Source organism: Bacillus sp. AY2-1 (genome assembly GCF_008368965.1).
Taxonomy (GTDB): Bacteria; Bacillota; Bacilli; order Bacillales; family Bacillaceae_G; genus Bacillus_A; species Bacillus_A thuringiensis_S.
Window position 1 is genome coordinate 1 of sequence record NZ_QPEL01000098.1, and the last position, 57,671, is coordinate 57,671.

The window sequence follows — 57,671 nt, forward strand, 5'->3', positions numbered from 1 at the left end:
ACGGTAGCTCGTCGGGCTCATAACCCGAAGGTCGCAGGTTCAAATCCTGTCCCCGCAACCAAATGGTCCCGTGGTGTAGTGGTTAACATGCCTGCCTGTCACGCAGGAGATCGCCGGTTCGACCCCGGTCGGGACCGCCATTTTAATAAGGCTCGGTAGCTCAGTCGGTAGAGCAGAGGACTGAAAATCCTCGTGTCGGCGGTTCGATTCCGTCCCGAGCCACCATTTTGAAGTCGCAAGCCGGCTTAGCTCAATTGGTAGAGCAACTGACTTGTAATCAGTAGGTTGGGGGTTCAAGTCCTCTAGCCGGCACCACTTTCAAAATGAGCCATTAGCTCAGTTGGTAGAGCATCTGACTTTTAATCAGAGGGTCGAAGGTTCGAATCCTTCATGGCTCACCATTTTCAATTTTATGCGGGTGTAGTTTAGTGGTAAAACAAGAGCCTTCCAAGCTCTGGTCGAGAGTTCGATTCTCTTCACCCGCTTTTCAATTATGGGCCTATAGCTCAGCTGGTTAGAGCGCACGCCTGATAAGCGTGAGGTCGATGGTTCGAGTCCATTTAGGCCCACCATAATTGTTCCGCAGTAGCTCAGTGGTAGAGCTATCGGCTGTTAACCGATCGGTCGTAGGTTCGAGTCCTACCTGCGGAGCCATATTTATAGAGAAGTACCCAAGTGGCTCAAGGGGCTCCCCTGCTAAGGGAGTAGATCGCGAACGCGGTGCGAGGGTTCGAATCCCTTCTTCTCTGCCAGAACTGGCCCGTTGGTCAAGTGGTTAAGACACCGCCCTTTCACGGCGGTAACACGGGTTCGAATCCCGTACGGGTCATACTAAAAGAGATAGCATAATCTGCTATCTCTTTTTTGTTGTGTATAGATATAGAAGAAGCTATGACAGATTATAAATAATAAGTTTAAAATAGGATTACCTTTTCTCATACATAAGAAAAGGTAATCCTATTTTTTGAATATGTTTTAACTTTCTATTGAATGTTCATCTTGTTTAATAACAACATGACTATATGCGGAGTGAAGAGTTTTGTAGCCTAAAAGTGCAATAGTTAAGGCAAGGCCTCCTGCTATAATAGCCACATTAAATCCTACATGGGCTCCAAAGTTATCAATAACTAAACCAGCTATCGCTGATCCTAGGGAGACTCCAATTCCAAGTCCTGTAATTGCCCAAGTCATTCCTTCGGTTATCTTTGATTCAGGTACGATTTTTTCCACAAGCCCCATAGTAATAATCATAGTAGGAGCGACAGATAGCCCTGCAAAGAAAACAATAACTACTAGCCAAGTAATACTGTTTACAAAAACTAGTGGCAGCATTGTTATCATGGAAAGTGTGACCGCTATTAAAAACTGATTATAGGGTGGGGTATTGAGTTTAAGAGTACCGAAAATAAGGCCTGCCAGGCATGAACCGATTGCATAGACAGAAAGTACAAAGCTAGCAGCTACTGTGTTTCCTTGCTGCTCAGCAAAAGCTACACTAACGACATCTATTGTGCCGAAGATAGTACCTATAGCAATGAGTGTGAATACTAGTACTCGCAAAGAACCAATTTTAAATACTGTTCCGTTGTTTGTAATGTCGCGAGGGTGTACAGGCGGTTCTGTGCTTTTTTGCATAGTAAATAGGCATACCCCGATTGTAAGAAAAACAGATGATAAAAGTGGCGCTGCTTCTGGGAAGAACATAACACTTAAACTGACAGATAATACAGGACCAATTATGAAGCAAATTTCGTCGACGACCGATTCGAAGGAAAATGCTGTATGCAATTTATGGGATCCGCGGTATAGTTTAGTCCAACGTGCACGTACCATAGCTGACATATTTGGCATACAACCTGCACATAAAGCGGATAGAAATAGCGTCCAATAAGGAGCTTCATATTTCGTACATAGAAGTAAGAGGATTGTAAAGAAAACGCTAATACCTGTAGTCGGAAGAAGTATGCGAGATTGCCCTAATTGATCAGCCATCCGAGAAATATGAGGAGCTAGTAAAGCTGATGATAATGTAAAGGTAGCTGCAACAGCTCCAGCAAGCCAATAGTCACCACTTACTTGAGATAACATGGTAACAATACCAATACCCATCATTGATATGGGCATACGAGCTATAAATCCTGCTAATGAGAATTCTTTTGTACCAGGAGCACTGAAAATCTCACGGTAGGAATTAAACATGATAATCACCACAATATTTGACGTGTACATATACATTCTTCATTCTTTTAACTCCTCCTCTGTTTCATTAATACCTTCTATAAAAAGGGACAGTGAGTCAATGTAGGGTATAGGTAAGAAGTTATATTATCTTGTAAGCTAGAAATAATTGACATACGCACCGTATGCCAATATCATATTAACATACGGAGCGTATGTCAATTGAAATGTTTTATCTCTGGATAGAGCCGATGTTTAAAGGAGTTATTCTTTTATATAGAGAACGATACTATAGTGCAATTCATTTTGAATAAAGAGAATGAATAGAAGTAGGAGGAAAAGATGATTAAAAAAACGAGAGCAGAAATGATTACTGAAACACGTGCTAAATTGCTGTGGGCAGCAAGAGAGGCTTTTGGTACAGTTGGATATGTAAATACGTCTATGGATGATTTTACAGCATCTGTCGGTTTAACACGTGGTGCAATTTATCATCATTTTGGTGATAAAAAAGGATTGTTAGAAGCAGTTGTAAAAGAAATTGATATGGAAATGGATAATAAATTAGGGAAAGTATCAGATGAAGCGGAAGGAAAATGGGAAGGGTTTGTTGGGCGTTGTCGTGCATATTTAACGATGGCACTTAATCCAGAAATTCAGCGAATCGTACTTCGAGATGCACCAGCAGTATTAGGAACTAGTTATTATCAATCATCACAGTCACAATGTTTAGTGACGATGGCCGAGATGCTTCAGCAATTAATGAAGGACTGTATTATTGAAAAGACGGACTGTGAAGCTTTAGCAAGATTTATAAATGGCGGACTAGTGGACCTTGCTTGTTGGATTGCGAATTCTGAAGATGCAGAGGCACGGTTGTCTAAAGCTTTGCATAGCCTATCACTTATATTGAATGGTTTATTATTAGAAAAGAATGCATAATTTTAACGGATATTTTTTAATATATAGTAATGATTAAAAGGGAGGTGATAAAGTATAGGCTAATTCATTTATTTAACCGTATTCTATATAAGCTAATTGACGTCCATCTTGTAAGGGAATGATGTGATCAGTCAGTTTAATCTTATAATGTGATTACATTTTTTGTGAATGTTAGGATTTTTATTATAGAAAGTGAATTTAGTTACAGTGAGTAATTGAATCATACATTTTTATTCACAATCTAAAGAAAACACCTAATTTGGTATGGATTCCACACCTGATCTAACAACTTTACACTCTATGTGAAAAAGTTCACAAATAGGTCATAAATTGTGAAGTAATTCACAATAATACGTGCTACAATATGAATGTAAAGAAGTTAAACAACATTAAATTAGTATTTTAATTAATTACTTAAACAATCATAAAAAAATATATGTGAACAATAGAGAGGGGAAATTACCATGAAAAAAGGTATCAATCGTGTAGTATTAGTAGGAACAGGAGCTGTAGGTTGTAGTTACGCTTACTCAATGATCAACCAAGGTGTAGCTGAAGAATTCGTATTAGTAGATGTTAATGAAGCAAAAGCAGAAGGGGAAGCAATGGACTTAAGCCATGCGGTACCATTCTCTCCATCACCAACAAAAGTTTGGAGCGGTAGCTATGCAGATTGTAAAGATGCAGATCTAGTTGTTATCACTGCTGGGTTACCACAAAAGCCAGGTGAAACTCGTTTAGACTTAGTTGAGAAAAATACAAAGATCTTTAAACAAATCGTTCGCGGCATTATGGATAGCGGATTCGATGGAATCTTCTTAATCGCAACTAACCCGGTTGATATTTTAACTTACGTAACTTGGAAAGAATCTGGTTTACCGAAAGAGCGCGTAATCGGTTCTGGTACTACTTTAGACTCTGCTCGTTTCCGTTACATGTTAGGTGACTACTTAGATGTAGATCCACGTAACGTTCATGCTTACATCGTTGGTGAGCACGGTGACACTGAACTTCCAGTATGGAGCCACGCTACTATCGGTGTACAAAAACTAGAAACAATCTTAGCTAACAACGAACAGTACAAACAAGAAGACTTAGATAAAATCTTCGAAAATGTACGTGATGCAGCTTACCATATCATCGAACGTAAAGGTGCAACTTACTACGGAATCGGTATGTCACTACTTCGTGTAACTAAAGCGATCTTAAACAACGAGAACAGCGTATTAACTGTATCTGCATACCTTGAAGGTCAATACGGTGAGAAAGATGCTTACGTAGGTGTTCCAGCTGTTATTAACCGCGAAGGTGTACGTGAAATCGTAGAACTTGAGCTAAATGAAGAAGAAAAAGCGAAATTCGCTCATTCTGTAAAAGTATTAAAAGAAACTATGGCACCAGTACTATAATTAATTGCTAAATAATCCGGAAGTGGGGACCTGCTTCTTACTTCTGGATTTATATATAATTCAATATAAATTCCTTTTCCGGTTTCCCTTGTATATCCCCAATATACCCCTTTTGCTGGATAAGGGTCATTTATAGAAAAGAGCACTCTATTTTATATAGAGTGCTCTTTATGATTATTTTTTAGGTGTTAAACCTAACTTCTTTAAAATATCTGTCAGTGTACCGCTTTTTGATTTTTCTACAGGTGTTTGTGATTTAGATGCATCTGGACCTTTTTTCAAGAAGTTCTTTTCAACGAAGCGAATATCTTTTTCGTCGACAATTCCATCTTTATTAAGATCTCCGTCTTTTACAGTTAGTCCTTTTTTAATGTAGTTGCTAGCGATAATTTCAGCATCTTTAATATCGATTACTTTATCACCATTTACATCGCCGGCAAGGTTTTCGTCAGGTCTTGCATAATAATATTGGCCAAGCAGCTTACCGTCTTTTTCAGTACCAAGTTTCGTTGTTAGGCGGCTTGAAATGAGTTACTCGATGTTTCTGAATCACTGAAATAGGCAAATACACCTCCGAATGTAAGGGATAAACCAAGTGAAGCGGTGACAACTCCCATTCCTACTTTTTGTTTTAATGACATAAAAAAGCCCTCCTAGTTAAATTTTCATAGTGACCGTTCGCAACAAGGATAAATAAGTAAACATAGTAGTCCACTATGAATTATAGTTACGGAAGATCTAAGTTCTTTATTGAGAGCGAGTATATGCTTATGAATTTTGCATTTCAATAAAATTGTGACAAAAAATGTTGAGAAACATTTTTTTATGAAAGATTATTTTGTTTTGATTTTGAATGAAAAATAGCATGAAAAATAGGATAAATCTAATAAAATAAAGGTTGAGAAAAAATAATAGGTAAAAATATAGAAGAATAAAAAAGCGTTTTCAATGAATATTCGTCAAAATTCGATATTTTACACGGAAATGTGAAGAAAAACTAACATTTTTAAGAAAAAAACGAATATTTTTTATAAATTAACAAGGATATTGCAGTTTTTCGCAGAAATAGTTAAAGTATAAAAAATTCTGTCATCTAAGTGAGGTGAGCATATTGAGTGTAATAAATTGTGAAGAAGTGAAACGAGATGAGTTTCATACAGAAAAGTACTATGAAAGTTATAACATCTTTGGCGCACATGTTGTGACGGAAGATGAGATTCAAGGGGTACGATTTACAGTGTGGGCTCCTCATGCGAAAGCAATGAGTGTTGTTGGAGATTTTAATGAGTGGGATTATGAGCAACATAAAATGCTACAAGTGACAGAAGAAGGCATTTGGTCCTTGTTTATACCGCATATTAAAGAAGGAGAAATATATAAATATGCGATTGAAACGTTGGCTGGTGACGTCATTTTAAAGGCAGATCCGTATGCTGTATATGCAGAAGTAAGACCGAATACGGCATCTGTAGTTTTTGATATAAAGGGATATGAATGGAATGATAAAAACTGGACTCGTAAGAAAAAGAAAAAAACGATTTATAAAGAAGCGATGACAGTTTATGAATTACATTTTGGTTCTTGGAAAAAGAAAGAAGATGGAACGCTGTATTCTTACAGGGAAATGGTAGAAGAGCTCATCCCGTATGTGGTGGAACATCAATTTACACATATTGAAATTATGCCGCTTGTTGAGCATCCATATGATCGTTCTTGGGGATATCAAGGAACGGGATATTATGCAGCGACGAGTAGATTTGGTACGCCGCATGATTTAATGTATTTTGTCGACGAATGTCATAAATATGGAATCGGTGTCATTTTAGATTGGGTGCCGGGGCACTTTTGTAAAGATGCTCACGGTTTATATTTGTTTGATGGCACACCGACCTATGAATATAAAGATAAAGATGTACAAGAAAATCCAGTATGGGGAACTGTCAATTTTGATTTAGGGAAGAGAGAGGTACGTAATTTCTTAATTTCAAATGCGTTATTTTGGATGAGATATTTCCATATTGATGGTTTCAGAGTAGATGCAGTTGCGAACATGTTGTACTGGAATAAAGAAGGACAAGAGCAAAGTAATGAGCATGCTGTTTCATTTTTAAGAGAGTTAAATGAAGCAGTGTTTGCAGAGGATGAAGATTTTCTTATGACGGCAGAAGATTCAACAGCTTGGCCACTTGTAACAACTCCAACGTATGAAGGTGGGCTTGGATTCAATTACAAATGGAACATGGGCTGGATGAATGATGTACTGAAATATATGGAGTGTGCGCCTGAATATAGGAAACACATTCATGAGAAAATGACGTTTTCTTTACTATATGCGTACTCTGAAAACTTCATATTACCACTTTCTCATGATGAAGTGGTTCATGGGAAAAAGTCGTTATTAAATAAAATGCCAGGTGATTACTGGGATAAGTTTGCTCAGCTTCGTTTATTATATGGATATTTCTTTACTCACCCAGGAAAGAAGTTGCTTTTCATGGGAGGAGAATTCGGACAGTTTGATGAGTGGAAAGACCTTGAAGATTTAGATTGGAATTTACATGATTTTGAAATGCATCGTTATATGCATGATTACTTTAAAGAGCTCATAGCATTGTATAAGCGCTCAAAACCACTTTGGCAGCTTGACCATTCACCTGAAGGCTTTCAGTGGATTGATGCTAATAATAATGAGCAAAGTATTTTCTCTTTTATCCGCCAAGGGGATAAACAAGAAGATGCGTTAGTTGTCGTATGTAATTTTACGAAAGCTACATATGAAAACTATAAAGTAGGTGTACCAGATTTCGAGTATTATAACGAGATTTTAAACAGTGATGCTGAGCAATATGGCGGTTCGGGGCAAGTGAATAAGAAACGTCTTAAGACGATTCTAGAACCGTACCATAATCAAGCAGCACATGTAGAGATTACAATTCCACCATTTGGCGTATCCATATTACGACCAGTGAAGACGAGAAAGGGGAGCAAAAAACAAGATGGCTCAAAAACAAAAGTGCGTAGCAATGTTACTAGCAGGGGGAAAAGGTAGTCGTTTAAGTGCATTAACAAAAAATTTAGCCAAGCCAGCTGTTCCATTTGGTGGTAAATATCGCATTATTGATTTTACGCTAAGTAACTGTGCGAATTCTGGTATTGAAACGGTTGGGATTTTAACACAATATCAACCACTTGAACTTCATAATTATATCGGAATTGGAAATGCGTGGGATTTAGACCGAGTAAACGGTGGAGTCACAGTATTACCTCCTTATGCGGAGTCTTCAGGGGTGAAGTGGTATACAGGTACGGCAAGTGCCATTTATCAAAATTTAAACTATTTAAGTCAGTATGAACCGGAGTATGTTCTTATTTTATCAGGCGACCATATTTATAAAATGGATTACAGTAAGATGCTAGATTACCATATTGAGAAAGAATCGGACGTATCCATTTCTGTTATTGAAGTACCTTGGGATGAAGCGAGTCGCTTTGGCATTATGAATACAAATGAAGAGATGGAGATTGTTGAGTTTGAAGAGAAACCACAATTTCCAAGAAGTAATCTTGCATCAATGGGAATTTATATTTTTAACTGGGCAATTTTGAAAGAGTATTTAGAGATGGATGCAAGAAATCCTGAATCTAGTAATGATTTCGGAAAAGATGTACTTCCACTTTTATTAGATGAAGGGAAGAAGCTAATGGCGTATCCATTTGAAGGATATTGGAAAGATGTTGGAACGGTGAAAAGCTTATGGGAAGCGAATATGGATTTACTTCGCGATGAAACATCGCTGAATTTAAACGATCGTAATTGGCGTATTTATTCTGTGAATCCAAATGAGCCACCTCAATATATTGCAGAAAAGGCAAAAGTAGAAGAATCACTTATTAACGAAGGATGCGTCATTGAAGGGGACGTGAAGCATTCTGTGTTATTCCAAGGGGTGACGGTGGAAGAAGGTAGTATGGTTATTGATTCTGTCGTTATGCCAGGAGCAAAGATTGGTAAAAATGTTGTGATTGAAAGAGCGATCGTTGGTTCGGAAATGGTTATTGAAGATGGAACAATTATTCGTCCAGAAAAAAATGTCGACGATGTAGTACTCATTGCTGAAGGGAAATAGAAAAGGGGGATGAAATGAATGGGAGAAAAAATGTTAGGAATTATTAATGCAACGGGAAGTTTTCCTTCCTTAAAGAAAGTAACAGGGCATCGTTCATTAGCGGCGTTACCGTTTGGGGGCCGTTACCGACTCATTGATTTCATGCTTTCAAATATGGTGAATTCTAATATTCATAGTGTAGCGGTTTTTACAAGTCATAAAAATCGCTCACTAATGGACCATGTTGGTTCAGGAAAACAGTGGGATTTAGATAGAAAACGAGACGGACTATTTTTATTCCCGCCAAATTGCCAATGTGACCAAGATGAGTTTGGGTCTTTTGCACACTTTAGAAGACATATTGATTATTTTCTAAGAAGCAGAGAAGAGTACGTTGTTATTACGAATAGCCATCTCGTAACAGCATTAAATTTCCAGGCGGTGTTAGAGCGACATATACATACGGCAGCTGATATTACGGAAGTTTGCCATGAAGGGGTTTCGCTTCAAACATACGTGTTAAAGAAACAATTATTGTTAGATTTATTTGAGACATATAAAGATGTGGAGCAATACAGTTTATTTGATGTAGTGAGAGAAAAGCGCGGAAAATCACTGCATATTGCTACGTATGAGCATACAGGATATGTAGCTATTATTGATTCGATTGAAAGTTACTATAAACATAGCTTAGAAATTTTGCAGCCTGCTATTTGGAAGCAATTATTTAAGAAAGAAGCGCCGATCTTTACGAAAGTAAAAGATGAGCCGCCAACTCGTTATCTAAAGGGTGCAGTCGTGAAAAATACAATGATTGCAAATGGCAGTATTATTGAAGGGGAAGTCGAAAACAGTGTTGTTTCCCGTTCGGTTAAAATTGGAAAAGGTTCAATTATTCGTAACAGTATTATTATGCAAAAGAGCCAAATTGGAGATAACTGTATAATAGACGGTGTTATTATTGATAAAGACGTGAAAATTGGCGACGGTGTCGTATTAAAAGGAAACATCGATGAGCCATATGTTGTAGAAAAAGGAAGCGTACAAAACAGTACGATTAATAGTTATTCCTAAAGAATCAGTGGGGGCTTTTTCTCCCACTGATTAAAGTTTTAATTTAAATGAAAACTCGAAGGGAGGAAGCTGCAAGAGGAGTATAAAAACTTTTCGCGCAGTGGGACAACAAGTGAATATTTTATTTGCAGTATCAGAATGTGTACCGTTTGTGAAATCGGGAGGATTAGCTGATGTAGCGGGTGCGCTCCCAAAAGAGCTGAAAAAATTAGGAGTGGACGTTCGTATTATACTTCCGAATTATAGTCTCATTCCGCAAAAGTTAAGAGATGGATGTACGTTACATAAAGTAATTAACGTCCCGCTTGGGTGGAGAAATCAATATTGCGGAATTTTAAAAGGTGAGCAAGACGGAATTACGTATTACTTAATAGATAATGAATATTATTTTAAGAGAGATTCTCTGTATGGTCATTATGATGACGGGGAGCGTTTTTCTTATTTCTCAAAAGCAGTGTTAGAGTGTATTCCGCATCTTGATTTTGAAGTGGATGTTCTTCATAGCCACGATTGGCATACGGCTATGGTTAATTTCTTACTTCGTGAAAAGTATCAAGATAACCCGTTATATGAGCGTATTAAAACGGTATATACGATTCACAACTTGCAGTTCCAAGGAGTATTTCCTTCTGAAGTGATGTACGACTTGTTAGAGCTTGGTGATGAATATTTTCATAGTGAGCAGCTAGAGTTTTATGGAAACATAAACTTTATGAAAGGCGGTATTATCGCTTCGGATCAAATTACAGCGGTGAGCCCGACGTATAAAGAAGAAATTCAATATGAATTTTTCGGTGAGAAGTTAGATGGATTACTGAGAAAATATAATGATAAGCTTAGTGGCATTGTAAATGGTATTGATACGAGCGTATATAATCCAGAAACGGATTCATATATTAAGGCTCAGTATGATGCAGAGTCATTATATGAAAAGAGTGAAAATAAACGCGCTTTGCAGCGTTATTTTGGTTTGCCAGAAAAAGAGGATACACCAATTATTTCAATGGTAACGAGATTAACGAAGCAAAAAGGTCTTGATTTAGTACGCACTGTATTCCGCGAAATAATGGAAGAAGATGTACAATGTATTATTTTAGGTTCAGGTGATTCGGAATATGAGCAATTCTTTGAGTGGATGGCATATGAGTATCCGGAGAAGGTAAAAGTTTATATCGGATTTAATGAAGAATTAGCGCACCAAGTGTATGCGGGAAGCGATTTATTTTTAATGCCATCGCTGTTTGAACCGTGTGGACTTGGACAACTTATCGCATTGGCGTACGGTACGATTCCAATTGTAAGAGAAACAGGTGGATTAAACGATACGGTACATTCTTATGATGAAGAAACAGGCGAAGGAAATGGTTTCAGTTTCACGAACTTTAATGCACATGACATGCTGCATACGGTTCACCGTGCAATTGAATTTTATCACGATAAACCAGTGTGGGAGCAGCTTGTAAAACAAGCGATGACTGAAGATTATAGCTGGAGGCAATCGGCTCTTGCTTATAAGGAATTGTATAAAAGTCTCATGGAATAACATGTAGGTGGTGAAAAAATGTTTACTCATGTTGAAAGTTTTAAATCAACTTTTCTAGAAAAGTTAGAGACGATGTATGGGAAAAGTTTCAAAGATTCTACAAATCGTGATCAATATAATACGCTCGGCCATATGGTACGTGAGTATATGAATAGTCAATGGATTGCAACGAACGAGAGTTATCGATCAGGAGAGCAAAAGCAAATGTATTACTTGTCTATTGAGTTTTTGCTTGGACGTTTGCTTGGAAGTAACATCTTGAATTTAGGTATTAGAGATGTATGCGAGCAGGGGTTATCTGAACTAGGGATTTCGTTACAAGAGTTAGAAGAAGTGGAAGCAGATGCAGGCCTTGGTAACGGTGGACTTGGACGCTTAGCAGCCTGTTTTCTTGATTCACTTGCATCTTTAAACTTACCAGGACACGGCTGTGGAATTCGTTATAAACATGGTTTGTTTGATCAGAAAATTGTTGATGGTTATCAAGTTGAATTTCCAGAACAGTGGCTTCTTCATGAAAACGTATGGGAAGTAAGAAGACATGATCAAGCTGTAGAAGTAAGTTATTTTGGCAGTGTTGAACCGCTAGAAATTGACGGGCGTTTAGAGTTTAGGCATACAAATGCAGAAGTCATTATGGCGGTGCCATATGATGTGCCGGTAGTAGGCTATGAGACGAGTACTGTAAATACACTTAGACTTTGGAATGCTGAACCAGTTCCTTTCCCGCAAAACTGCAAAGATATTTTGAAATATAAGCGCGAAACAGAGGCTGTATCGGAGTTTTTATATCCAGATGATACGCATGATGAGGGAAAAATACTTCGTTTAAAACAACAGTATTTCCTCGTATCAGCAAGTTTGCAAAATATCGTTCGAATGCATAGAGAAAGATATGGTGACCTTCGTCAACTACATGAAAAAATTGCGATTCACATTAACGATACACATCCGGTTTTAGCAATTCCAGAACTGATGCGTATTTTACTAGACGAAGAAAAGTTAACATGGGAAGAAGCTTGGCACATAACGACGCAGACGATTTCTTATACGAATCATACGACGTTATCAGAAGCGCTCGAAAAGTGGCCAATTCACATTTTTAAACCATTATTACCGAGAATTTATATGATTATTGAAGAGATTAATGAACGTTTCTGTCATGAACTTTGGGAACGTTATCCTTATGAATGGCATCGCATTGAAGACATGGCAATTATTGCGCATGATCTTGTGAAAATGGCTCATTTAGCAATTGTCGGTAGCCATAGCGTAAACGGTGTAGCAAAAATTCATACGGAAATATTAAAGCAGCGGGAAATGCGATTGTTTTATGAATTTTATCCAGATAAGTTTAATAATAAGACGAATGGAATTGCTCATAGGCGCTGGCTTATGAAAGCAAATCCACAGTTAACAAATCTCATTTCAGAGGCGATTGGACCAGAATGGAAGAAAGAACCGATTAAGCTTCAATCGTTGCAAACAGTTCAATATGATGCTAGTTTCCAAGAGAAGTTTGCAGAGGTAAAACAAGAGCGTAAAGAGATTTTAGCGGAGCGCATTCAGAATACAATGGGGATTACGATTGATCCAAATTCTATTTTTGATGTGCAAGTGAAAAGATTACATGCTTACAAACGACAATTATTAAATGTTCTTCATATTTTATATTTGTATAACCGTTTGAAAGAGGATGCTAGTTTTACATTTTATCCGCGTACTTTTATTTTTGGAGCGAAAGCATCACCTGGTTATTATTACGCGAAAAAAATTATTAAATTAATAAATGAACTCGCAAGAAAAGTAAATAATGATCCGTATGTTAGTCAATATATGAAAGTTATCTTTCTAGAAAACTATCGAGTTTCTTTAGCTGAAGATATATTCCCGGCGGCGGATGTAAGTGAGCAAATTTCAACGGCGAGTAAAGAAGCATCGGGAACAGGCAATATGAAATTTATGATGAATGGTGCGATTACACTTGGAACGCTAGACGGAGCTAACGTTGAAATAAAAGACCGGGTCGGTGATGATAACTGTTTCATTTTCGGTTTAACAGCAGAAGAGGTTCTTCATTACCATCAAAATGGTGGATATCGTGCAAGTGACTATTATCACCACAATAGGCACATTAAAAAAATAGTAGATCAATTAACAAATGGTTTCTTTGCACAATCGGGTGCTGAATTTGAAGCGATCTATGATTCTCTCGTTATTCAAAATGATGAATATTTCGTTCTGCGAGATTTTGGTCCATATGCTGAAAGACAAGAAGCTGTTGGTAGAGCTTATGAGAACCGAACAAAGTGGCTAGAAATGTCGATTTTAAATATTGCACAGTCTGGTCATTTTGCGAGTGATCGAACGATTTTGCAGTACAGCAATGAAATTTGGGGTATTGGTAATGCAGTTAAACAGTTTTAAAGAGGTTGCTACGTTGGGGGATATATTATCGATTTACTAACAAAAATTGATATTAATAAATAAAACGAGCTTACTTTTTTAAGCTCGTTTTATTTATTTTGCTTAAGAAAGAAATGGAATAGTGGTATATATTATACCTGCCCCATCATACTCTCCTGTCGCAAAGTATGAAAATGTAAAGAAACCTGTGACCGTAAAAATTACAATAAGAAAAAGTGTGAAGATAAATTTTAACATGTAAGGTCCCCTCATCCAAAAATAACTTCATAGAGTATTATAGTATATGAATATTTTATTTCCAATTGTTTACTGGTTAAAAATGAGAAGTCAGACATGTTTTGTATGTTGTAATGGAATGATTATTTGTAATGGATTTTGTGTTTTTTGTAAATGTCATATTGTGATGGACGTGTGCATACTCCCAATCATGATCATTAAAATTTATGTTTCGGGGAGGGAGAAGTGGAACGACATCGAACAAGTTGACGAAACGAAAGCTACTAGCTACTTGTAGTTTATAATAATTTCGAAAAGCGATATCTCCTACTTTTGGGGAAGCGAATGAATAAAGTCCATACTGTGCGAAGGCAGTATTTATACGTGCATCTAATATGTGTAATGTGGCAAGCGCGCCACCTAGACTATGCCCAGTAGCTAGCAGTTTTTTATGTGCTGGCAATGATACGAGCATATCCATAATAGAATCACGGCAAGACTCATAAATAGAGAGAAAGCCGTTATGGACATTTCCACCATTTAAAGCATAAGGATAAGGTTTTTGATTGACAAGAGAGTCAATAATCCAATCTGGGTCTGTTTGAGTGCCCCTAAAGGCAACGATAATTGTATCCTCAGATTCTAATATAAATCCGAACCATTCTGTTGTTTGAATGGCCTTTCCTTGAAACCCTTGTACATATTGAAAACCATCTGGTATTTCGAAAATACCATTTTGTTTATATTGTTCATACGTTAACTCACAACAAGAAGCTAACAGTATGGCAGTGTCTTTATCAAAGGATAAAGGAGTACGCATTAAGGAAGCCCTCCTTAAGAAAAGGTATAGTTTAATATATGCAGTGAGGAACTTGATTCATTCTTTTGGAAAAAAGCTTGAACCTACAGTTACGTGAGGGAGTATGATTTTTGTAAACATATTGTTAGGAGGAGTGTAAGATGAGCAAAAAGGAAGGCTGTTCAATTGGTGAGTTTTCAAAGAGAACAGGCACATCAATACGGACACTACAATATTACGATGAAATTGGACTACTTAAACCTGAAAAGAACGTTAGCTCTGGTCACCGTGTGTACAAAGGAAAAGATATATTAGAGCTACAGAAAATAGTCAGTCTTAAAGTATTAGGATATAGTTTAGAAGAAATACGCGTCATGCTTACAATTCCAAGTTTGAATGTAAGTTTAAAAGAAACGTTGGAACAACAAAGAAAAGCCTTTGAAGAAAAGAAAAAACACATTGAAGTTTCGATAAAGGCGCTTGAACGAACAAGGGTATGTCTTGAGGAAGATGAAGAGTTGGATAGTGACATATTAATGAGTCTAATTAACAGCATTCAAAAAGAAAACGAACAAAGTTTATGGCTTGAAGGATATGTATCAAAAGAATTGGCTAATGGATTATATAATAAGCCGGAAGAAGAAGGCATAGCACTTGATAAAGAGTTTGTGCGTTTAGCAAAAGAAGTGAAAAGGTTATTTGGAAGAGAAATTGAGGATTCAGAAGTGCAAAAATTGGTTGATGAACATATGAAGGCGACTCTTAAGTATGTTGGTGAAGAGACAATGTATTCTTTAGGTAAATTAGAGAATGTAGAAGAACAATATAATAATATGATGCCATCTCCTTACACGGAAGAAGAAGAGGCATGGCTTAATGACGCGATGGAGTATTATATGATTCGAAATGGTATGTATAGCCCTCCGCAGTAAAAATAAAATGCCATATTCATAAACTTTAGAGAAATGCCTCCGATGTTTTTTGCATTGGAGGCATTTTTTACTCTTTTCCATCTAAAAGGCGAACAAGGCCACCTAATATACTACTTTCACCAGTACTTTATAATGCTGGGCTTGTAAGAGGTTTGAAAAAATAGCCTGTATATATTTGAAAGATGAATAAATCACCTATTTTCTTGTGTTTGTTCGTACTATATACAGAAAATTTCGGGAAACAAAACATATTATTTATCTGTTTGTTTTTGCTTCTTTTTCAAATACTCCGCACGCAATTGTTCAAGTTGCTGCTTTTTATCAAATTTGGCAGGCTTCTGTTTTTCATGAAACTTTGCCACAGCTACCTGACTTTTGGAATCTAATTGATATTTTCCCACTTTGTTCACCTACTTTTCTTGTCTTGAAAGAGAATCTATTCAATAAATATAATATACCTTATTTTACTGAAGTAAACCTTATTACTTTATTTCATCTGCTTTTTCTCGTTTGTAGACGTAAATTAAAACACCCTTTCACTGCATTACTGCAAGCAAGGGTGTTTAATTTTAGTATTATATTAGTGGATGGACAAGCCTGCATAAGGGCCCTTTTTACTCTTTCCCATCCAATAAACGACCAAGTCCACCTAATACACTACCTTCACCAGTACTTTGCGCTGCTGGGCTTGTAAGGCGTGCTGCTAATCGGCTAAGTGTTAAGGACTGAATCCAAACTGTTCCAGGACCTTCTAATGTTGCGAAGAATAAACCCTCACCGCCAAATAGAGCTGTTTTTACTTTTCCAACGAATTCGATATCATAGTTAATATCCTTTGTCATGGCAACGAGACAACCTGTATCAATGCGAAGTTTCTCACCAGGTTTTAATTCACGTTTATATACAGTTCCGCCTGCGTGCATGAAAGCGAGGCCGTCACCTTCAAGTTTCTGCATGATGAAACCTTCACCACCGAAGAAACCAGTTCCTATTTTTTTTGTAAATTCAATTCCAATAGAAACACCTTTTGCGGCACAAAGAAAGGCATCTTTTTGACAAACGATTTTCCCTTGGTATTCTGTTAAATCTACAGGAATAATTTTACCAGGATAAGGAGCAGCAAATGAGACGTGGCGTTTGCCGTGCCCTGTATTTGTAAATACAGTCATAAACATGCTTTCACCTGTAACGAGACGTTTACCTGCTCCCATTAATTTTCCGAATAGACCGTTAGATGGGCCAGAACCATCACCGAAGATTGTCTCCATTTCGATGTAGTCTTCCATCATCATCATTGCGCCCGCTTCTGCGACAACGCTTTCCTTTGGGTCTAATTCAATTTCAACAAATTGCATATCATCGCCATATAACTTATATTCGATTTCATGTGCTTGCATTTTTTCACCTCATAAATATGTAGTAATTATATTGTACAGAAGTTAAAAGAATTAGAACACTATAGTTTTGTTAATTTTCGAATAAAAGTAGAATGAAAATTTAAGGTTATACTAGGATTATAAAAAATGATGGAATGAAAGTGTTCTCATTTGACGTTTTCGACATAGCATGATATAGTGAAAACACTATTGAGCTACATAATGTGGTACGGAAATAAAGCACGTTGTATTAAAGGCTGTAAGCTTGTTATACATTCATGTCCTTTATATCCACCTTTTCATGTGGATTCATAGTTTCATTTTTATTTAGGAGGTACATGACATGCAAACAGGTAAAGTTAAATGGTTTAACGGCGAAAAAGGTTTTGGCTTCATCGAAGTTGAAGGCGGAGAAGACGTATTCGTACATTTCTCAGCTATCCAAGGCGACGGCTTCAAAACTTTAGAAGAAGGTCAAGAAGTTTCTTTCGAAATCGTTGAAGGAAACCGCGGACCACAAGCAGCTAACGTTACAAAAAACTAATTAGCTAGCGATAAAAAGCATTCCGATTTTCGGAATGCTTTTTTTTATTCTTTGGAACTAGATTCATTTGAAGATAATTCGCCCTTAAAGGTACGCTCTTCAAAGTCATCAAGCATTTGTTCATATTCTTCATGTTCCTCTGTAGCGAAAACTTGTGGGTTTTTCCCGTACATATCCGTACCGATAAAGTTTTCAAAATCCTCCACGTAGCCTACGTTTTCTTCACTATTTACATACATGCCATTATAGTTTTTTGAATCTTGTCTTTCTAAATCAGACGGCGTTTCAGATGTTCCGTAATTTGCGACATCTTGCCACGCATCTTCCGCATCGTACTCAACAGAATGGTCCTCATCATGCTTGTGGAAAGAAGGAGACAACACTTCTTCTTCAACTGGTCGTGTATTCATATTTAACTTATTTGTCGCGTGCTGGATGCATGTTGTAGCAGTCGGCATTGCTTCTAATCTTTCAAATGGAATTTCTTCGCCAGACACTTCGCAAATGCCGTACGTACCCGCTTCGATTTTTTGCAGTGCATGTTTTGTATCATCTAGTTGTTTATGCCAAAATTCGATGAGTCCGAAATCTTTTTCTCGTTCGTATAATTCTGTAGCCATATCACCTGGATGGTTGTCATAGCTAGACAGTTCTCCTACTGAATCGCGTTCAGAAGCACGATCTGTATTTTCATGAGTTTGTATCGTTTGCTCTAGTTCTTGTTTTTGTTTTTCTAAAATGGATTTAAATTGACCTATTTGTTGTGGAGTTAACATAGTCGTCCACCTTCCTACAATTCAGTTTCTTTACATAGTATGAGCGTTGAGAGTAGGAATTATGAGATGAATTTCAGATATGAAAAAGGAGCCGCATAAGCAGCTCCTTCTTACCCCGCTATTTGCCGGGCAGTAAAACTCCCACCTACAAATTCGGCTGGAGCAAAGAAGCTAGGTGAGAGATTAACTGCCCGTAAACGCCCGATTGGTGAGGGCTGATAATCAGTGGAAATGAACAACCCCTCCATTGATTAAAGTTTCACTTTATAGGAAATATCCAAGTAATAATCCGATTCCCATTAGGAAACCGAAGATTGTATTTGTTTTTGCTGTTGCAATCATCGCAGGTACCATTTCCATTGGAATGCTTTTGCCGATAAAGCCTTTCGTCGCTTTAAATGCTTTCGGTGCACTTAAAAATACGATAAGCATCCATGGTGATACGATGCCCACGATAATTAAAGCAATTGTCCAAATGTAGGAAACGATGAACATCGAAGCAAGTACACCAACAGCTCTTTCACGTCCAACGAGAATTGCTAACGTTTTACGACCGTTTTCTTTATCGCCATCCAAGTCACGAATATTATTAGCTAGTAAAATGGCACCAATTAAAATGGAGCTTGGAATAGATAGTAAAATGACTTCTGATGTTACAGTGCCAGTTTGAATAAAGAATGAAATCCCAATAATAATGACACCCATAAATAATCCGGCTGTCAACTCTCCAAATGGTGTATATGCAATTGGAAGTGGGCCACCTGTATAAAGGTAAGCAACGGCCATACAAACAAGACCGATTGCAGCAAGCCACCAACTAGAATTCATACAAATATAAACACCTAATAGTATTGCGATGCCGAAAAATCCAAATGCTAAGTTAAGCACTGTTTTTGGCTGAATGCCATCGCGAACGATAGCGCCGCCGATACCAACTGAACCTTCGTGATCAAGTCCTCTTTTATAATCAAAGTATTCATTAAACATGTTTGTTGCTGCTTGAATGAGAAGACAAGCAAGAAGCATCATAAGGAAAAGAGGAAGATGTATTTGATTTATACCTCCGACCTGCATCGAATATGCTGTTCCGATGAAAACAGGTACGAAAGCGGCTGTTAATGTATGGGGACGTAGTAAACTCCACCAGATGCGCCAGCCTGTTTGCTTACTTGGCTTTGGCGCCGTAGGAGAGGAATTCGTTTTGACGTTCATTTCCATGTTGAATCCTCCTTTGGTCACATATTGTACACAACTAAGTGTAGAAAAAGCATCATTTAGTGTCAACGTTTATTTTCTAGGAAGAGAAGGTGAATTTCTCAGAAATGCTAAACGTTGACAGGCCTTTCGTTTGAGGTGTATCTTAAAATCAAGCGTAATTATGACTATTTTTCGCCCATAGGGGGGAGACAATTGTGATTCAAACGAAACAAATAGGCTTGCAAGAAGCTCTTAGTGCAGCCATTAAGCGTGCAACTGATGAAAAAATATTGGTTAGCTTCGTAAAACAAATAGACTGGATGGATCCGCTTCTGTTTTATGCAGCAGGAAAAAGGATTGCATTCGAAAATAGATGTTATTTTGCAGACCCGGCTCAGCATGTAATATTTGCTGGAATTGGCTCTGTTTTCACTATAGCAACTGCTTCTCACAAACGCTTTCAAACTGCTCGTGACGAGTGGGATAAAGTAAAAGAGAAAGCATTTGTACAAAGAGAAAAATACGAATTTGGAACAGGTCCTCTTTTATTTGGTGGATTTTCATTTGACCAAGAAAAAGAGAAAACGGACTTATGGAAAGAATTTGATGATACGACATTTTCACTACCAGCATTTTTATTAACTGTAAAAAATGAAAAAGCATGGTTAACGATGAATACATTTGTCTCAGCAACAGATTGTGCAGAGACTCTTTCTAACGAAATGATTTCTTTAGAAGAGAAAATTTTTTGGGAGAGTAAATGTGCATTAGAAGGATCGAAATTAACAGTTACTTCTAAAGTAGAAGTGGATCCGAAAGGCTGGATGGAGGCCATTGAGAAAGTACAAGATGAAATGAAGCTGGGGAACGTGCAGAAGGTTGTATTAGCGAGGGAGTTAAAAGTAGAGATGGATCATCATATTGATTCTGCTCTTGTCTTAGAAGCACTTCGCATTGGGCAACCGGATTGTTACGTATTTTCTTTTGATTATAAAGGAGCATGCTTCTTAGGAGCGACGCCAGAGAGGTTAATTCGCAAAGAAGATGAGAAGTTTACTTCGATGTGTCTTGCTGGTTCAACTGGTCATGGTCAATCTATAGAAGAAAGTAAGCGAAATAGTAATGCGCTTCTTCATGATGAAAAGAATTTAGCTGAACACGGTTATGTTGTGAATATGATTAGGTCGGTATTAAATGAGCACTGCGAATCCGTTAATATTCCGGAAAGTCCGGGCTTATTAACAACGAAAAACTTAATTCATTTATATACGCCTGTAGAGGCAAAAGGCGATGCGAGTCTTTTAACAATGGTAGAAGAATTACATCCAACACCAGCTCTTGGCGGGACACCTCGTTTGGAAGCGATGAAACTGATTCGTGATGTTGAATTGTTAGACAGAGGATTATATGGCGCACCGATTGGCTGGATAGATGATGAAGGAAATGGTGAGTTTGCGGTTGCACTCCGCTGCGGGTTATTAAATGGCGAGAAAGCATCCTTATTTGCCGGTTGCGGGATTGTAATTGATTCTGTACCGCAACTTGAATATGAAGAAACAAGTTTGAAGTTTAGACCGATGCTTGGTGCTTTGGAGGAATTAATGAAATGAACAATCATATAGAAGCATTATCATATTATTTAGGCGCGTTCGTGGATGAACTGACGCGTCTAAATGTATGTGATGTTGTCATTAGTCCAGGCTCACGGTCAACGCCGATAGCTCTACTAATGGAACAACACGAAGGAATGAACACATATTTACATGTAGATGAAAGATCTGCAGGATTTTTTGCGCTCGGTATCGCAAAAGCGAAAAAACGTCCTGTTGCATTATTGTGTACATCAGGAACGGCAGCAGCTAATTACTATCCAGCTGTATGTGAAGCTTTTCATTCACGAGTGCCGCTTATCGTCTTAACGGCAGATAGACCGCATGAATTAAGAGATGTCGGTGCACCACAAGCGATGAATCAATTCAATTTATACGGTACATTTGTGAAGCAATTTACAGAGATGGCTCTTCCAGAAGCGAGTGAAGCGATGTATCATTACGCTCGCATGACAACGCAGCGTATGATAGCGAATGCTTGTTTAGCGCCGCAAGGACCTGTTCATCTTAATTTTCCAGTACGCGAACCGCTTATCCCGGATTTCTCATTAGAAGGTTTATGGGATAAAGGACGCGGGGAATATACAGGAGTAGTTCAGCAAGGGAACGTGACGATGCCGAGTGAATATGTAGATTCGCTTGTAGGGCGCCTTTCACATATGGAGAAGGGGCTTATTATTTGTGGAGACGATAGTCATTCAGAACTCGCAGCATTTGCGGCAGAATTAGCTGAAAAAACTGGATATCCAATATTGGCAGATCCGCTTTCTAATATTCGTAGCGGACATCACGATAAAACGATGGTAATCGACTGTTATGATACATTTTTACGAAATGAACTGTTAAAAGAAACGTGGAAGCCAGAAGTTATGATTCGCTTTGGTGGTATGCCTGTTTCCAAATCATTAACGCAGTTCATAAAAAAACAAACGAAAGCAGTTCATATCGTTGTTGATGAATCTGGACAATGGAGAGATCCAGCTCTCGTTGCGACAGAAGTTGTCCAAGCAAATGATATTGTATTTTGCAGTGCATTAATAGAAAAAATGCCAGTTATGAAAAAGAATGATTGGTTCGGAATGTGGCAACATATAAACGAAAAAACGAAGGAAACGCTTCGTGAAATGGAAACATATGATACTGCATTTGAAGGGAAAGTTATTACGGATATTGTCCGCGTACTACCAGACGGGGCAACATTCTTTGCGAGTAATAGTATGCCAATTCGTGATACGGATTCATTCTTCTTCACATTGGATAAAAATATTCAAGTTATGGCAAACCGCGGTGTGAATGGGATTGATGGCATCATTTCGACAGCTTTAGGAGCGAGCATTATTTGCGATCCGCTCGTATTAGTGATCGGTGATTTATCCTTTTATCACGACTTAAATGGACTGTTAGCCGCGAAATTACATGAATTAAATATAACAATTGTCGTTGTAAATAATGACGGTGGCGGTATTTTCTCATTCTTACCACAGTATGAGAAAAAGGAACATTTCGAATCATTATTTGGAACACCAATTGGTCTTGATTATGAACACGTTGTTAAAATGTACGGTGGTTCATTTAGCCGTGTAAATGGTTGGGAAAGCTTCCGAGAAGAGGTACAAAAAGGAACGACTACAGAAGGTTTACACGTTGTGGAAATTTGTACGAACCGTGATGAAAACTTAATATTGCACCGGACATTATGGGCAAAAACGATGGACGTGATTACTACATCTTTACAAGGTGAATCGAAATGAACGTAACGCTGCAAGGTGTATCGTATGAATATGAAGTAGTCGGAAGTGGGGAACCACTTCTACTTCTTCATGGTTTTACGGGAAGCATGGAAACGTGGCGTTCTTTTATCCCTTCATGGAGCGAGCAGTTTCAAGTTATTGTAGTAGATCTTGTTGGGCATGGAAAAACAGAAAGTCCCGAAGATGTGAATCATTATGATATTCGAAATGCGGCATTGCAAATGAAAGAACTACTAGATTACCTTCATATTGAAAAAGCGCACGTACTTGGCTATTCAATGGGCGGTAGACTGGCGATTACTCTGGCATGTCTATATCCAGAGTATGTACATTCTCTTTTATTAGAAAATTGTACAGCTGGGCTTGAAAGTGAAGAGGACCAAAAAGAACGTTGTGAAAAGGATGAGCGACTTGCTGATAAAATTGAGCGAGAAGGCATCCGAAGTTTTGTATTAATGTGGGAAAATATTCCGCTATTTGAAACGCAAAAAAGTTTAGCAAAAAACGTACAAGAAGCAGTGCGAAAAGAACGACTTGCTAACAATCCAAAAGGACTTGCCAATAGCTTACGCGGCATGGGAACAGGGGCTCAGCCTTCATGGTGGGATGAGCTACACAACTTGAAAATGCCTGTTCTTTTAATGAACGGGGAGCATGATGAAAAGTTCTTTCGCATATTAAAAGATATCGAAAAATGCGTCTCTGACGCGAAATTTGTCAAAATTGATGGTGCTGGCCATGCAATTCATGTGGAACAACCGGAAAAGTTTGATACAATAGTAAAGGGATTTCTAAAAACTATGCAGTGATACTTTTTTCAGCAAGAAGGAAGCCACGCTTATAGATGAAATCAGAAATATACAAGGAGGTAGTTGTAATGGCTATTGAATGGGTAAAAGAAGGCAATTACGAAGATATTATTTATTCAACATACAATGGTATCGCAAAGATTTCGATTAACCGTCCTGAAGTACATAACGCATTCCGTCCAAAAACGGTAATGGAGTTAATCAACGCTTTTGCACACGCTCGTGATGATGCAAATGTTGGCGTTATCATTTTAACAGGTGAAGGTGGACGTGCATTCTGTTCTGGCGGCGACCAAAAAGTTCGCGGTCATGGTGGATATGTAGGTGACGACCAAATCCCTCGTTTAAACGTATTAGATTTACAACGTCTAATTCGTGCAATTCCTAAACCAGTTATCGCAATGGTAGCAGGTTATGCAATCGGTGGAGGACACGTACTTCATATCGTATGTGACTTAACAATCGCTGCAGACAACGCTGTATTCGGACAAACAGGTCCTAAAGTAGGAAGCTTTGACGGTGGATACGGAGCTGGTTACCTAGCTCGTATGGTAGGCCACAAGAAAGCTCGCGAAATTTGGTACCTATGCCGTCAATATAGTGCACAAGAAGCGCTTGATATGGGCTTAGTAAACACAGTAGTACCATTAGAAGAACTTGAAGCAGAAACAGTACAATGGGCACAAGAAATCTTAGCAAACAGCCCAATGGCACTTCGTTTCCTAAAAGCTGCATTCAACGCAGACACAGACGGTCTAGCTGGTATTCAACAACTAGCTGGAGATGCAACATTATTGTATTACACAACTGACGAAGCAAAAGAAGGTCGCGACGCGTTCAAAGAAAAACGCAGTCCGGACTTCGGTCAATTCCCTCGTTTCCCGTGATCAAACCAAAAGCAGAAGCGGCTTGCTTAGAACAAGAGGGCGTTGGAACTCCTGACGTAGAGGCGCTTTTTGCCTCGTAGGAAGAAGTGAAGCCACCGAACATTCTAGCTACTGTAGCTGGATGTTTTAAAAGCAGAGCCGACTGTTTAGCCTCGTAGGCTAAGGTTCTTTCGCACAGAAAGTGTACTTTACTTTCTCGTGCGGAAGGTTCTTAGACGGAAGGGGCTAGGAGGCGCAGCTAGATGAGATCAAACCGGAAACAAAACAACTAAGAGACTTGATGTCATATCAAGTCTCTTTCTTTCATGAAAGGAGAATGTATGATGGAGACGATGCCAAATTGGTTAAAGCAACGTGCATTTTTAACACCAGATCGCACTGCAATTGAAATAGAGGAAGAGAAAGTTACTTTCGTGCAGCTGCATGAAAAAGTAGTATCTGTTTGTGAACACCTCACGTATGTAGGAGTGAAGCGTGGGCAAAAGGTGGCTGTTCTGATGAAAAATGGTATGGAGATGATTACAGTTATTCACGCCCTATCTTATGTAGGGGCAGTAGCTGTACTTTTAAATACGCGTCTTTCAAGAGAAGAGCTACTTTGGCAAATGGAGGATGCTGAGGTTGTATGTTTAGTAACGGATCAAGATTTTGAAGCTAAAGATGTTCCTGTATATCCATTCGCCGAAGTGATGAATGGACCGAAGGCGGAAGCCTCTATACAAGAAGAATTCACTTTAGAAGAAGCGATGACAATTATTTATACGTCTGGGACGACTGGGAAACCGAAAGGCGTTATTTTAACGTACGGTAATCACTGGGCAAGCGCGGTAGGCTCTTCGCTTAATTTAGGGCTTCGTGATGATGATTGTTGGTTAGCCTGTATGCCGATGTTCCACGTTGGCGGGTTATCTCTTTTAATGAAAAATATTATGTACGGAATGCGCATTTTACTCGTTCCGAAATATGATGCTGACTTTATTCATAAAGCACTTCAAACGAGAGGCGTAACAATTATTTCTGTCGTTTCTAAAATGTTAACTGACTTATTAGAGAGACTTGGAGAAGAGACATATCCATCTTCTTTACGATGTATGTTACTTGGCGGAGGACCAGCGCCGAAACCGTTACTCGAAACATGTGTAGATAAAGGAATTCCTGTATATCAAACGTACGGTATGACAGAAACGTCGTCGCAAATTTGTACGTTATCCGCGGATTACATGTTAACGAAAGTAGGGTCTGCCGGGAAACCACTATTTCAGTGCCAACTTCGTATTGAAAAAGATGGTGTAGTAGTGCCGCCGTTAGTGGAAGGCGAGATCGTAGTAAAAGGACCGAACGTAACAGGCGGTTATTTTAACCGTGAAGATGCGACGCGCGAAACCATTCAAAATGGATGGCTTCATACTGGTGACCTCGGTTATTTAGACGAAGAAGGATTTTTATACGTATTAGATCGACGCAGTGATTTAATCATTTCTGGCGGAGAGAATATATATCCGGCCCAAATTGAAGAAGTGTTGCTTTCTCATCCGATGGTAGCGGAAGCAGGTGTCGTCGGTATGACTGACGATAAATGGGGACAAGTACCAGCTGCTTTTGTTGTAAAAAATGGGGAGGTAACAGAAGAAGAAATTATTCATTTTTGCGAGGAGAAATTAGCGAAATATAAAGTGCCGAAAAAAGCGTGTTTCTTAGAGGAATTACCACGAAATGCTTCGAAAAAATTGTTAAGACGAGAGCTAAGACAATTAGTGGAGGAGATGTAGTGGAAATAAAAAAAGCGACACTGTATATAACGGAAATGCCACTCGTAATCCCGTTTGCTGCGAGCTACGGGACTTACGAAAAGCGTGAGAGTATTGTTATTGAATTAGAGGATACAGACGGGTACATCGGATTTGGGGAAGTCGTTGCATTTTCTGAACCGTGGTATACGGAAGAAACGGTGAAGACAGCACTACATGTACTGCAAGACTTTTTGTTACCTGATTTATTAAAGGCTGAAATTTCTCATCCGAATGAGGTACCGGGTCTATTTCAACATATAAAAAGAAACCGAATGGCAAAAGCCGGAATAGAGGGGGCTATTTGGGATTTATATGCGAAGCGTCAAAAGAAATCGCTAGCGACAGTTCTTGGAGGAGCTAGCCCTGAAATTGAAGTCGGCGTTGTAATTGGGATCAATACGATTCCGGTTATGTTAAAACAAATCGAGAAGTACGCAGAAGAAGGGTACGAGCGTTTTAAAGTGAAAATAAAGCCAGAGCATGATTACGAATTATTGAAAGAGATTCGTAAAGAGTTTCCGAGTATCCCGCTAATGGCAGATGCGAATTCAGCGTATACATTAGCGGATACAGAGAAACTGAAACGACTAGATGAATTTCAATTGATGATGATTGAGCAACCGCTAGCAGATTACGATTTTCTCGATCATGCACAGCTGCAGAAGAAGATTGAAACGCCAATTTGTCTAGACGAAAGTATCCATAGTTTAGAAGACGCACGCGTTGCGATTACACTTGGTAGTTGCCGCATCGTTAACATTAAACCAGGACGATTGGGTGGATTAACAGAGTCAATCCAAATCCATAATTATTGTATGGAGCATAATATACCAGTTTGGTGCGGCGGTATGGTAGAGATGGGGATTTCACGAGCGCAAAATGTGGCCCTTGCCTCATTGCCGAACTTTACGATTCCAGGCGACATATCTGCTTCTAGTAGACATTGGCAGAGGGATATTATTTCACCGGAAGTGACGCTTGAGGGCGGGAAAGTGATGGTGCCGCAAAGCGTTGATGCTGAGTATGAAGTAGATCGCGGAAGGCTGGCGGAAATCACGAAGCAGCGGATTGTGTTTGAACGGTAAATGGAAGTTTCATTAGGATGCCCGCAAGTAGCGAGAGGATTTTGTCGTTCATTGTCGGTAAGTCGATATATTTCAATAATCGCTGATATAATTTTATTTACCAAGGTTACTGTAACGAGTAGCCTTTTCGTATTGTACAAATTGGATAGACTAGTTTACAATCGAGCGTATAAAAATGGAATGAAAAAGGGGGAGTAAAATGAAGCGCATTTCAATTTTAATAGCTGATGATGAGGCGGAAATTGCTGACTTAATTGAGATACATTTAGAAAAAGAAGGGTACCATGTTGTGAAAGCAGGGGATGGAGAAGAGGCGGTTCATATTATTGAAACGCAGCCAATCGACTTAGTAGTTTTAGATATTATGATGCCGAAAATGGATGGTTATGAGGTGACGCGTCAAATTCGCGCGAAACATCATATGCCGATTATTTTTTTAAGCGCGAAAACTTCGGACTTTGATAAGGTGACAGGTCTTGTACTAGGTGCGGATGATTATATGACGAAGCCTTTCACGCCAATAGAATTAGTTGCACGTGTAAATGCACAACTGCGTAGGTTTTTTACGTTAAATCAACCGAAAGTAGCGGAGAGTAAATCTGCTTTAGAAATAGGCGGAGTCGTAATTAATCCCGAGCGCAGGACGGTTGATGTGTATGGTGAGCAAATTGAATTAACGCCGAAAGAGTTCGATATTTTATATTTATTAGCGAGTCATCCGAAGAAAGTATACAATGTGGAAAATATTTTTCAGCACGTATGGGCAGACGATTATTATGAAGGTGGAAATACAGTAATGGTACATATTCGTACTTTGCGGAAGAAACTTGGAGAAGATAAAAGAAAGGATAAATTAATAAAAACAGTGTGGGGAGTAGGTTATACTTTCAATGGCTAATATGATGAAAAGTTTTCGATTTAAAATGATTGCCTTATTTGCGTTAAGTATGGTGCTTGCAGCAACTGTAACTTATATAATTTATAAAGGATTGCAGCTGTATTATAAAACGATGGTTCGCTACGAAGAGCCTTTAGCACAATTTAGGTCAATGGTAAGGGAATTTGGAGACATTAACTTCTTTTTAATTTTCTTTATTCCGTTGTCTATTATCTTTTTCTTCTTTTTGACAAAACCGTATTTAAAATACTTTGATGAAATTTCTAATGGGATTCATCATCTTGCGAACGGTAACTTTACGAATAAAGTTCAAGTTTCATCAAATGATGAGTTTGGAAATATCGCGCGTGAAATAAATGTTGCAAGTGAAAAGTTAAAAGAAGCTGTTGAAAGAGGAGATTTTGCTGAAAGTAGTAAAGATCAGCTTGTTGTAAATTTAGCTCATGATTTAAGAACGCCATTAACATCCGTGTTAGGATATTTAGATTTAATTCTTAAAGATGAAAATTTAACAAAAGAACAAATTAAACATTTCTCCACAATTGCATATACAAAATCGCAAAGACTGGAAAGTTTAATTGATGAGCTATTTGAAATTACACGTATGAATTATGGCATGCTAAAGCTGGATAAAAAGCCGATTGATATAAGTGAGTTACTTATACAGTTAGAGGAGGAATTGTATCCGTTATTAGAAAAACATCATTTAGAAGCTAGATTGAATGTGGACCCTCATTTACCGATGCACGGTGATGGAAAATTGTTAGCTAGAGTATTTGAAAACTTGTTAACAAATGCCGTTCGTTACGGATATGATGGGCAATTTGTTGATATGAATGGGTATGTTGATAATAGAGAAGTTGTCGTACAAATTATGAATTATGGAGATAGCATTCCAGAAGAAGATTTACCGTATCTTTTTGATATGTTTTACACAGGTGATAAAGCGAGAACTGAGAACCGTGGCGGGACAGGCCTTGGACTATTCATTGCGAAAAATATTGTCGAGCAGCATAATGGTACGATTTCTGCTGAAAGCAATGTAGTTAGAACGATATTTGAAGTACGATTGCCAAAAGACGAGAATGTAACAATTTAATAAAAATTTAAACTTTACCCCACTTTTTATTTTAATAGTTTTTTCTATTCTATACGTAAGTTACGTTAAGGAGGAACTAGAAATGAAAAAGTGGGTATTTATTTCTTTTTTTATAGCATGCACAGTATGTGTAGGCGTTTATATATCACCTTTATTTCAAAAGGAAATCGATGTTAAAATTGTCGGGAAAGATGAGCTAGTAAAGGCGGCAAACACTGAGAGGAAAGAGATTACGAAGGAACAAATTTATAAGGGTGATTTATTATTAGTTAACAGGGATTATCCAGTAAAAAAAGATAGTATTAGGTCTGATATTATAAATATAAATCATAATAGTGAATTAGTAAGAGGCTATGTAATATTTGATAGAAAACTTCGTTTATCAAAGGATGTTGTGAAAAAGTTTTTGAACGTTGTCGATGCGGCTGGAAAAGAAAGTGTTAACCATTTTTTGATTAGTAGTGGTTATAGAGATTTCCAAGAGCAAAAACAGCTATATGAAAAAATGGGATCTGATTATGCACTTCCAGCAGGATACAGTGAACATAATTTAGGATTATCACTGGACATTGGGTCTACTCAAAAAAAAATGGAGAAAGCGCCTGAAGGAAAATGGATTGAAGAGAACGTATGGAAGCATGGCTTTGTATTACGTTATCCGAAAAATAAAAGTAACATTACTGGAATTCAATATGAGCCATGGCATATCCGTTATGTCGGCCTACCTCATAGCGCAATTATGCAAAAAAAGAATTTTACACTAGAGGAATATTTAGAGTTTTTAAAAGAGGAAAAAGAGGTTTCAACTGAAGTAGAAGGTAAGAAATATACTGTTTCTTATTATAAAGTTTCTGAGAATACGAAAGTGAACGTTCCAGCAAACAAGCAGTATGAAATTTCCGGTAACAATATGGATGGGGTTATTGTGACGGTTCAGGAATAGAGAAAAAGGCTGTGCCATTTGGGACAGCCTTTTCTTATATAAGAAAGGAATTGACGTTTTTTGTCGGTAAATCGATATTCCTTGTCGAATCGTTGATATATTTTGAGTTACGATAGATATAATTAAAAAATCGTTGATATATTGTAAGTTATGATAGATATATTCGAAAAATCGTTGATATAATTTCCTGTACTATCAACATTTTGGAGGAGCATCTTTTTATTTACTTTTAAACATTATAACGTTATATTTACTTCTCCCTTTTTTTGTGTTACGCTAAGCGTGTGAAAGAGATATAAAAAATGAAACTTAAATGTAAGCGTATTCTTATGGCTTCTTATAGAAAAGGGTGGAAATACAATGACAGAACGATTCGTACTACGTAATGTGAAACGTGTGAACGGGGAAGAGATTGACATTGTAATTGAAAATAATAAAATCGCACAGGTGACGAAAGCTGGTGCTGGCGAGGGTGGAACGGTTCTTGATTACTCAGGTACTTACGTATCGAGTGGCTGGATTGATTTACATGTGCATGCTTTTCCAGAGTTTGATCCGTATGGCGATGAGGTGGATGAAATTGGCGTTAAGCAAGGGGTAACGACAATTGTTGATGCGGGTAGCTGCGGAGCTGATCGCATTGCAGATTTAGTAAAAAGTAGAGAACAGGCAAAAACGAATTTATTTGCCTTTTTAAATATTTCTCGCATCGGTTTAAAACGAATTGATGAATTATCCAATATGGAATGGATAGATAAGGAGAAAGTAATAGAAGCAGTAGAAAAGTATAAAGATGTAATCGTTGGGTTAAAGGCGAGAATGAGTAAAAGTGTCGTTTGTGATAGTGGAATTGAACCGCTTCATGTTGCACGCTCTTTATCTCGTGAAACATCATTACCGATTATGGTACATATCGGTTCAGCGCCTCCTCGTATTGAGGAAGTTGTACCTCTTTTAGAAAAAGATGATGTTATTACACATTACTTAAACGGGAAAGAAAATAATTTATTTGATGAAGAAGGCAAACCGCTACCTGTGTTATTAGATGCAGTGAATTGTGGTGTTCATTTAGATGTTGGTCACGGTAATGCTAGTTTTTCTTTTAAAGTAGCAGAGGCGGCGAAGCGTCACGATATTGCTTTTAATACAATTAGTACAGATATTTACCGGAAGAATCGTATACACGGTCCAGTGTATAGTATGGCTCACGTTCTTTCGAAATTCCTTTACTTAGGGTATCCGCTAGATGAAGTAATTGATGCGGTGACGAAAAATGCGGCAGAGTGGCTGAAAAAACCAGAGCTTGGCCGTATTCAAGAAGGCGATATTGCAAACTTAACTTTATTTACGGTGAAAGATGAGAAGGTTACGTTAATTGATTCCGAAGGGGATCAGCGCATTGCTGAAAGAAGAATTGATACGAAAGGGGTTGTAATCAATGGGTCATTCATTGAATGCTAAGTACGGATTAAAAAGAGTAATTAATGCGAGCGGTAGAATGAGTATTTTAGGTGTATCCGCTCCTACAGATACAGTTATGGATGCGATGAAGCATGGTGGACAAAATTATGTAGAAATTGCTGATTTAGTAGATAAAGCGGGAGACCATATTGCGAGAATTCTAGATTCAGAGGCAGCAGTCGTTGTGAATTCAGCATCGAGCGGAATTGCACTTTCTATCGCTGGTATCGTTACAGAAGGAAATCGCCGTAAAAGTGAAAGACTTCATCAAGAAGTGATTGCGAAAAACGAAGTGATTATGTTAAAAGGCCATAACGTTCAATACGGTGCTCCTGTTGAAACGATGATTTATTTAGGTGGCGGTAAACTTGTAGAAGTTGGCTACGCAAATGAAGGGAAAGCAGAGCATATTGAAGATGCGATTGGTGAAAATACAGCAGCGATTCTGTATGTGAAATCCCATCATGCCGTGCAAAAAAATATGATTTCTGTTGAAGAAGCATGGGAAGTTGCGCAGCGAAATAACGTACCACTGATCGTCGATGCAGCAGCTGAAGAAGATATTCAAAAATATGTGAAGTATTCAGACCTTGCCATTTATAGCGGATCAAAGGCGATTGAAGGACCGACTTCTGGTATTGTCGGTGGTAAACGAAAGTATATCGAATGGCTGAAAGTGCAATTACATTGCATTGGAAGAAGTATGAAAGTGGGGAAAGAAACAACTTTCGGCTTACTTCAAGCGCTTGATGAGTACGGAGTAAAAGAAGATAAAAGTGAGCAAGAAAAAGAGTTGTTACAAGTGCTTATGCCGCTTAAAGAATTAAACGGTGTCAATGTAACGATCGTTCAAGATGAAGCAGGAAGAGCGATCTTTAGAGCACGTATTCACATTAACGAGAACGAGTTAAATAAATCAGCAAAAGACGTCGTAACAGCATTACGCGAAGGCGAAATTGCCATTTACACACGTGATTACGGCGTAAGACAAGGATTCTTTGATATTGATCCACGTCCACTTCAAGGTGATGACATACATGTAATTGAAGAAAAAATGAGAGAAATTGTAGGGGGAAACTAAAATGACAAACATTCAAAAGCGTTTTTATAAAGGCCGCGTAGCATTAAATGTATTAGCGAACAATACCCGAAATGCGAAAGATATTTTTGAAGCAGCAGAAGGGTATGTAGTAGTGGGAGTGTTATCAAAAGACTATCCGACAGTAGAAGAAGCAGTAACTGCAATGAAAGCATACGGAAAAGAAATTGATGACGCTGTATCAATCGGGCTAGGGGCAGGAGATAATCGCCAAGCAGCAGTTGTAGCTGAAATTGCGAAGCATTATCCTGGTAGCCATATTAACCAAGTGTTCCCTTCAGTTGGAGCAACGCGAGCAAATCTCGGCGAAAAGGATAGCTGGATTAATAGTTTAGTATCACCAACAGGAAAAGTAGGTTACGTAAATATTTCTACTGGCCCAATTAGTGCGGCTGGAGAAGAAAAAGCAATCGTTCCAATTAAAACAGCGATCGCACTTGTACGTGATATGGGCGGAAATTCATTGAAATACTTCCCGATGAAAGGGCTAGCTCACGAAGAAGAATATCGCGCAGTTGCGAAAGCTTGTGCAGAAGAAGGATTCGCATTAGAGCCAACAGGTGGAATTGATAAAGAAAACTTTGAAACAATTGTACGTATTGCGCTTGAGGCAAATGTAGAGCAAGTTATCCCGCACGTATACTCTTCTATTATTGATAAAGAAACTGGTAATACGAAAGTAGAAGATGTTCGTGAATTATTAGCAGTCGTGAAAAAGCTAGTTGATCAATATGCGTAAGAAAATTGCAGCGTTCGGTGAAGTAATGATGCGCCTGCAAGTACCTGGATATGAATTGTTGTCGCAAGCTAACACGTTAAATTACTCATTTTCAGGTACAGGTGTGAACGTTGTAGCGGCACTTTCTCACTTAGGGCATGAAGGGCTTCTTATTTCAACTTTACCGGAAAATTCGGTTGGAGATGCAGCTGTATCTTACATTCAAAAGTTAGGGATTCAAACTTCTCTTGTTTCAAGAGGTGGTAAATATGTAGGTATGTATTTTTTAGAAAATGGATTCGGTGCACGTGCAAGCCGCGTTACATATTCGAATCGATTAGAAAGTAGCTTCAATACGGCATGTGAAGAAATGTATCAATTTGAAGAAATCGCAAAGGAAATTGATATCGTTCATTTTTGCGGTATTACACTTGCGATGAATGATACTGTGCGTCATCATATGAAATCTTTAGCGAGAGCAGTTAAAGAAAACGGAGGAACCGTCGTTTTTGATTGTAATTATCGTCCCTCACTTTGGGGAGAAGACGGATATGAACAGGCAAAACCGCATTATGAAGAAATGCTAGGGCTTGCTAATATCGTTATGATGAATGAAAAAGATGCGATGTTCGTTCTTGGGATGAAAACAGAAGAGATGGAGCGTGAGGCGCAGCTGCTGGATCTCATTCCAAAGGTAGCTGAAACGTATCATATTGCTACAATCGCTGGTACTCATCGCTCTATTAACAGTGATAATACACATTCGCTTCGCGGGTTTATATGTAAAGATGGATCGTTCACTTTTGCAAAAACACTTACGTTTTCTGTATATGATAGAATAGGTGCTGGAGATGCTTATACGAGCGGAATTATTCATGGCGAGATAAAAGAGTTCGCACCAGAGAAAGCTGTTTCATTTGCGTCAGCAGCTGGAATGCTAGCACATACAATCGTCGGTGATACGCCAATGTCATCAGAGAAAGATATACTTCGGGCAATGACGGCATCAGTAGGTGATGTAGAAAGGTAGTGGGTGTAACAGTGAACGTAACGAGGAAAAAAGGACCATTATATTTACAAATAAAAAATATTATTCGTGATCGCATATTACATGGTGTATATGCGATTCATACGAATATTCCTTCAGAACCGCAATTAGAGGAAGAGTTCAAAGTTAGCAAGATTACAGTACGAAATGCCATTAAAGAACTCGCTCAAGAAGGATACTTGGAAAAAAAAAGCGGTAAAGGAACGAAAGTAATTCGTAATACTTCGGCGACAAAGTTGTCAAAGGGTAAGAAATTTACAGAAGTGTTAGTGGAAGAAGGATATAAAGTACAGAAGAAATTGCTAAAAGCAGAAGTCGTACATAATGAGGAAGGAACAGTGCCATTTCGATTATTCGGGAAAGAGAGTTTCCGTATCGAACGTTTATATACGTTAAATGATACACCGTACATTCATTATACGCACTATTTCTCAGCACACATGGCAAGTACAGATTTATCGGACTTTGATTTACAATCGCTTTATGATTTAGTTGAAGACCGAGGTATACATTTAGAAAACTTCAGAGATGAATTCGCTGTTGGGCTTGCGCCTAGCTTCGTTGCAGAAGTGCTAGGTGAAAAAGAGGGGACAGCGTTATTAAAACGTATGCGCTATTCTTATGATGAAGTTGGCGAAGTAATTGAATATAGCGAAGGCTACTACAATACAGAAATGCAGCATTATGTAGTGAATTATGACGTATAAAAAGAGGGGATGTTCCCTCTTTTTTTATAAAGTAAAACTTTAATTAGTGGAGGAGGGCATCACCCACTAATTATTAGCCCACACCAATCGGGATAAAAGTAAGGAGAATGAGAGATGGATATATACTTATTAATCGTCAAGTTACTTGCGATCACAATTGTTATTTTAGGGGTATCATGGTGGAAATGGCATGCATTTATTAGTTTAACAGTTGCGAGTTTGTTTTTAGCTATTATGTCTGGACTGAACTTAACGAAAATAGTGGCTGCCTATGAAACTGGTGTTGGTAGTGTACTAGGACATTTAGTTGGTATTTTGGCACTTGGAACTATATTAGGGAAAATGATGTCTGATTCAGGGGCAGGCATGCAAGTTGCAGATTTCTTTATTCGATTTTTCGGCGTAAAAAAATTACCTTGGGCTATGTTATTTGCAGGGTTTGTTATAGGGATTCCTGTCTTTTTTGAAGTAGGGATCGTCATTTTATTACCACTTGTTATTTCCATTCGAAAAACGACGAAGCAAAATATATTATTAATTGCGTTACCTGTTATTGCGGGATTATCTATCGTACATGGGCTAGTACCACCACATCCAGGTGCCATGACAGCAATCGGTATTTATAACGCGAACTTAGGAAAGGTACTTTTATATTCATTACTTATCGCGTTACCAACGGCTATTATAGCAGGGCCAATATTTGCAAAGTGGGTACATAAGAGGGTTATACCGGAAAATGAACCGGAGCTTGTTCGAGTTACGACAGTATCAACTGATTTGCCAAGTCGTAAAGTATCATTCTTTATTATTTTATTACCAGTTGTATTGATGATTTTATCAGTAGTTGCACCATATATTTCATTACCGGAAAAGTTAACTGAATTTTTTGTTTTTATAGGGAGTCCAGTAATCGCTTTACTTATTTCATGTTTCGCAGCATTTTATTTACTTGGAATAAGACAAGGAATTAATAAAAAGATAATTAAAAAATTAACGGATGAAAGTTTATTACCGGTCGGCTCCATTATCTTAATTATTGGTGCAGGCGGTGGATTTAAACAAATATTAATTGAAAGCGGCGTTGGAACGGCTATTGCACAAATGGCAGAACACATTTCGTTATCACCAATTGTATTAGCTTTCATGGTAGCTGGATTAATTCGAATTGCAACAGGTTCAGCGACAGTCGCACTAACGACAGCAGCAGGAATTGTTTCACCGGTTATTCAGCACATGTCTGGTGTGAATTTAGAGCTTCTCGTTATTGCAACCGGTGCAGGTTCATTAATGTTTTCTCACGTAAATGATGCAGGCTTCTGGCTTGTAAAAGAGTATTTAGGATTAACGGTGAAGGAAACATTTAAAACGTGGACGGTGCTGGAAACATTGTTGTCATTTATTGCATTCGGTTTTGCCCTTTTGTTGAATATGTTTCTTTAAAAGATACCTGAATAGGTATCTTTTTTTTGATTAAGCCCAATTGCTAAAACAAGCCCGTTTTTAGGTAAGCCAAGCTTCCTATTCGCCCTGAAAACATAATATAAATGGAATCCCCTCATTTAGAACAAGAGGAACTTGTTATGAATGATACTAAAGGAGGAATAGGGTAATGAGCGAAAAGTGTGAACACAGACATGATGATTGTAACCGCAGAAATGGTTGCGGAGGCGGTTTTGCGCTTCTAATCGTATTGTTTATTTTATTAATTATCATCGGTGCTAGCTGCTTCGGCGGAGGCGGCTCTTGTGGATACGGTGGTTACGGCGGTTATGCTGGCGGCTATGGTGGATATTGCTGCTAATTAAAAACTATTGAAAATGGCCTTGTGCAATACGCACAAGGCCATTTTATTCATATTTTTATATGCTGTGATAATTTATTAATGTACAGAGAACGGATTAAGAAGAAGAAAATGATCTCGATAATCCCGAAAAAGGTGAGTACGATACATGTCTCTTTTAGTAAGGAGAAAGAAAACATGCTTTGTAAAAACTTAACCGCAAATAACGTGTGAACACCAGCAACGATGTAAGGAACAAAAAATAAAATTCCTAATTGAATGGTTGCAGAGCGAAACATTTCTAATTCAGTTAAGCCAAGTTTTGTAATCGTAATATACTTTTGTCTTTCAGTTGTTAAGTCATTATACATACGGAAATATAAGACACTAGCCGCACCGATAAAGAAGATAAAACCAAGAAATGCCCAAATAAAGAATTGAGCAACTGCATTTCCTTTACCGTAAATGAGTTCATCCGTAGCCGTATGTATGAAGAAAGGAACTTGAGCGTTCTCTTCTGTATGCTTTTTGTAGAACTCACGTGCATCACCACTAATAACACGTAACATATTTCTGGTTGGAACTATTGCATTTTCCCAGTTTTCTACGAAGTAGTTATAGATTACGGTTGTTTCAATATGAGGAATCATATTATCAAATACATAATCTTGTACGACAGTTAAATGTGGGAATGCAAAGGATGGTTCTATTCCCTTATTAATAAACCCTTTAATATAAAATTCTTTTTTATTAGATCCGAGTGTAATCGCATTTTGCTTTGCAAATGGATTAGATACGAGATCGAGAAGTTCTGGTGAGTGGCGAGAAATAATATACACTTCTGTAGAATCGATTGTTATTTCCGGTCTTTTCAATTGTTGAGCGATTGCGTTATAATCGCTCATCTTCATAAGCATAATATCTTCTTTTGAAGCTATATCTTTTAAGACTGTAAACTTATATTTTTTGTACTGAAAATTACTAGTTGTAAGCTCCGTTTCAATTGTAGAAATATGCTTTTGTTCAAGGGAATTGTCACCTTCTGATGTATAAGTGAAGGGGATGGGATATCGCTCTAGTACTGATGCCTTCGTATTGTTATTAGCAGCGAATAACCCAATAATAATTGTAAATGCAAGTGCAGATAGCATAGAAACGATAAAGAGTACGTTAATATTACTACGGGTACGAGCAACTAAGTCCGAAATCCATAACATATTTATTTGTTTCAAATAAAACTTTCTACGCTTCTTTAAAATATAGATAAAAAGAAGAAATGTTTGTGAAAAGAATAAATATGTCCCAACTACTACGAGCGGTAAAATAGATAACATAATAAAAAAGACAGATCCATTTTGCACATTTTTTTCCGTTACGTAGCCTCGCGGATAACCAGCGATATAATAGCATAGCCCTAAACAAATTAAAGCAAATAAAGAGATGAGTATAGATGGTCTTTTTTCAGCTGGTATTTTCTTGTTCCCTTTAATAAGGTGGGCTGTTTTTCGAGTACGAATAAACATTGGTGTAAACGTAGAAACGATTAAAAATAAAATGATAAACGTTACGGTTGTCACGATAATCGCTTCTGTTGGCCAATATAAATAGAGACCTTTAGCACTTGTTAATTTCGAAGTGACTAATAAGAAAAAGTTAGAAAATACAAGGCCACCTTGAATGCCGATAAAGATAGACAATATCCCGATTATCATATTTTCAGTAAATAACAGTCTTTTTAATTGTCGCTGTGAGATACCGAGAATTGTGAGTATCCCGAATTGCTGCTTCCGTACATTTAAAAATGTTCCAATTGAATATAAGAGAAAGAAGAACGAGAACATAACAATCACAAGCTGTGCTGTACTAGCTAAGTTCATTAGAGGATCACGTTCTTGAAAGTTTTGTACACTCTGTAACCGCGGGTGATACGCGTATACAGTAAATGAAAAGAAAACCATGATAGAAAAGGCACTACTGACAAAGTAGGCGAAATATGCTTTCGAATTACGCGAGACATTTTTAAATGCAAATTGCCAAAATGTCATCCACGTCTTCCTCCTAATAACGCTAGAACATCTAATATTTCTTGATAAAATTTCTCGCGATATAATCCGCGGTGTAGTTCGTTGTAAAGCTCGCCATCTTTAATGAAAATGACGCGGTTACAATAACTTGCTGCAAACGGATCGTGCGTAACCATTAAAATCGTTGCATCTTCTTCTTTATTTAATTTCGTAAATAGCTCCATTACGTCAATTGCTGCTTTTGAATCTAAGTTCCCTGTTGGTTCATCAGCAAGTAGAAGTGAGGGATGATGGATAACAGCACGTGCTACTGCGGTACGCTGTGCTTGTCCTCCAGAAACTTCAAAAATACGTTTGTCCAAAATATGATCAATTCCAAGCTTTTTTGAAATGTTATCAAGCTTTTCATCCATTTCTTTTAACGGAACATTATCTAATGTTAAAGGTAGTACGATATTTTCACCGATTGTTAGTGTATCTAGTAGATTAAAATTTTGGAAAACAAATCCTAACTCTTGGCGGCGGAAAATGGCTAACTTCTCTCTACGAAATGTGTGCGGTTTTTTTCCATTAATAACGACATCACCAGAAGTAGGGGAATCAATTGTAGAAATAACGTTTAAAAACGTAGATTTACCGCTACCAGATGGCCCCATGATAGCAACAAATTCACCTTTATCTACGTGTAAATTTATATTTTTTAAAGCGGTATGAGGTACTTTTCCCTCATACACTTTTGAGACGTTTTTTATGTGTAATACTTCTTCCATAATAATCACCTTTCTATTCTCTAAAACTTAATGTGTTGTGATAATTTTTGCATATAGAAGGAACGAATTAAAAGGAAAAATAGAATTTCAACCGTTCCAAAAATCATAAGTACGACTGTAATCTCAGCGAAAAACGAGAGATGTAATATTTCTTGTAGCATCTTTGTCGCAAACATCGTATGGATCGATGACATAATGTAAGGCACGAAGAAAAGAATCGCAAGCTGAATTGTCGCTGAACGTTTCATTTCAGTCTCAGTTAAGCCAATTTTCGTAATCGTTATATATTTTTCTTGCTCATTTGTTAAATCTGTATACATTCGGAAGTAAAGAACACTGCCAGCACCGATAAAGAAAATAACCCCTAGGAAAGTACCAATTAAGAAGAACGAAGCGACATTTAGTTTTGTTTTATATAGAGAATCGCTCGCTTCACTTGCATGGAACGGTGGATGCTCTGCTTGAATCGCTGCATTGTCGTTATCGATTTTTGTTATAAACGCTGAACCGATATTATGTGCTTTCTCCCAATCTGTAACCTTGAAGTTATATACACTCATTTGTTTGGAAACGGTGGATAAGGCTTCTACATTTTCATCAGATAGTATGAGTACTTGGTATATTAAGCTGTTTGGGAATGGGTTATAACTTTTATATTCTTTCACTTGTAGTTGTAAATTGTTTTGAGTAAGTGTAAGAGTATTTTTCTTGTCTTTATTGTGAAGTGTTCCAATAACTTGATCATCTAAGTCTTTCATAAGGATATAAGATTCATTCTTATTCACCGTGAGTTTTTCCCAATTTAACGCCTTAGCAAGTACATTATAGTCACTTTGTTTAATTGCGTAATAGAGCTGTGTGTTATCTTCAGCTGAAGATACTTCATATATATCTGTTTTAAATTTTGTATAAGTAAAGTGCTCTTCATTAAATTTCTGCTCTAACCAGTTTAAATGTTCATCAGCTAATGTATTTTCAGTATGTGATAAATAAGTAAACGGGAAAGGGTTTTGTCTAATCGCATCAAACTTTGTAAATTTCCCGAATCCATATAAGAATGTAATCATTGTAAAAGCGAGCGTCGATAGCATCGCCACAATAAAGAGCATATTAATATTCGTACGAATGCGTGATGCTAAATCAGAAATCCAAAGCATATTAATTCGTTTCATATAAAACGTTCTTCGCATTTTTAAAATACGAATAAGTAAAAAACTAATTTGTGAAAAGAAAAAGTATGTTCCAGCTGCAATAAGCGATGGGATGACAAATATACTAGAGATGGCATATAAAAGCCCAATGATGTCACCTAGCGACATAAAATACAGCGGATTTGCGGCTAACGCATATCCACATATTAAACACATCGCACCAAATAGAGAGATGAGAACGGATGCTTTTCTTTCTTTTTGTTTTGTTCCTTCTTTTAAAAGACGTACGGCTTTTCTCGTACGAATGAGCATGGGTGTAAAAGATGATACGAGAATGAAGAGCCCAAGAAAGATGATGATAGTTAAAACGATAGCACTTGTAGGCGGATATAAATATAAACCAGGTACGTGTGTAATTTTGGCGGTAACTAATAAAAAGAACTGTGAAAAGACGACTCCAAGTTGAATGCCAAAAAATATAGAAAGAGCACCAATTAACATATTTTCTATAAATATGAGTCGTTTTAATTGTTTTTGAGATATGCCAAGTACTGTTAAAATCCCGAACTGTTTTTTTCGTACTTTTAAAAACGTACCGATTGAATACAGTAAAAAGAAAAATGAAAAGAACACAATGACAACTTCTGAAATTGTCATTAATATGTTCAGAGAATAATTCACGTCTGTCATATGCAATTTAGGATGAAATAAATAAACTGCAAATGAGAAAAAGATTGCGATGGAGAACGCACTGCTTACAAAATAGGCGAAATAAGCTCTGGCGTTCCGCGTCACGTTTTTAAATGCAAACTGCCAAAATGTCATTCACCTAGCCTCCTAATGGGGTGAAGATGAGAAGAGCATAAGAAATACTCTTTTCATCAAGTTTGTTTTAAATATTTTGTCCACTCGTGTACTGTGATAATTTTTGCATATAAAGTGAACGAATAAATAAGAAAAATACGATTTCAACGAATCCAAAAATAATAAGAACGGCTGAAACTTCTTTGAACAGAGATAAACCAATTACATCTTGTAGCATTTTTGTTGCGAACATTGTATGAATGGATGCCATAATGTACGGAATGAAAAATAAAATACTAAGTTGAATGGTTGCAGATCGTTTCATCTCTGTATCTGTTACACCGATTTTAGAAATCGTTATATATTTCTCTTGTTCGTTCGTCAAATCCGTATACATTCTAAAGTAAAGAACGCTACCAGCTCCAATGAAGAAGATAACTCCTAAAAATGTCCCGATTAAGAAGAATGCGGCACTACCAGATGTTATTTTGTATAACGATCCTGCTGATTCAAAGGATCGAATAAGAGGTCCTTCATACTGGGATTTATTTCGATCTTTTTGCACCTTTTCTATAAAATTATCAGCAATTTCATATGTCTGTTCCCAGTTTTGAATTTTGTAATTGTATGCTGATATATGTTTTACGGTGTTAGGTAAGTTATTTACGATAATATCAGGCAACACTATCGTTTGATATGAAAAGTCAGATGGGATTGCGTTTACATGCTCATAGCCTTTCACTCGTAATTTCGTATTTGTACTAGAGAGTGTAATGTAATCTCTTTTGTAGCTTTGCTCAAATTCGTTGAATATGGTGATATAAGATGTCCCTGTTAGCACATATGCTTCGTTATCATCCATAAATAGTTGTTTCATTCGTAAAGAATCTGCAAGTTTGTTATAGTCACTTTGCTTAATTGCGTATACGTCATTATAAATGGCTATATCTTTATCTTCTTTTAGTGGTGTTTCATATATATCAGCTTCTATTTTTTGATAAGGGAAATGCTCTTTTTGTAATTGTTGCTCAAGCCAATTTAAATGCTCTGTAACAAAAGGGTTCGCATCATAAGAAAAATAAGAAATTGGAAAAGGAGAAGTTCTATTAACTTCTAGCTTAATAAATTTCCCGAATCCATATAGAAACGTAATCATTGTGAAAGCGATCGTAGATAGCATCGCTACAATAAAAAGCATATTAATATTCGTTCGAATACGGCTCGCTAAATCCGAAATCCAAAGCATATTAATCCGTTTCATATAAAACTTCCTTCTTTTCTTTAAAATATAAATCAGTAAGAAACTAATTTGTGAAAAGAAGAAATATGTTCCGATTGTAACAAGCATTGGGATAACGAAAATACTTGAAACCATATATATAACACCGATTTGCGGGCTTACTGATACGAAATATTTAGGATTTCCAGCTAACGCATAACCACCAAATAAACAAATCGCACCAAATAATGAAACAAGTATGGAGGGTTTTCTTTCTTTTTGTTTTCCACCATTTGTTTTTAAAAGGTGTACCGCTTTTTTTGTACGAATAAGCATTGGTGTGAATGCAGATACAATGATAAAAAGACTAAGGAAAACAATGGTTGTTAGAATAAACGCGTTAGTAGGACCGTATAAATATATTCCTGGAACATGCGTAAGTTTGGCTGTTACTAATAAAAAAAATTGAGAAAAAACAACTCCAAACTGCATGCCGAAAAAGATAGATAAAATCCCGATTAACATATTCTCCATAAAAACAAGACGATGTAATTGTTTTCTCGATATTCCTAAAATGGTCAAAATACCAAATTGTTTTTTTCTAACTTTAAAAAAAGTACCAATAGAATATAGTAAAAAGAAGAAAGAGAAAAATACAATTACTACTTCTGAAAATATCATTAATCCTGAAATTTCAGAGGTCATGCTAAAATTTTGTAATTTCGGATGAAACAAATAAACAGCAAATGAAAAGAACACAGCAATGGAAAAGGAACTACTTACAAAGTAAGCAAAATAAGCTCTTGAATTACGCGTTACATTTTTAAATGCAAATTGCCAAAATGTCATAGATTATACCTCCGGCTAGAAGATATAGAAGTAGTTGTATTGCAAAAAATGTATGAGATTGAGTTCTCATACATTTTGCTTGCATATGTTACGATCATGCTTCGGTCACCTTCTCCGTATGTTCTGCTTGATTATTTGCAGCGTTGTGGAAGATGATTTTAATCGTCGTTCCTTTACCAACTTCAGAATCTAGTTTGACAGAGTGACCTAAATAATCACAAATTTTACTTACAATATAAAGTCCCATACCAGTAGATTCTCCGAATGCGCGACCGTTTTTCCCAGTGTAAAACGGTTCAAATACTCTTCGAATATCTTCTTGCGGAATACCAACACCTTCATCACGAACTTCTAAAATAATATCTTTTCCGTTTCGATAAGCAGATAAGAAAACTTTCTTTCCGCGTTCACCAGAGTAACGAACAGCATTTGTCATTAACTGATAGATGATAAATTTTAGCCATTTCGCATCAGAAGCAACTTTTAAATCAGAATGGACTTCTAAAACAGGGAAGACACCATTACGAATGAATAGTTCTTTTAATCCGTTAATATTTTTTGTTACCGTATCTTTTAATGAAATCGTCTCGACATGGAAATCTTCATGGAAGTTATTTAACCTAGCCATGTATAAAGCCATATCAAGCCCTTGGTTTAGACGCTCTAATTCTTTTTTAAACTTTGGAATTAAATGCTCGTCTTCCATTTCTAGCACCATAAGCTGCATAACAGAAACAGGTGTCTTCATTTGATGTACCCAATGGTTAATAAATAATTGATGTTCTTGTTGTTTTACTTCATACGATTGTAGTTCTTTTTGGAAGAGGCGGTACTGCGTACGCACGAGTTCATTGACACCGTGAGGCATCGGAGCAGTCGCTCTTTCAATAAACGCATCTTCCATTTTTTCTGGTTGCTCACTTAATCTATGGTACATTCTACGATTGCGAACGTAACGATAAGCGAGGAAACAAATAAATAAGTATAAACTTAAAACAACGAAGTAAAATTTATTGTTTTGAAATCCATCTACTGCATCATAAAGAACGAAGATGATACCGAAGTTTAATACGTACAGTAGGAAAAATGCAAAATGATCACGTAAAAATAGCTTCATGCTTATTCACTCCAAGTTGCGTTAAAGCGATATCCAAGTCCACGTACTGTTTCAATAGAGTTCTCAATACCAAGCTCATTAAACTTTTTACGAAGACGCGTAATGTTTACGTTCAATGTATTTTCCTCAACGAAACTTTCATCATCCCAAAGCGCAGCTAATAAATCTTCACGGCTCGCTGTACGAGGGAATTTTGATAATAACATTTCTGCTAAAATAGCTTCTTTCTTCGTTAAAAGAACTTGTTCAGATCCAAAATGAATTTCTGGACGTTCTGGAAATAGTTTTAACCCTTCTACTTCAACGATACGTTCAGAAATATTTGGTGCATAATCACCGTAAATACGGCGTAATTGTCCTTTGATTTTCGCCATTACAACGTCGTAGTGGAACGGCTTTGTAATGTAATCATCCGCACCGCTTTCAATCGCCATAATTTGTTCCATCTCACCAGCACGCGCTGAAATGAAAATAATTGGACAAGTAGATTCATGACGAATTTGACGGCACCAGTAGAAACCATCGAATTTCGGTAAGTTTACATCAAGTAAAACAAGATGTGGTTTCACAGCGTTAAACGATTCCATAATATCATCGAAATTCTCCGCTACAACAGCCTCATAACCGTACTTCTGAATGTGAGATTGCAGTAATGATGAAATATTTGGATCGTCTTCAACGATTAAAATTTTATACATATGTATATTCCTCCTCAAAAAAAACAATTGTAGCTATAGTGTATCATGTGTTTCAAGTCTTTTCATTATGTTGAAAGATAAGCTAGTAAACAGTATAGGTTAAAAGTTAGAAAAGTAAAAAGTATTATAGGAATAATTCAATATATTTTCCTTTTAAATATATGAATGAATAAAAAGTATTATATTTTTTATGAAATTTGGAACTTTATTTTGCTTACCGTCCAATATATAGTGAGAACATCGTTAAGGAGGGGGCACTACTTGGCAAGTAATGAAGATATACATATTTGGATAGAGCGTTTACTAAAAGGTGACGAGGAGGCTTTTGAATTTATATTTAACTTAACGAGTCAGAGAGTCTATGAAACCGTCTTTGCTATAGTTAAAAATCGGCATGATACAAATGAAATCGTAAATGAAATCTACTTTCAACTTTGGAAATCTATTTCAACATATGATCAATCTAGACCGTTTCTATTTTGGTTGAATGGAATTGTTTACAAACAGATTAGTCAATGGAGAAAACACATATGGAAGAGGCTGCGCTTATTTGAAAAACAACAACTAAGTGATGAGACAGTTGTAGAAGTTCCAGAAAAAGTATTATTAAGAAAAGAAACAGAAGAGCTGCTTTCCTTTTTAACCTGCGTAATCTTTAGATTTTATTCAATATAGAGTAATTGGCGTAGGGTACAAAATAAAAAGGGGCGTATAGATGATTGACAATTAACTAAAATCATTTTAACATTTAGATAAATATCTAAATGTCTAATTAATGAGGGGAAGAAAGACATTGAATCAAGCATTCAAAGCATTAGCAGATCCAACAAGGCGAAAAATTTTAGATTTATTAAAAGAAGGCGATCTAACCGCTGGTGAGATCGCTGAACATTTCAATATGACAAAACCAAGTATTTCACACCACTTAAACGCACTTAAAAATGCTGAACTTATTCAAGATGAAAAGAAAGGGCAATTCGTTGTGTACTCTTTAAACACAACGGTCTTTCAAGATTTGTTGACTTGGGTGTTTACATTTACGAATAAGGGGGAAGAGGGGAAATGAAAAAACATCTTTTTGCAATCTTATTAATCGTTATAACTTGTTTAGCTTGGGCGTTTGCTTGGCCGCATTTGCCGGATACAATTGCGACACATTGGAGCGGCGGTAAGGTAGATGGCTATTCGTCTAAATTTTACGGAATGGTTTCTATGGTCGGAATTATGATTGCATTATATATATTTCTAAATGTGATACCAAAGATTGATCCAAGGAAAGCAAATTACGAGAAATTTTCTAAAGCCTTTATGATGATGAATAATGGGGTACTATTGCTACTATTTGTAGGAAATATAGATATTATTACAAGTGGATTAGGATATAACTTATTCATTAATCGGGTGCCTGAATTATTAGTTGGTGTTTTATTTTTAGTAATGGGTAATTATTTACCACAGTGTAAGCCAAACTTTTTTGTCGGGATGCGTAATCCATGGACGTTAAGTAATGAAGAAGTATGGCGGAAAACACATCGGTTTAGCGGAAAAGTATTTGTGGCGTTAGGAGTTATTATGATTATAAGTGTTTTCGCTCCGGCTGATTGGAGAACTTATATAATGCTTGGGATTATAGTAGTTGCTGTCATTATAACGAATTTATATTCTTACGTTTTGTATAAAAAAGAAATACAAATGTGAGTTATATTAGTCAAATTTTATATTTATAGTTTCTATGTGTTAAGGGATTTTAATACTCAGTGGGAATAATGAAAAGCTCACTGAGTAAATTTTTCGTTTTAAGGTCTGAAAATTCAATCGAAAAGGTGATTTGGGGGGGATTTACATGTTAGAAATTATAAATTTTAGCAAGACATATAAAGACGGTAAGAAAGCAGTTGATCATTTGAATATTGCTGTTAAAGCAGGGGATATCTTTGGATTTATTGGACATAACGGTGCGGGGAAAAGTACAACAATTAAGTCGTTAGTAGGAGTTATAGATTTTGAAGAGGGTGAAATTTTTATTGATGGACATTCAGTAAAAAAGGATCCGATTGCATGTAAGAGAGTAATGGCGTATATTCCTGATAATCCAGATTTATATGAGCAATTAACAGGAATTCAATATTTGAACTTTGTTGCGGATGTGTTTAAAGTGCCTGCGAGGGATCGGGAAGAACAGATACAGAAGTATGGGGATGCTTTTGAGATTACACCGTACTTAGGGGACTTAATATCTTCTTATTCACACGGTATGAAACAAAAAGTAGCGATTATATCGGCGGTTTTACATAAACCAAAATTATTAGTTTTAGATGAACCTTTCGTTGGTCTTGATCCAAAGGCAGCCGTAGTATTGAAAGGTATTATGAAAGAGCTTTGTGAAAAAGGAAGTGCGATTTTCTTTTCTACGCACGTTTTAGATGTAGCTGAGAAGTTATGTAATAAAGTAGCGATGATTAATAGAGGGAAATTAGCACTTTCAGGAGAAGTAAATTCTTTAATTAAGGAAGGCTCATTGGAAGAGCTCTTTATGAAGGAGCTTGCTAATGAATACTAATAGTTTAGGTCTTTTGAAAATTCGGTTGATAACGCAGCTCGGTTTAAACACCTTTAAATACGAAAAAGATAAGAAAAAGAAGCAGAATAAGATTTTGCTGACAGCATCTATTGCTCTAGTTGGTGTCATGTTAATGTTATATTGCGGAGCTTCGGCATATGGGTTGGTAAAACTAGGAATGAGTGAAATTATTCCCGTCTATGCACTAGTTATTAGCAGTGTATTAACGTTGTTTTTCACTATATTTAAGGCAAATGGAGAAATTTTTGCTTTTAAGGATTACGACTTTTTAATGTCATTGCCGATTCGCGTAAGTACTGTTATTGCAAGTAGATTTTTGTATTTATACCTGCTGAATACAATCTTTTCAATCATAATCATGCTACCAATGGGAGTTGTGTATTGTATACATGAAAATCCATCAGTTTCTTTTTACTTTATGTGGTTCATCAGTATGTTTATCGCATCTTTAATCCCAACAACAATCGCAGCAATCTTTGGAGCTTCGATTACGGCAATCGCTTCTAAATTTAAAAATACGAATAAAATAACTACGATTTTAAGTTTTATAGTAATTATTACATTCGGTTCCTTTATGCTAAAAAACGGAAATGCTCAATATAGCCTTAATGATATGAACGGAATTGGTGCAATTGTTTCGGAGCAATTAACTAAAGTGTATCCATTAGCTAACATGTTTCAAAAAGCAATTGTTAATGCTGATATGGTAGCTTTCATCTTATTTGTGGGGATATCAGTGATTTGGTATTATCTTTTTATAAAAATACTTTCGTTAAAATATAAGCAAATAAACACAGGGATCACCACTTATCATATGCTTTCAAATTATGAGATTAATAGCATGAAAAAAGAGAGTGTATTGGTCGCATTGTATAAAAAAGAGCTGACACGTTTCTTCTCTTCTACAGTGTATGTTATAAATAGTGGAATGGGAGTCGTGATGGCGCTAGCTTTCTCGCTAGCTATAGTTGTAGTAGGACCAAGCCAATTAATAGCGTATCCTGGAATTGAGCCCCTGTTGCAAAAAATTGCCCCATTTGCTATTGCAGCAGCGATTTCGATGACATGTACAACATGTGTGTCATTGTCTTTAGAAGGAAAAAATGTATGGATTATTAAATCATTGCCTATAGCGCCAAAGGTGATTTATGATAGTAAAATTCTTATGAATCTTTCATTGAGTATACCTGCATCACTTATTAGTGCTGTATTACTAATAATCGGGTTAAAGCTAGATGTTTGGAGTTCTCTTTTCATCGTCATAACACCGATAATATATTCATTATTTTCAGCAGTATGGGGGATTTTCATTAATAATCGATTTGGTTATTATGATTGGGTATCAGAAACTCAAGTAGTAAAACAAAGTATAGGATCGTTTGTTGGTATGTTTGGTGGCTTAATTGTGGCGGTTATACCTGCCTTGTTAATTGGTACTGCTACTATCTCGAACTACAGAGTATTTACTTTTGCAGTTATTATAGTGCTTACGATTATTACTATTTTCTTGTATAAGAACGAGTCGAGAAGAAGTATAAAATAAAGGAGCTGCTTTTCCTTTAAAAAGGAAGAGTAGCTTCTTTATTTTGGAAAGGTTAGATTCTTATATTACTTTTTTAAAACAGGTACCCATATTTCACTTCTGAAATTCGGAGAGGATACGTCTTTACTTTCATTCCACAATATCTCTGGTCCTTCCGCTAGTTCATAGTTCGAAGAAGGGAACCATTCAGAATAAATACGTCCCCACACATTTTGTAATGCATCAGGAAATGGACCGACAGCTTCAAATATAGCCCATGTTGAAGCTGCGACTTCAAGTTGCGCGAATTGCTCTGGACAATCTTTCGTTGTGGCTACTCCAATATAGTGATCAAGTTCTCCTTTTTCCTCCATTCTCCCTTCAGAAAAATTAGTAGAGGCACTAATAATTCCAGTAGGTTCAATGTTTGAAAGGGACTTTAATGTTTGAATGGAGTCTGGGTTTAAACTTTTCCACATAGAAGCGATTTCTTCATTTACACCATTGAAAATGATTGATACTCGTTTTGTAATACCTATAATTCGAAATGGCTCTTTTTCTTCAATTCGATAATTCATTTCATTTCCTCCTTGAATGGATAACTGGAAGGTCATTGGTGAATAAGCCTTCAAAGAATGGCTACTATTTCGGGCCTCTGAAGGTGTTATACCGTGCAAGTTTTGAAATGCACGAGCGAATGAATCTGGTGAGTTGTAGCCATATTTTATAGCGACATCAATGACTTTTACATTGCTGTTTTTTAGTTCAAAGGCAGCGAGAGTAAGACGTCTACAGCGAATATAATCAGATAGTGATATGCCTGCTAAAAACGAAAACATTCTTTTAAAGTGATACTCAGAACAGAGAGCTAGCCTCGCAACTTCTTTAAAATCAATTTCATTCGTAAGGTTACCTTCAATATAGTGCATTGCATTATTCATATTTTTAAGTGAATCCATATTATGACCTCCTCTGTACATAGAATAACAGGAACGAAATAACCCCATCCGACATTTCGTGCACAACTTTGTAGGTGCATTTTTTACCTTACAAAATTGTAATGTTCCTGTAAGGAGAATGAATGGATGGTATGATATCCCAATGTTATAGTAGCAAAGTACTTTAATTCATTATGTTAACTTTTTGATGTCTTTACTTATGTGCCTTACATAACTGTCATGTTTGTGTAAGAAACATCGATAGTGGCAAGAGTAGAGAGTGTATATAGTTGAAAATAGAGAATAGAAGAAATGAGGGATGTCGAGATGAAAACAGTGTTAGAAGCAAAAAATATCGAAAAAGTGTATGACACGGGTGGTAATAAATTTGCAGCGTTAAAAGGTATTAACTTACAAGTAAAAGAAGGTGAATTCGTTGGAATTATGGGACCTTCTGGTTCTGGTAAGACGACTTTACTAAATGTTCTTTCTACAATTGATAATGCGACGAACGGTGAAATTTTAATTGATGGAAAAGATATTGTGAAGATGAATGATGATAAGTTAGCGTTATTCCGCCGCGATCATTTAGGTTTCATTTTCCAAGATTATAATTTATTAGATACGTTAACAGTGAAAGAGAATATCGCTTTACCACTTGCGTTATCAAAGGTGAAAGCGAGTGAGATTGATCGCCGCGTTCTTGAAATCTCAAAGAAATTCGGTATTGATCATATTTTAAGTCAGTTCCCATATCAAGTGTCGGGTGGACAGAAGCAGCGCTGCGCAGCATCACGTGCAATTGTTACGAATCCAAGTATGATTTTCGGAGACGAGCCAACTGGAGCGCTTGATTCTAAATCTGCAACAGATTTACTTGAAAGTATGAAGTCATTAAATGAATATGATAACTCAACAATTTTAATGGTAACGCATGATGCATTTGCAGCAAGTTATTGTAAACGAGTTATTTTCATTAAAGATGGTGAACTATATAAAGAATTGCACCGCGGTGAATCAACGCGTAAACAGTTCTTCCAAAAAGTCGTTGACGTAATGTCTTCTATTTCTGGAGGTATGGCCGATGACCTTATCTAGCATTGCCCTCCGCAACATACAGCGGAACTTTAAAGACTACTTTGTATATTTCGCATCTATGATTTTTAGTATTGTTATTTATTTTACATTTAAAGCACTGCAATATAATTCACAAATGGAAAAAGCAGCAGAAGCTTCTAAAAAGATTAGTGGTGCATTTCAAGTTTCCAGTGTGATGCTTATCATTTTCGTAGCAGTGTTTATTATATATTCGAACGGATTCTTTACACGTAAACGTAAAAAAGAAGTTGGCTTATATTCGTTATTAGGTATCCGTAAAAGACAAATTGGTAAAATGCTCTTTTATGAAAATATGTTAATGGGATTAATGTCATTAGTAATCGGGATTGCAATCGGTAGTGTCCTTTCAAAATTATTCCTTGAGTTATTAGTAAATATGATGGGATTAAATTTAAACGTTCATTTTGAAGTACCAATGGCAGCAATTATTGATACAGCAATTATTTTCTTTGTGATTATTTTATATACATCACTCCAAGGATATCGTTTAATTTATCGCTTTAAGTTAATTGAACTTTTCCGCGCAGAACGTGAAGGAGAAGCACTGCCAAAAGGATCTGTCATTATGGCGTTAATTTCAGTTTTCTTAATCGGCTCAGGTTATTTCTTAGCGTTAATGTTTATGAAAGCAGTTATGTATGCAAACTTTATGGCAGTCGCACTTTATATATTACTTGCGACAGTATTAGGTACGTATTTACTATTTATGTTCTTTACAGTATTCGTATTGAAACGTGCAAGAAATAATAAATCATCGTTTTATAACGGTATGAATATGGTAACGACGTCACAGTTACTATATCGTATTAAAGGAAATGCAAAGTCACTTGCGACGATTTCTATTTTAAGTGCGGTAACATTAACAGCGGTTGGTACGTCAGTTACGATGTATTACAACACATTTACACAATCAAAAGCAGCTATGCCATACAGTTATTCTTACGAGAAAAAAGATGCAGAGCTTGATAAGAAAGTAAATGCGATTTTTGCAGAAGAGAAGAAAGATCATCCGATCAAAGATCAAGTTGAAATTGAGACAGTTCCTGTAAAAGGGAAGTTTGAAGGAGATAAAGTTGATTTCATTCTTAATATGAATTACACGATTTCAGAGAAATATCAATTTATGTCTCAATCTGAATTTAACAAGCTTGCTAAAAAAATTGATGCGGAAACAGTGAATGTAGCTACTGGCGAAGCATTTATATATGATAGTTCTTATATGGAAGGGTATGAGTTTAGCCCCGAATATAAAGGAAATAAAGCGGTATTCCAAATTGAAAATGAAACGAAGACGTTGAAAATCCAAGGTGCAAATAATAATGCAATTACAAACTTAGGTGAACTAGTTGTTGTCGTTTCAGATGAAATGTATGAACAAGCGAAACAAGCATTTGGAACACGTATTGTAAAAAATATTGATGTAAAAGATGAAAGAAACAGTAAAGTGTTAACGGAAAAATTAGCAAAAGTGATGCCAACTGGTGTATCAGAAATGGCACCACCATTTAGAGACTTCTATACTGGTTTCCATATGGGACTGGAAGCAACTGGACTAATGATGTTCATCGGACTATTCTTAGGTTTAGTCTTCCTATTAGCGACAGGCTCAATCATTTACTTTAAGCAGCTTACAGAAGCAAGTGCTGACCGTGATCGTTACATTGTCCTTCATAAAGTCGGGGTAACGAAACAAGAAATGAAAAAAGCTATTGCAAAACAAGTGAGCTTTATCTTTGCAATTCCACTAGTAATCGGAATTCTGCACAGCTTGTTTGCATTAAAAGGTTTAGGGAACATACTGCCATTTGAAATTATGATTCCGCTTTTAATTAGTATTGGAGTATATAGTGTTATTTATATTGGATATTACTTCATCACAGTTCGTTCTTATTATAAAATCGTGAGTGCGAAGTAATAAAGGGACAGCTATCGTAATAGGGATAGCTGTTTTTTTATTCTTCATAAAATCTTAAGAAACTTCCTCAATTTTTATTAAGAAACGATAGTTATACTTAGAAACAAGTTAAAAACTATTGAACGAATGGGGAGAAGGTTACATGCAACTCATAACATTCTTACATGAATTTATTAAACATCCGAAACATACTGGTGCAATTGCGCCAAGTTCAAAAATATTAGCAAAGAAGATGGTAGATGTAATTGATTTTAATAGAGCGAAATGCATTGTAGAGCTAGGGCCGGGTACAGGAGCTTTTACGAAAGAAATTATGAAGAGAAAGAAGAAGGAGACATTATTTCTTCTTATTGAAATTAATGAAGTATTTTTCAAAGAGTTAAAGAGAAAATTTAAAGATGAGCAGAATGTGATTGTTATACATGGCTCAGCGGAAAATATAAAGAAGTATAGGGAACAATTGAATATAGAATGTATTGATTACATCTTATCAGGATTGCCTTTCACTTCTTTACCAGAAGAGGTTTCAAAGCGCATTTTAAACAGCGTAATGGAAACGATACATGAGAATGGAGAATTTATTACATTTCAATATTCACTTGTGAAAAAAGGATTTATACAGCATTTCTTCCCTGAAATTACACTAGAAAAAGTGTGGTTCAATTTCCCGCCAGCTTACGTCTTTAGCTGTAAAAAAGAGCTAAGGAGAGCATATGCATAATGGAGCTAAATGAATTAATGTCATACATTGAGCAGTATGGTTATTGGGCTTTATTTTTCTGTTTATGGTTAGGTATTATCGGTATGCCGATTCCAGATGAAATGATTGTAATGAGCGGTGGATTAGTATCATCGATGGGTATATTGGATTTGATTCCCGCCTTTTTACTAACGTATTTAGGCGTTGTATCCGGCCTTTCTTTAGGGTATATACTCGGGAAAATTTTTGGCATAAAAATACTTAATAAATTGATGAAAAAGAAAAAGACGAAGTATCTTTTAAAATCGCAAGAGATGATAGCAAAATATGGTCATTATACATTAGTTATAAGTTATTTTATACCTGTTGTGAGGCATATTGTACCGTATTTAGTAGGAATGAATAACATGTCTTTTAAAACGTATGCGATTTATTCATATGTAACAGGATTTGTATGGACGTTAGTTTATTTCTTACTAGGTTCTATATTTGGAAAGCATATAGAAGTAATAGTAACACTTGCGACCGAGTACGGTATATATTTTGGTGGCATTGTTATTGTAGTTTGTAGTATTTCTTATATGTATATGCATAAGAAGAATGCCGTAGTGAGTGAAATAAAGCAACATTCATAGTTTGGTAAATGATGCTGGAGGAGATTTTGTGAGTAAAGGAACGATACTTATCGTGGACGATGAGAAGGAAATTAGAAAACTTATCGCCAGATATTTAAAAGTGAAATCTAAATGGATTGAAAGTATGAAATAGGAAAAAGTACAAGATGAAGAAATACCCGCTAAAGCAAAAGAAAAAGTAACAATAAAACATGCTGATTTATAGAAATGATAAGTCGGATTTGATAGAAAAAGTAACGAGAAAAATTTGAATGTTTTGGGGTTTTGTGGTGATTTCTAAATTTTTTATAAAGAAGATAAAGTTTATCATAACTTTATTTAAACTGCATTTCTTCTGTGTACGATGACTAGTATTCTATAGTATGTAGATAAAAAATAGTAAGGAGTAGCAGGATAATTAAGCAGGTTTCTAAGAAGAAAATATTATTATTTCTTTCAATTATTCTTTTGGCTTTATTGGCGGTGTATGTATGTACAAATAATAAGCATGTCCAAAATATTGTTCATAATATAGAAGACATTTATAAAGTATATAAAGAGAATCAAGCATTGAAAGGGAAAATTGAACATCAAGAATCATTAAAGGGTAAAGTGCAAATGTTAAGTGAGGAGAAAGAAAATCTTACTAAACTTATCAATAAAACGAAAGAATTAAAGGAACAAGGAAAATACAATCTAATTCAAGCTACAGTAGTAAGGCGTGAAGCAGAAGATTGGTATGGAAAAATCTCTCTTGAGAGAGGGGCACAACATGGTGTAAAGGTTGGTATGGCTGTTATTACAGTGAACGGTTTTATTGGAAAGGTAGATAGTGTAGATCAATATACATCTGTTGTGAAATTAATTACGAGTGATGAACGAACGAATCGTTTAGCAATCACCCTTCAAAATAATTCATCCATTTTAGGATTTGTTACAGGGTATGATAAGAAAAAACAGGCCCTTCGAATTGATAATATCCCATCAGATAAAGTGAAAGAAATAAAAATAGGTGATAGCATTATTACCTCTGAATTGAGTCAGAAAATACCACCAGGTCTTGAAGTAGCAGAGGTACTAGAACAAGAACAAGATCAATATGGTCTTACTTATACTATTTATGCAAAACCAAAGGCGAATTTATATGATTTAGAATATGTTATTTTAATACAACCTAAATAATAGTTTTATATAGAGTCCATCAGAGGTGGATTAGAAACGAAGAGAATTAATGTAAAGTAAAGAGTGAGAGGGATAAGGAAAGGTAAAACGGTACTAAATTTAATAACATGTGGGTATATCTTTATATCGTTGTTATCTTATCTTTATCTCGGACAATTATAATGAAGAGGTAAACTGATGATAAGTGCAAAGTTATTAAGTATTACAGAGGGGCTTTTTTTGTCCATTTCTAATGTTAATGATTTATATAACTTTTTAAATAGACTAGAAAACCTATAAAATATCCTTCGAATTTATATTTATAAATATATTATTTAAGTGTGAGAATATTGATGTCATCTTCGTGAGAACAAAGTAAAGGTATATGAATCGGATTGTGAAACTAATAATATTAATATAATGATTTTCAGGTAGTATACATTACAAAAATGTAAGGATAATGTAAGAGGAATCAATATTGCTGTTTGTCGGGAAAAGATAAAATGATAGTTAGTGGCTATGAAAATAGCATGATCGTAGCACTAGCCACATGACAGGAGGCAATATGAAAGCTTTAATATTTGAAGAGAACGTTGTACAAAGAGGGGATAGTAAAAAGGTGAATGTAGTATACCACGCTGTAGAGAATCGTGGGTGTAAAGTGTGTTATTAAAACTTTCTATTTCCAGTATGAAAAAAATGATAAAGGATTACATCGTTTTACTAATAGGTCTTGTAATCTCAATTTCTATTTTTTATATGTTTCAAACGCTTGCGTTAAATAAAGAGTTTACAATGAATAACAGTATTATTGGTTCAATTGTATTTGTATTTCAAATAGGCTCTGTTTTGGTAGCGTTTATTACATTCTTTTATATTTTTTATGCAAACTCTTTTCTACTTTCACTCCGGCAGAAAGAGCTTGGTATGTACCTTGTATTAGGGGCGAAAAAGAGTAAAATTAGTCAACTTTTATTTTTTGAGACGTTCATTATGGGAATGATTTCACTAGTGCTAGGTAGTGTATTCGGAGCCATTCTTTCTAATTTCGTTAGCAAATTTCTAACGAAACAATTGGAAATTTCAGCGGAAGGTTATCAAGCATTTTATGGTCCTGCATTCAAAATAACATTTATATTCTTTAGTGTGTTATTTCTACTTACATCCGTTGTGAATGTGATTCGTATAGCACTTAAAACAGAACTAGATTTAATTCGTACAGAGGAGCAAACGGAGCGCATACGAATGAAAGGACCAGCCACAATATTGTTACTTTTATGTAGTT

The 57,671-nt window shown here is 36.5% G+C and carries 50 protein-coding genes, 9 tRNA genes and 3 pseudogenes (1 of these 62 running past the window's edge); 46 read left to right on the forward strand and 16 right to left on the reverse strand.

Translation table 11 applies throughout. The features are described from left to right. The first annotated feature begins 64 nt into the window (after nt 1-64). The 9 genes from DN403_RS21290 (at nt 65) to DN403_RS21330 (ending at nt 829) form a co-directional block, all read left to right on the forward strand. Nucleotides 65-140: transfer RNA gene (locus tag DN403_RS21290), tRNA-Asp, on the forward strand. A gap of 9 nt (nt 141-149) precedes the next feature. Further along, nucleotides 150-225: transfer RNA gene (locus DN403_RS21295), tRNA-Phe, on the forward strand. A gap of 14 nt (nt 226-239) precedes the next feature. Further along, nucleotides 240-315 (forward strand) — tRNA-Thr (locus DN403_RS21300). 10 nt (nt 316-325) lie between these two features. Next, nucleotides 326-401 (forward strand) — tRNA-Lys (locus tag DN403_RS21305). 13 nt (nt 402-414) lie between these two features. Next, nucleotides 415-485 (forward strand) — tRNA-Gly (locus tag DN403_RS21310). 10 nt (nt 486-495) lie between these two features. Beyond that, nucleotides 496-572 (forward strand) — tRNA-Ile (locus tag DN403_RS21315). A 7-nt stretch (nt 573-579) separates the two neighbouring features. Continuing rightward, a tRNA-Asn gene (locus tag DN403_RS21320) sits at nt 580-654 on the forward strand. Between the two features lie 7 nt (nt 655-661). Then, nucleotides 662-752: transfer RNA gene (locus DN403_RS21325), tRNA-Ser, on the forward strand. Between the two features lie 5 nt (nt 753-757). Next, nucleotides 758-829 (forward strand) — tRNA-Glu (locus tag DN403_RS21330). Nucleotides 830-975: 146 nt separating this feature from the next. Here DN403_RS21330 and DN403_RS21335 read toward each other — a convergent pair. Continuing rightward, on the reverse strand, nt 976-2,199 hold the full coding sequence (locus DN403_RS21335; RefSeq protein ID WP_149185727.1) for an MFS transporter: 1,224 nt from the start codon (nt 2,197-2,199) through the stop codon (nt 976-978). 321 nt (nt 2,200-2,520) lie between these two features. Here DN403_RS21335 and DN403_RS21340 point away from each other — a divergent pair, with 321 nt between their 5' ends. Further along, nucleotides 2,521-3,120, forward strand: a complete 600-nt coding sequence (locus DN403_RS21340; protein WP_000592777.1) for a TetR/AcrR family transcriptional regulator — start codon at nt 2,521-2,523, stop codon at nt 3,118-3,120. A gap of 464 nt (nt 3,121-3,584) precedes the next feature. Beyond that, nucleotides 3,585-4,529, forward strand: a complete 945-nt coding sequence (locus DN403_RS21345) for an L-lactate dehydrogenase (RefSeq protein WP_000715339.1) — start codon at nt 3,585-3,587, stop codon at nt 4,527-4,529. A gap of 174 nt (nt 4,530-4,703) precedes the next feature. On the opposite strand, the pseudogene DN403_RS21355 reads toward DN403_RS21345, so the two are convergent. Next, nucleotides 4,704-5,057, reverse strand: a pseudogene (locus DN403_RS21355) (dockerin type I domain-containing protein); the annotation flags it as partial. Next, a pseudogene (locus DN403_RS21360) lies at nt 5,048-5,170 on the reverse strand (TasA family protein); the annotation flags it as partial. The pseudogenes DN403_RS21360 and DN403_RS21355, both read right to left, overlap by 10 nt. A gap of 470 nt (nt 5,171-5,640) precedes the next feature. Between DN403_RS21360 and glgB the strand changes: the two are divergent. The 5 genes from glgB (at nt 5,641) to glgP (ending at nt 13,679) form a co-directional block, all read left to right on the forward strand. Next, nucleotides 5,641-7,578 (forward strand): 1,4-alpha-glucan branching protein GlgB, encoded by a 1,938-nt coding sequence (glgB, locus tag DN403_RS21365; protein ID WP_000111408.1) that lies wholly within the window; start codon nt 5,641-5,643, stop codon nt 7,576-7,578. After that, on the forward strand, nt 7,526-8,656 hold the full coding sequence (gene glgC, locus DN403_RS21370) for a glucose-1-phosphate adenylyltransferase (protein WP_000057602.1): 1,131 nt from the start codon (nt 7,526-7,528) through the stop codon (nt 8,654-8,656). Before glgB ends, glgC begins: the two co-directional genes overlap by 53 nt. Before the next feature lie 18 nt (nt 8,657-8,674). Further along, a complete protein-coding gene (gene glgD, locus DN403_RS21375; RefSeq protein ID WP_000504159.1) occupies nt 8,675-9,709 on the forward strand; it encodes a glucose-1-phosphate adenylyltransferase subunit GlgD in 1,035 nt (344 codons plus the stop codon). Between the two features lie 112 nt (nt 9,710-9,821). Then, nucleotides 9,822-11,252 (forward strand): glycogen synthase GlgA, encoded by a 1,431-nt coding sequence (gene glgA, locus DN403_RS21380; RefSeq protein ID WP_002081949.1) that lies wholly within the window; start codon nt 9,822-9,824, stop codon nt 11,250-11,252. A gap of 18 nt (nt 11,253-11,270) precedes the next feature. Then, on the forward strand, nt 11,271-13,679 hold the full coding sequence (gene glgP / locus DN403_RS21385; protein WP_042596323.1) for a glycogen phosphorylase: 2,409 nt from the start codon (nt 11,271-11,273) through the stop codon (nt 13,677-13,679). A gap of 102 nt (nt 13,680-13,781) precedes the next feature. On the opposite strand, the gene DN403_RS31825 is transcribed toward glgP, so the two are convergent. Both DN403_RS31825 and DN403_RS21390 read right to left on the reverse strand, forming a co-directional pair. Beyond that, nucleotides 13,782-13,916, reverse strand: coding sequence for a hypothetical protein (locus DN403_RS31825; protein WP_000911076.1), 135 nt, complete (start codon nt 13,914-13,916; stop codon nt 13,782-13,784). A 76-nt stretch (nt 13,917-13,992) separates the two neighbouring features. Further along, a complete protein-coding gene (locus DN403_RS21390) occupies nt 13,993-14,715 on the reverse strand; it encodes a lipase family protein (protein WP_001260110.1) in 723 nt (240 codons plus the stop codon). A gap of 140 nt (nt 14,716-14,855) precedes the next feature. Here DN403_RS21390 and DN403_RS21395 point away from each other — a divergent pair, with 140 nt between their 5' ends. Beyond that, nucleotides 14,856-15,626, forward strand: a complete 771-nt coding sequence (locus DN403_RS21395; protein WP_000037218.1) for a MerR family transcriptional regulator — start codon at nt 14,856-14,858, stop codon at nt 15,624-15,626. A 251-nt stretch (nt 15,627-15,877) separates the two neighbouring features. Here the strand turns inward: DN403_RS21395 and DN403_RS31265 are convergent, their stop codons facing one another. Together DN403_RS31265 and DN403_RS21400 are read right to left on the reverse strand one after the other, a co-directional pair. After that, nucleotides 15,878-16,027, reverse strand: coding sequence for a hypothetical protein (locus tag DN403_RS31265; protein WP_000521642.1), 150 nt, complete (start codon nt 16,025-16,027; stop codon nt 15,878-15,880). Between the two features lie 213 nt (nt 16,028-16,240). Then, complete coding sequence (locus DN403_RS21400) at nt 16,241-17,023, reverse strand: TIGR00266 family protein (protein WP_001147844.1); 783 nt, start codon at nt 17,021-17,023, stop codon at nt 16,241-16,243. Nucleotides 17,024-17,345: 322 nt separating this feature from the next. Between DN403_RS21400 and cspD the strand changes: the two genes are divergently transcribed. Next, entirely contained in the window at nt 17,346-17,546 is a 201-nt protein-coding gene (gene cspD, locus DN403_RS21405) for a cold-shock protein CspD (RefSeq protein ID WP_001193052.1), read from the forward strand. Between the two features lie 44 nt (nt 17,547-17,590). Here cspD and DN403_RS21410 read toward each other — a convergent pair whose 3' ends face one another. Then, complete coding sequence (locus tag DN403_RS21410) at nt 17,591-18,322, reverse strand: yteA family sporulation protein (protein ID WP_000957354.1); 732 nt, start codon at nt 18,320-18,322, stop codon at nt 17,591-17,593. Between the two features lie 264 nt (nt 18,323-18,586). Next, a complete protein-coding gene (locus tag DN403_RS21415; protein ID WP_000425770.1) occupies nt 18,587-19,540 on the reverse strand; it encodes a 1,4-dihydroxy-2-naphthoate polyprenyltransferase in 954 nt (317 codons plus the stop codon). Nucleotides 19,541-19,734: 194 nt separating this feature from the next. Between DN403_RS21415 and DN403_RS21420 the strand changes: the two genes are divergently transcribed. The 16 genes from DN403_RS21420 (at nt 19,735) to DN403_RS21500 (ending at nt 37,225) form a co-directional block, all read left to right on the forward strand. Then, a complete protein-coding gene (locus tag DN403_RS21420) occupies nt 19,735-21,129 on the forward strand; it encodes an isochorismate synthase (protein WP_000616702.1) in 1,395 nt (464 codons plus the stop codon). Further along, on the forward strand, nt 21,126-22,880 hold the full coding sequence (menD, locus tag DN403_RS21425) for a 2-succinyl-5-enolpyruvyl-6-hydroxy-3-cyclohexene-1-carboxylic-acid synthase (protein WP_001059211.1): 1,755 nt from the start codon (nt 21,126-21,128) through the stop codon (nt 22,878-22,880). Before DN403_RS21420 ends, menD begins: the two co-directional genes overlap by 4 nt. Then, nucleotides 22,877-23,689: a 2-succinyl-6-hydroxy-2,4-cyclohexadiene-1-carboxylate synthase gene (gene menH / locus DN403_RS21430; protein ID WP_001103350.1), complete on the forward strand. Its 813-nt coding sequence runs from the start codon at nt 22,877-22,879 to the stop codon at nt 23,687-23,689. Before menD ends, menH begins: the two co-directional genes overlap by 4 nt. 68 nt (nt 23,690-23,757) lie before the next feature. Further along, a complete protein-coding gene (gene menB / locus DN403_RS21435) occupies nt 23,758-24,576 on the forward strand; it encodes a 1,4-dihydroxy-2-naphthoyl-CoA synthase (RefSeq protein ID WP_000963888.1) in 819 nt (272 codons plus the stop codon). A 323-nt stretch (nt 24,577-24,899) separates the two neighbouring features. Continuing rightward, the gene (locus tag DN403_RS21440; protein WP_000449560.1) at nt 24,900-26,345 is read left to right on the forward strand and encodes an o-succinylbenzoate--CoA ligase; all 1,446 of its coding nucleotides are present in this window, start codon (nt 24,900-24,902) and stop codon (nt 26,343-26,345) included. Beyond that, entirely contained in the window at nt 26,345-27,451 is a 1,107-nt protein-coding gene (gene menC, locus DN403_RS21445; protein WP_149185728.1) for an o-succinylbenzoate synthase, read from the forward strand. Before DN403_RS21440 ends, menC begins: the two co-directional genes overlap by 1 nt. Nucleotides 27,452-27,650: 199 nt before the next feature. Beyond that, the gene (locus tag DN403_RS21455) at nt 27,651-28,349 is read left to right on the forward strand and encodes a response regulator transcription factor (protein ID WP_016077166.1); all 699 of its coding nucleotides are present in this window, start codon (nt 27,651-27,653) and stop codon (nt 28,347-28,349) included. After that, nucleotides 28,342-29,448 carry a sensor histidine kinase gene (locus DN403_RS21460; RefSeq protein ID WP_000002603.1) on the forward strand — a complete coding sequence of 369 codons (1,107 nt, stop codon included), beginning with the start codon at nt 28,342-28,344 and terminating at the stop codon, nt 29,446-29,448. Before DN403_RS21455 ends, DN403_RS21460 begins: the two co-directional genes overlap by 8 nt. A gap of 82 nt (nt 29,449-29,530) precedes the next feature. Next, entirely contained in the window at nt 29,531-30,391 is an 861-nt protein-coding gene (locus tag DN403_RS21465; RefSeq protein WP_016077167.1) for a D-Ala-D-Ala carboxypeptidase VanY, read from the forward strand. A 360-nt stretch (nt 30,392-30,751) separates the two neighbouring features. Next, nucleotides 30,752-31,852, forward strand: coding sequence for an amidohydrolase/deacetylase family metallohydrolase (locus DN403_RS21470; RefSeq protein ID WP_016077168.1), 1,101 nt, complete (start codon nt 30,752-30,754; stop codon nt 31,850-31,852). Continuing rightward, nucleotides 31,830-32,933, forward strand: coding sequence for a DgaE family pyridoxal phosphate-dependent ammonia lyase (locus DN403_RS21475; RefSeq protein ID WP_016077169.1), 1,104 nt, complete (start codon nt 31,830-31,832; stop codon nt 32,931-32,933). Before DN403_RS21470 ends, DN403_RS21475 begins: the two co-directional genes overlap by 23 nt. A 1-nt stretch (nt 32,934) precedes the next feature. Then, on the forward strand, nt 32,935-33,690 hold the full coding sequence (dagF, locus tag DN403_RS21480; RefSeq protein ID WP_000181937.1) for a 2-dehydro-3-deoxy-phosphogluconate aldolase: 756 nt from the start codon (nt 32,935-32,937) through the stop codon (nt 33,688-33,690). Further along, a complete protein-coding gene (locus tag DN403_RS21485; RefSeq protein ID WP_001227513.1) occupies nt 33,683-34,699 on the forward strand; it encodes a sugar kinase in 1,017 nt (338 codons plus the stop codon). The genes dagF and DN403_RS21485 overlap by 8 nt, the downstream gene beginning before the upstream one ends. Beyond that, entirely contained in the window at nt 34,699-35,424 is a 726-nt protein-coding gene (locus tag DN403_RS21490; RefSeq protein WP_000539294.1) for a GntR family transcriptional regulator, read from the forward strand. The genes DN403_RS21485 and DN403_RS21490 overlap by 1 nt, the downstream gene beginning before the upstream one ends. A gap of 114 nt (nt 35,425-35,538) precedes the next feature. Then, complete coding sequence (gene gntP, locus DN403_RS21495) at nt 35,539-36,864, forward strand: gluconate permease GntP (RefSeq protein WP_149185729.1); 1,326 nt, start codon at nt 35,539-35,541, stop codon at nt 36,862-36,864. 169 nt (nt 36,865-37,033) lie between these two features. Further along, complete coding sequence (locus DN403_RS21500; protein WP_001290406.1) at nt 37,034-37,225, forward strand: YjcZ family sporulation protein; 192 nt, start codon at nt 37,034-37,036, stop codon at nt 37,223-37,225. 50 nt (nt 37,226-37,275) lie between these two features. On the opposite strand, the gene DN403_RS21505 is transcribed toward DN403_RS21500, so the two are convergent. The 6 genes from DN403_RS21505 to DN403_RS21530 all read right to left on the reverse strand — a co-directional run bounded on the left by DN403_RS21505 (nt 37,276) and on the right by DN403_RS21530 (nt 45,836). Further along, nucleotides 37,276-39,249, reverse strand: a complete 1,974-nt coding sequence (locus DN403_RS21505) for an FtsX-like permease family protein (RefSeq protein ID WP_042596312.1) — start codon at nt 39,247-39,249, stop codon at nt 37,276-37,278. Further along, nucleotides 39,246-39,998, reverse strand: coding sequence for an ABC transporter ATP-binding protein (locus tag DN403_RS21510; RefSeq protein WP_000393250.1), 753 nt, complete (start codon nt 39,996-39,998; stop codon nt 39,246-39,248). Before DN403_RS21510 ends, DN403_RS21505 begins: the two co-directional genes overlap by 4 nt. A 20-nt stretch (nt 39,999-40,018) precedes the next feature. Beyond that, nucleotides 40,019-41,974, reverse strand: coding sequence for an FtsX-like permease family protein (locus DN403_RS21515; RefSeq protein WP_000145001.1), 1,956 nt, complete (start codon nt 41,972-41,974; stop codon nt 40,019-40,021). A 67-nt stretch (nt 41,975-42,041) separates the two neighbouring features. Then, nucleotides 42,042-44,021 (reverse strand): ABC transporter permease, encoded by a 1,980-nt coding sequence (locus tag DN403_RS21520; RefSeq protein ID WP_000145076.1) that lies wholly within the window; start codon nt 44,019-44,021, stop codon nt 42,042-42,044. A gap of 94 nt (nt 44,022-44,115) precedes the next feature. Beyond that, nucleotides 44,116-45,138 carry a sensor histidine kinase gene (locus DN403_RS21525; protein WP_000765341.1) on the reverse strand — a complete coding sequence of 341 codons (1,023 nt, stop codon included), beginning with the start codon at nt 45,136-45,138 and terminating at the stop codon, nt 44,116-44,118. 2 nt (nt 45,139-45,140) lie between these two features. Continuing rightward, entirely contained in the window at nt 45,141-45,836 is a 696-nt protein-coding gene (locus DN403_RS21530; RefSeq protein ID WP_000276738.1) for a response regulator transcription factor, read from the reverse strand. A gap of 261 nt (nt 45,837-46,097) precedes the next feature. Here DN403_RS21530 and DN403_RS21535 point away from each other — a divergent pair, with 261 nt between their 5' ends. The 5 genes from DN403_RS21535 to DN403_RS21555 all read left to right on the forward strand — a co-directional run bounded on the left by DN403_RS21535 (nt 46,098) and on the right by DN403_RS21555 (nt 49,960). Further along, nucleotides 46,098-46,511 carry a sigma factor gene (locus tag DN403_RS21535; protein WP_000157858.1) on the forward strand — a complete coding sequence of 138 codons (414 nt, stop codon included), beginning with the start codon at nt 46,098-46,100 and terminating at the stop codon, nt 46,509-46,511. A 118-nt stretch (nt 46,512-46,629) separates the two neighbouring features. Next, nucleotides 46,630-46,902 (forward strand): autorepressor SdpR family transcription factor, encoded by a 273-nt coding sequence (locus DN403_RS21540; RefSeq protein WP_001070526.1) that lies wholly within the window; start codon nt 46,630-46,632, stop codon nt 46,900-46,902. Then, nucleotides 46,899-47,534 (forward strand): SdpI family protein, encoded by a 636-nt coding sequence (locus tag DN403_RS21545; protein ID WP_000716351.1) that lies wholly within the window; start codon nt 46,899-46,901, stop codon nt 47,532-47,534. The genes DN403_RS21540 and DN403_RS21545 overlap by 4 nt, the downstream gene beginning before the upstream one ends. 145 nt (nt 47,535-47,679) lie before the next feature. Continuing rightward, nucleotides 47,680-48,396 (forward strand): ABC transporter ATP-binding protein, encoded by a 717-nt coding sequence (locus DN403_RS21550; protein WP_000889752.1) that lies wholly within the window; start codon nt 47,680-47,682, stop codon nt 48,394-48,396. After that, on the forward strand, nt 48,386-49,960 hold the full coding sequence (locus DN403_RS21555; RefSeq protein WP_098829215.1) for a permease: 1,575 nt from the start codon (nt 48,386-48,388) through the stop codon (nt 49,958-49,960). The genes DN403_RS21550 and DN403_RS21555 overlap by 11 nt, the downstream gene beginning before the upstream one ends. Nucleotides 49,961-50,025: 65 nt before the next feature. Here the strand turns inward: DN403_RS21555 and DN403_RS21560 are convergent, their stop codons facing one another. Continuing rightward, nucleotides 50,026-50,898 carry an AraC family transcriptional regulator gene (locus DN403_RS21560; RefSeq protein ID WP_149185730.1) on the reverse strand — a complete coding sequence of 291 codons (873 nt, stop codon included), beginning with the start codon at nt 50,896-50,898 and terminating at the stop codon, nt 50,026-50,028. A 306-nt stretch (nt 50,899-51,204) separates the two neighbouring features. On the opposite strand from DN403_RS21560, the gene DN403_RS21565 reads away from it, so the two are divergent. From DN403_RS21565 to DN403_RS21595, 7 genes and pseudogenes are all read left to right on the forward strand, one after another. Further along, nucleotides 51,205-51,975 (forward strand): ABC transporter ATP-binding protein, encoded by a 771-nt coding sequence (locus DN403_RS21565; protein WP_000859656.1) that lies wholly within the window; start codon nt 51,205-51,207, stop codon nt 51,973-51,975. Beyond that, nucleotides 51,962-53,911: an ABC transporter permease gene (locus tag DN403_RS21570; protein ID WP_000176144.1), complete on the forward strand. Its 1,950-nt coding sequence runs from the start codon at nt 51,962-51,964 to the stop codon at nt 53,909-53,911. Before DN403_RS21565 ends, DN403_RS21570 begins: the two co-directional genes overlap by 14 nt. Before the next feature lie 142 nt (nt 53,912-54,053). Continuing rightward, nucleotides 54,054-54,632, forward strand: coding sequence for a class I SAM-dependent methyltransferase (locus DN403_RS21575; protein ID WP_001176071.1), 579 nt, complete (start codon nt 54,054-54,056; stop codon nt 54,630-54,632). Beyond that, nucleotides 54,632-55,246 (forward strand): DedA family protein, encoded by a 615-nt coding sequence (locus tag DN403_RS21580; protein ID WP_000422376.1) that lies wholly within the window; start codon nt 54,632-54,634, stop codon nt 55,244-55,246. Before DN403_RS21575 ends, DN403_RS21580 begins: the two co-directional genes overlap by 1 nt. 28 nt (nt 55,247-55,274) lie before the next feature. After that, nucleotides 55,275-55,346 (forward strand): annotated as a pseudogene (locus tag DN403_RS32360) (DNA-binding response regulator); the annotation flags it as partial. A 293-nt stretch (nt 55,347-55,639) separates the two neighbouring features. Then, nucleotides 55,640-56,407, forward strand: coding sequence for a rod shape-determining protein MreC (gene mreC / locus DN403_RS21590; protein ID WP_033668709.1), 768 nt, complete (start codon nt 55,640-55,642; stop codon nt 56,405-56,407). A 642-nt stretch (nt 56,408-57,049) separates the two neighbouring features. Next, nucleotides 57,050-57,671, forward strand: the beginning of a protein-coding gene (locus DN403_RS21595) for an FtsX-like permease family protein (protein WP_042595993.1). The gene runs 1,241 nt beyond the window's last position; 622 of the gene's 1,863 nt are visible here — the first part of the coding sequence; the start codon lies at nt 57,050-57,052; its stop codon lies beyond the right edge, outside the window.

Coding starts and splice junctions, on each gene's coding strand:
- DN403_RS21545 (WP_000716351.1), top strand. CDS start 46,899: ATGAAAAAACATCTTTTTGCAATCTTATTAATCGTTATAACTTGTTTA.
- DN403_RS21520 (WP_000145076.1), bottom strand. CDS start 44,021: ATGACATTTTGGCAATTTGCATTTAAAAATGTAACGCGTAATTCAAGA.
- glgD (WP_000504159.1), top strand. CDS start 8,675: ATGGGAGAAAAAATGTTAGGAATTATTAATGCAACGGGAAGTTTTCCT.
- DN403_RS21410 (WP_000957354.1), bottom strand. CDS start 18,322: ATGTTAACTCCACAACAAATAGGTCAATTTAAATCCATTTTAGAAAAA.
- DN403_RS21440 (WP_000449560.1), top strand. CDS start 24,900: ATGGAGACGATGCCAAATTGGTTAAAGCAACGTGCATTTTTAACACCA.
- DN403_RS21345 (WP_000715339.1), top strand. CDS start 3,585: ATGAAAAAAGGTATCAATCGTGTAGTATTAGTAGGAACAGGAGCTGTA.
- DN403_RS21580 (WP_000422376.1), top strand. CDS start 54,632: ATGGAGCTAAATGAATTAATGTCATACATTGAGCAGTATGGTTATTGG.
- dagF (WP_000181937.1), top strand. CDS start 32,935: ATGACAAACATTCAAAAGCGTTTTTATAAAGGCCGCGTAGCATTAAAT.
- DN403_RS21395 (WP_000037218.1), top strand. CDS start 14,856: ATGAGCAAAAAGGAAGGCTGTTCAATTGGTGAGTTTTCAAAGAGAACA.
- DN403_RS21415 (WP_000425770.1), bottom strand. CDS start 19,540: ATGGAAATGAACGTCAAAACGAATTCCTCTCCTACGGCGCCAAAGCCA.
- DN403_RS21550 (WP_000889752.1), top strand. CDS start 47,680: ATGTTAGAAATTATAAATTTTAGCAAGACATATAAAGACGGTAAGAAA.
- DN403_RS31825 (WP_000911076.1), bottom strand. CDS start 13,916: ATGTTAAAATTTATCTTCACACTTTTTCTTATTGTAATTTTTACGGTC.
- DN403_RS21560 (WP_149185730.1), bottom strand. CDS start 50,898: ATGGATTCACTTAAAAATATGAATAATGCAATGCACTATATTGAAGGT.
- DN403_RS21555 (WP_098829215.1), top strand. CDS start 48,386: ATGAATACTAATAGTTTAGGTCTTTTGAAAATTCGGTTGATAACGCAG.
- DN403_RS21470 (WP_016077168.1), top strand. CDS start 30,752: ATGACAGAACGATTCGTACTACGTAATGTGAAACGTGTGAACGGGGAA.
- DN403_RS21400 (WP_001147844.1), bottom strand. CDS start 17,023: ATGCAAGCACATGAAATCGAATATAAGTTATATGGCGATGATATGCAA.
- glgP (WP_042596323.1), top strand. CDS start 11,271: ATGTTTACTCATGTTGAAAGTTTTAAATCAACTTTTCTAGAAAAGTTA.
- cspD (WP_001193052.1), top strand. CDS start 17,346: ATGCAAACAGGTAAAGTTAAATGGTTTAACGGCGAAAAAGGTTTTGGC.
- DN403_RS21525 (WP_000765341.1), bottom strand. CDS start 45,138: ATGAAGCTATTTTTACGTGATCATTTTGCATTTTTCCTACTGTACGTA.
- DN403_RS21465 (WP_016077167.1), top strand. CDS start 29,531: ATGAAAAAGTGGGTATTTATTTCTTTTTTTATAGCATGCACAGTATGT.
- DN403_RS21565 (WP_000859656.1), top strand. CDS start 51,205: ATGAAAACAGTGTTAGAAGCAAAAAATATCGAAAAAGTGTATGACACG.
- menD (WP_001059211.1), top strand. CDS start 21,126: ATGAACAATCATATAGAAGCATTATCATATTATTTAGGCGCGTTCGTG.
- DN403_RS21510 (WP_000393250.1), bottom strand. CDS start 39,998: ATGGAAGAAGTATTACACATAAAAAACGTCTCAAAAGTGTATGAGGGA.
- DN403_RS21505 (WP_042596312.1), bottom strand. CDS start 39,249: ATGACATTTTGGCAATTTGCATTTAAAAATGTCTCGCGTAATTCGAAA.
- DN403_RS21575 (WP_001176071.1), top strand. CDS start 54,054: ATGCAACTCATAACATTCTTACATGAATTTATTAAACATCCGAAACAT.
- DN403_RS21570 (WP_000176144.1), top strand. CDS start 51,962: ATGACCTTATCTAGCATTGCCCTCCGCAACATACAGCGGAACTTTAAA.
- DN403_RS21475 (WP_016077169.1), top strand. CDS start 31,830: ATGGGTCATTCATTGAATGCTAAGTACGGATTAAAAAGAGTAATTAAT.
- DN403_RS21335 (WP_149185727.1), bottom strand. CDS start 2,199: ATGTTTAATTCCTACCGTGAGATTTTCAGTGCTCCTGGTACAAAAGAA.
- DN403_RS21340 (WP_000592777.1), top strand. CDS start 2,521: ATGATTAAAAAAACGAGAGCAGAAATGATTACTGAAACACGTGCTAAA.
- DN403_RS21515 (WP_000145001.1), bottom strand. CDS start 41,974: ATGACATTTTGGCAGTTTGCATTTAAAAACGTGACGCGGAACGCCAGA.
- menH (WP_001103350.1), top strand. CDS start 22,877: ATGAACGTAACGCTGCAAGGTGTATCGTATGAATATGAAGTAGTCGGA.
- menB (WP_000963888.1), top strand. CDS start 23,758: ATGGCTATTGAATGGGTAAAAGAAGGCAATTACGAAGATATTATTTAT.
- glgC (WP_000057602.1), top strand. CDS start 7,526: ATGGCTCAAAAACAAAAGTGCGTAGCAATGTTACTAGCAGGGGGAAAA.
- DN403_RS21455 (WP_016077166.1), top strand. CDS start 27,651: ATGAAGCGCATTTCAATTTTAATAGCTGATGATGAGGCGGAAATTGCT.
- DN403_RS21500 (WP_001290406.1), top strand. CDS start 37,034: ATGAGCGAAAAGTGTGAACACAGACATGATGATTGTAACCGCAGAAAT.
- DN403_RS21530 (WP_000276738.1), bottom strand. CDS start 45,836: ATGTATAAAATTTTAATCGTTGAAGACGATCCAAATATTTCATCATTA.
- DN403_RS21390 (WP_001260110.1), bottom strand. CDS start 14,715: ATGCGTACTCCTTTATCCTTTGATAAAGACACTGCCATACTGTTAGCT.
- DN403_RS21460 (WP_000002603.1), top strand. CDS start 28,342: ATGGCTAATATGATGAAAAGTTTTCGATTTAAAATGATTGCCTTATTT.
- gntP (WP_149185729.1), top strand. CDS start 35,539: ATGGATATATACTTATTAATCGTCAAGTTACTTGCGATCACAATTGTT.
- DN403_RS21485 (WP_001227513.1), top strand. CDS start 33,683: ATGCGTAAGAAAATTGCAGCGTTCGGTGAAGTAATGATGCGCCTGCAA.